53 protein-coding genes and 1 pseudogene (1 of these 54 cut by a window edge) are annotated in these 56596 nt (G+C 56.8%); 17 read left to right on the plus strand and 37 right to left on the minus strand.

The annotated features are described in order from the left end of the window. Positions 1-509: 509 nt before the first annotated feature. The 14 genes from DWV16_RS12985 to DWV16_RS13050 all read right to left on the minus strand — a co-directional run bounded on the left by DWV16_RS12985 (position 510) and on the right by DWV16_RS13050 (position 14746). On the minus strand, positions 510-848 hold the full coding sequence (locus DWV16_RS12985) for a histidine triad nucleotide-binding protein (RefSeq protein WP_066459071.1): 339 nt from the start codon (positions 846-848) through the stop codon (positions 510-512). A gap of 15 nt (positions 849-863) precedes the next feature. Next, the gene (gene alaS, locus DWV16_RS12990) at positions 864-3506 is read right to left on the minus strand and encodes an alanine--tRNA ligase (protein ID WP_118479634.1); all 2643 of its coding nucleotides are present in this window, start codon (positions 3504-3506) and stop codon (positions 864-866) included. Between the two features lie 312 nt (positions 3507-3818). Beyond that, on the minus strand, positions 3819-4367 hold the full coding sequence (locus DWV16_RS12995) for a biotin transporter BioY (protein ID WP_118479636.1): 549 nt from the start codon (positions 4365-4367) through the stop codon (positions 3819-3821). A gap of 14 nt (positions 4368-4381) precedes the next feature. Beyond that, complete coding sequence (locus tag DWV16_RS13000; protein ID WP_118479638.1) at positions 4382-6040, minus strand: DAK2 domain-containing protein; 1659 nt, start codon at positions 6038-6040, stop codon at positions 4382-4384. Positions 6041-6104: 64 nt separating this feature from the next. Continuing rightward, entirely contained in the window at positions 6105-6461 is a 357-nt protein-coding gene (locus DWV16_RS13005; RefSeq protein WP_066459065.1) for an Asp23/Gls24 family envelope stress response protein, read from the minus strand. Positions 6462-6508: 47 nt separating this feature from the next. Further along, positions 6509-8041: an ABC transporter substrate-binding protein gene (locus DWV16_RS13010; protein ID WP_066459064.1), complete on the minus strand. Its 1533-nt coding sequence runs from the start codon at positions 8039-8041 to the stop codon at positions 6509-6511. Between the two features lie 144 nt (positions 8042-8185). Then, positions 8186-8959: a TIGR00282 family metallophosphoesterase gene (locus DWV16_RS13015; RefSeq protein WP_066459061.1), complete on the minus strand. Its 774-nt coding sequence runs from the start codon at positions 8957-8959 to the stop codon at positions 8186-8188. A 55-nt stretch (positions 8960-9014) separates the two neighbouring features. Next, a complete protein-coding gene (locus DWV16_RS13020) occupies positions 9015-9737 on the minus strand; it encodes an amino acid ABC transporter ATP-binding protein (protein ID WP_118479640.1) in 723 nt (240 codons plus the stop codon). Beyond that, positions 9724-10407 (minus strand): amino acid ABC transporter permease, encoded by a 684-nt coding sequence (locus DWV16_RS13025; protein WP_341423466.1) that lies wholly within the window; start codon positions 10405-10407, stop codon positions 9724-9726. Before DWV16_RS13025 ends, DWV16_RS13020 begins: the two co-directional genes overlap by 14 nt. Positions 10408-10560: 153 nt before the next feature. After that, positions 10561-11424, minus strand: a complete 864-nt coding sequence (locus DWV16_RS13030; protein ID WP_066459056.1) for a transporter substrate-binding domain-containing protein — start codon at positions 11422-11424, stop codon at positions 10561-10563. 129 nt (positions 11425-11553) lie between these two features. Further along, on the minus strand, positions 11554-12435 hold the full coding sequence (locus DWV16_RS13035; RefSeq protein WP_066459054.1) for an RluA family pseudouridine synthase: 882 nt from the start codon (positions 12433-12435) through the stop codon (positions 11554-11556). Next, positions 12432-12617 (minus strand): hypothetical protein, encoded by a 186-nt coding sequence (locus tag DWV16_RS13040; protein WP_066459052.1) that lies wholly within the window; start codon positions 12615-12617, stop codon positions 12432-12434. The genes DWV16_RS13035 and DWV16_RS13040 overlap by 4 nt, the downstream gene beginning before the upstream one ends. An 83-nt stretch (positions 12618-12700) precedes the next feature. After that, positions 12701-12904: a 50S ribosomal protein L31 gene (gene rpmE / locus DWV16_RS13045; protein WP_066459046.1), complete on the minus strand. Its 204-nt coding sequence runs from the start codon at positions 12902-12904 to the stop codon at positions 12701-12703. Positions 12905-13036: 132 nt separating this feature from the next. After that, positions 13037-14746, minus strand: coding sequence for a phospho-sugar mutase (locus DWV16_RS13050; protein WP_118479642.1), 1710 nt, complete (start codon positions 14744-14746; stop codon positions 13037-13039). Between the two features lie 316 nt (positions 14747-15062). Here DWV16_RS13050 and DWV16_RS13055 point away from each other — a divergent pair, with 316 nt between their 5' ends. The 3 genes from DWV16_RS13055 to DWV16_RS13065 all read left to right on the plus strand — a co-directional run bounded on the left by DWV16_RS13055 (position 15063) and on the right by DWV16_RS13065 (position 17653). Next, positions 15063-15632: a manganese efflux pump MntP family protein gene (locus tag DWV16_RS13055; protein ID WP_066459041.1), complete on the plus strand. Its 570-nt coding sequence runs from the start codon at positions 15063-15065 to the stop codon at positions 15630-15632. 82 nt (positions 15633-15714) lie between these two features. Continuing rightward, positions 15715-17241 carry a YifB family Mg chelatase-like AAA ATPase gene (locus DWV16_RS13060; protein WP_066459039.1) on the plus strand — a complete coding sequence of 509 codons (1527 nt, stop codon included), beginning with the start codon at positions 15715-15717 and terminating at the stop codon, positions 17239-17241. A gap of 115 nt (positions 17242-17356) precedes the next feature. Beyond that, the gene (locus DWV16_RS13065) at positions 17357-17653 is read left to right on the plus strand and encodes a Dabb family protein (RefSeq protein WP_118479644.1); all 297 of its coding nucleotides are present in this window, start codon (positions 17357-17359) and stop codon (positions 17651-17653) included. Between the two features lie 40 nt (positions 17654-17693). On the opposite strand, the gene rlmH is transcribed toward DWV16_RS13065, so the two are convergent. From rlmH to DWV16_RS13090, 5 genes and pseudogenes are all read right to left on the minus strand, one after another. Further along, on the minus strand, positions 17694-18176 hold the full coding sequence (rlmH, locus tag DWV16_RS13070; protein WP_066459032.1) for a 23S rRNA (pseudouridine(1915)-N(3))-methyltransferase RlmH: 483 nt from the start codon (positions 18174-18176) through the stop codon (positions 17694-17696). Continuing rightward, the gene (locus DWV16_RS13075) at positions 18173-18967 is read right to left on the minus strand and encodes an MBL fold metallo-hydrolase (RefSeq protein ID WP_066459031.1); all 795 of its coding nucleotides are present in this window, start codon (positions 18965-18967) and stop codon (positions 18173-18175) included. The genes rlmH and DWV16_RS13075 overlap by 4 nt, the downstream gene beginning before the upstream one ends. 63 nt (positions 18968-19030) lie before the next feature. Then, positions 19031-20314 (minus strand): UDP-N-acetylglucosamine 1-carboxyvinyltransferase, encoded by a 1284-nt coding sequence (locus DWV16_RS13080; RefSeq protein WP_066459030.1) that lies wholly within the window; start codon positions 20312-20314, stop codon positions 19031-19033. A 489-nt stretch (positions 20315-20803) separates the two neighbouring features. Beyond that, positions 20804-21259 carry a M23 family metallopeptidase gene (locus DWV16_RS19870; RefSeq protein ID WP_370219195.1) on the minus strand — a complete coding sequence of 152 codons (456 nt, stop codon included), beginning with the start codon at positions 21257-21259 and terminating at the stop codon, positions 20804-20806. After that, positions 21236-23005: pseudogene (locus tag DWV16_RS13090) on the minus strand (G5 domain-containing protein); the annotation flags it as partial. The pseudogene DWV16_RS13090 and the gene DWV16_RS19870, both read right to left, overlap by 24 nt. Positions 23006-23302: 297 nt before the next feature. On the opposite strand from DWV16_RS13090, the gene DWV16_RS13095 reads away from it, so the two are divergent. Continuing rightward, the gene (locus DWV16_RS13095) at positions 23303-23818 is read left to right on the plus strand and encodes a hypothetical protein (protein WP_118479650.1); all 516 of its coding nucleotides are present in this window, start codon (positions 23303-23305) and stop codon (positions 23816-23818) included. Positions 23819-23883: 65 nt separating this feature from the next. Here DWV16_RS13095 and thrS read toward each other — a convergent pair whose 3' ends face one another. Further along, positions 23884-25788 (minus strand): threonine--tRNA ligase, encoded by a 1905-nt coding sequence (thrS, locus tag DWV16_RS13100; protein WP_118479652.1) that lies wholly within the window; start codon positions 25786-25788, stop codon positions 23884-23886. Between the two features lie 527 nt (positions 25789-26315). Between thrS and rny the strand changes: the two genes are divergently transcribed. Next, the gene (rny, locus tag DWV16_RS13105; protein ID WP_066459016.1) at positions 26316-27860 is read left to right on the plus strand and encodes a ribonuclease Y; all 1545 of its coding nucleotides are present in this window, start codon (positions 26316-26318) and stop codon (positions 27858-27860) included. 44 nt (positions 27861-27904) lie between these two features. Here rny and feoB read toward each other — a convergent pair whose 3' ends face one another. Together feoB and DWV16_RS13115 are read right to left on the minus strand one after the other, a co-directional pair. Next, on the minus strand, positions 27905-29926 hold the full coding sequence (gene feoB / locus DWV16_RS13110; RefSeq protein ID WP_158572879.1) for a ferrous iron transport protein B: 2022 nt from the start codon (positions 29924-29926) through the stop codon (positions 27905-27907). Positions 29927-30058: 132 nt separating this feature from the next. After that, a complete protein-coding gene (locus tag DWV16_RS13115; RefSeq protein ID WP_118479656.1) occupies positions 30059-30670 on the minus strand; it encodes a LexA family transcriptional regulator in 612 nt (203 codons plus the stop codon). Positions 30671-30860: 190 nt separating this feature from the next. Between DWV16_RS13115 and DWV16_RS13120 the strand changes: the two genes are divergently transcribed. Further along, positions 30861-31136, plus strand: a complete 276-nt coding sequence (locus DWV16_RS13120) for a hypothetical protein (RefSeq protein WP_066459012.1) — start codon at positions 30861-30863, stop codon at positions 31134-31136. Positions 31137-31155: 19 nt separating this feature from the next. Here the strand turns inward: DWV16_RS13120 and DWV16_RS13125 are convergent, their stop codons facing one another. Beyond that, positions 31156-32088 carry a radical SAM protein gene (locus DWV16_RS13125; RefSeq protein WP_066459010.1) on the minus strand — a complete coding sequence of 311 codons (933 nt, stop codon included), beginning with the start codon at positions 32086-32088 and terminating at the stop codon, positions 31156-31158. Positions 32089-32175: 87 nt separating this feature from the next. Between DWV16_RS13125 and DWV16_RS13130 the strand changes: the two genes are divergently transcribed. The 3 genes from DWV16_RS13130 to DWV16_RS13140 all read left to right on the plus strand — a co-directional run bounded on the left by DWV16_RS13130 (position 32176) and on the right by DWV16_RS13140 (position 35235). Further along, positions 32176-32889, plus strand: coding sequence for a 1-acyl-sn-glycerol-3-phosphate acyltransferase (locus tag DWV16_RS13130; RefSeq protein ID WP_118479658.1), 714 nt, complete (start codon positions 32176-32178; stop codon positions 32887-32889). A 360-nt stretch (positions 32890-33249) separates the two neighbouring features. Beyond that, positions 33250-34197 (plus strand): uridine kinase, encoded by a 948-nt coding sequence (locus tag DWV16_RS13135; RefSeq protein WP_118479660.1) that lies wholly within the window; start codon positions 33250-33252, stop codon positions 34195-34197. A 36-nt stretch (positions 34198-34233) separates the two neighbouring features. Further along, positions 34234-35235 carry a zinc-ribbon domain-containing protein gene (locus DWV16_RS13140; RefSeq protein ID WP_118479662.1) on the plus strand — a complete coding sequence of 334 codons (1002 nt, stop codon included), beginning with the start codon at positions 34234-34236 and terminating at the stop codon, positions 35233-35235. Between the two features lie 64 nt (positions 35236-35299). Here the strand turns inward: DWV16_RS13140 and DWV16_RS13145 are convergent, their stop codons facing one another. Together DWV16_RS13145 and DWV16_RS13150 are read right to left on the minus strand one after the other, a co-directional pair. Beyond that, positions 35300-35959 (minus strand): L-fuculose-phosphate aldolase, encoded by a 660-nt coding sequence (locus tag DWV16_RS13145; protein ID WP_118479664.1) that lies wholly within the window; start codon positions 35957-35959, stop codon positions 35300-35302. A gap of 120 nt (positions 35960-36079) precedes the next feature. Continuing rightward, positions 36080-37207 carry a tyramine oxidase subunit B gene (locus tag DWV16_RS13150; RefSeq protein ID WP_066458999.1) on the minus strand — a complete coding sequence of 376 codons (1128 nt, stop codon included), beginning with the start codon at positions 37205-37207 and terminating at the stop codon, positions 36080-36082. Between the two features lie 378 nt (positions 37208-37585). Between DWV16_RS13150 and DWV16_RS13155 the strand changes: the two genes are divergently transcribed. From DWV16_RS13155 to DWV16_RS13165, 3 genes are all read left to right on the plus strand, one after another. Continuing rightward, positions 37586-38992 carry a glycerate kinase gene (locus DWV16_RS13155; RefSeq protein ID WP_066458998.1) on the plus strand — a complete coding sequence of 469 codons (1407 nt, stop codon included), beginning with the start codon at positions 37586-37588 and terminating at the stop codon, positions 38990-38992. Positions 38993-39070: 78 nt separating this feature from the next. Then, positions 39071-40342, plus strand: coding sequence for an enolase C-terminal domain-like protein (locus tag DWV16_RS13160; RefSeq protein WP_066458997.1), 1272 nt, complete (start codon positions 39071-39073; stop codon positions 40340-40342). Positions 40343-40461: 119 nt separating this feature from the next. Beyond that, a complete protein-coding gene (locus DWV16_RS13165) occupies positions 40462-41310 on the plus strand; it encodes a MurR/RpiR family transcriptional regulator (RefSeq protein ID WP_066458995.1) in 849 nt (282 codons plus the stop codon). A 191-nt stretch (positions 41311-41501) separates the two neighbouring features. Here DWV16_RS13165 and DWV16_RS13170 read toward each other — a convergent pair whose 3' ends face one another. The 8 genes from DWV16_RS13170 to DWV16_RS13205 form a co-directional block, all read right to left on the minus strand. Continuing rightward, positions 41502-43157 carry an FAD-binding protein gene (locus tag DWV16_RS13170; RefSeq protein ID WP_118479666.1) on the minus strand — a complete coding sequence of 552 codons (1656 nt, stop codon included), beginning with the start codon at positions 43155-43157 and terminating at the stop codon, positions 41502-41504. Between the two features lie 39 nt (positions 43158-43196). Beyond that, positions 43197-43979, minus strand: a complete 783-nt coding sequence (locus DWV16_RS13175) for an enoyl-CoA hydratase/isomerase family protein (RefSeq protein WP_066458991.1) — start codon at positions 43977-43979, stop codon at positions 43197-43199. A gap of 2 nt (positions 43980-43981) precedes the next feature. Next, positions 43982-45172, minus strand: coding sequence for a CaiB/BaiF CoA-transferase family protein (locus DWV16_RS13180; protein ID WP_118479668.1), 1191 nt, complete (start codon positions 45170-45172; stop codon positions 43982-43984). A 28-nt stretch (positions 45173-45200) separates the two neighbouring features. Continuing rightward, positions 45201-46469, minus strand: a complete 1269-nt coding sequence (locus DWV16_RS13185; RefSeq protein WP_118479670.1) for a TRAP transporter large permease — start codon at positions 46467-46469, stop codon at positions 45201-45203. After that, positions 46466-46969 carry a TRAP transporter small permease gene (locus tag DWV16_RS13190; protein ID WP_066458981.1) on the minus strand — a complete coding sequence of 168 codons (504 nt, stop codon included), beginning with the start codon at positions 46967-46969 and terminating at the stop codon, positions 46466-46468. The genes DWV16_RS13185 and DWV16_RS13190 overlap by 4 nt, the downstream gene beginning before the upstream one ends. 76 nt (positions 46970-47045) lie before the next feature. Next, a complete protein-coding gene (locus DWV16_RS13195; RefSeq protein ID WP_066458979.1) occupies positions 47046-48110 on the minus strand; it encodes a TRAP transporter substrate-binding protein in 1065 nt (354 codons plus the stop codon). Between the two features lie 58 nt (positions 48111-48168). Further along, positions 48169-49365: a CaiB/BaiF CoA-transferase family protein gene (locus DWV16_RS13200; RefSeq protein ID WP_066458978.1), complete on the minus strand. Its 1197-nt coding sequence runs from the start codon at positions 49363-49365 to the stop codon at positions 48169-48171. Positions 49366-49621: 256 nt separating this feature from the next. Further along, positions 49622-50620, minus strand: a complete 999-nt coding sequence (locus DWV16_RS13205; RefSeq protein WP_066458976.1) for a LacI family DNA-binding transcriptional regulator — start codon at positions 50618-50620, stop codon at positions 49622-49624. A 260-nt stretch (positions 50621-50880) separates the two neighbouring features. Here DWV16_RS13205 and DWV16_RS13210 point away from each other — a divergent pair, with 260 nt between their 5' ends. Beyond that, the gene (locus tag DWV16_RS13210) at positions 50881-51390 is read left to right on the plus strand and encodes a manganese catalase family protein (RefSeq protein ID WP_066458974.1); all 510 of its coding nucleotides are present in this window, start codon (positions 50881-50883) and stop codon (positions 51388-51390) included. A gap of 79 nt (positions 51391-51469) precedes the next feature. Beyond that, positions 51470-51658: a hypothetical protein gene (locus DWV16_RS13215; RefSeq protein WP_066458972.1), complete on the plus strand. Its 189-nt coding sequence runs from the start codon at positions 51470-51472 to the stop codon at positions 51656-51658. 41 nt (positions 51659-51699) lie between these two features. On the opposite strand, the gene DWV16_RS19100 is transcribed toward DWV16_RS13215, so the two are convergent. After that, positions 51700-51870, minus strand: coding sequence for a hypothetical protein (locus DWV16_RS19100; protein ID WP_158572881.1), 171 nt, complete (start codon positions 51868-51870; stop codon positions 51700-51702). Positions 51871-52182: 312 nt separating this feature from the next. Here DWV16_RS19100 and DWV16_RS13220 point away from each other — a divergent pair, with 312 nt between their 5' ends. Next, positions 52183-53295 (plus strand): ComEC/Rec2 family competence protein, encoded by a 1113-nt coding sequence (locus DWV16_RS13220; protein ID WP_158572883.1) that lies wholly within the window; start codon positions 52183-52185, stop codon positions 53293-53295. A 413-nt stretch (positions 53296-53708) separates the two neighbouring features. Here DWV16_RS13220 and DWV16_RS19795 read toward each other — a convergent pair whose 3' ends face one another. Continuing rightward, positions 53709-53858 (minus strand): hypothetical protein, encoded by a 150-nt coding sequence (locus DWV16_RS19795; protein ID WP_199719791.1) that lies wholly within the window; start codon positions 53856-53858, stop codon positions 53709-53711. On the opposite strand from DWV16_RS19795, the gene DWV16_RS19800 reads away from it, so the two are divergent. Continuing rightward, positions 53848-54624 carry a hypothetical protein gene (locus DWV16_RS19800; protein ID WP_305000071.1) on the plus strand — a complete coding sequence of 259 codons (777 nt, stop codon included), beginning with the start codon at positions 53848-53850 and terminating at the stop codon, positions 54622-54624. The genes DWV16_RS19795 and DWV16_RS19800 overlap by 11 nt on opposite strands. 60 nt (positions 54625-54684) lie before the next feature. Here the strand turns inward: DWV16_RS19800 and DWV16_RS13230 are convergent, their stop codons facing one another. Next, entirely contained in the window at positions 54685-55593 is a 909-nt protein-coding gene (locus DWV16_RS13230; RefSeq protein ID WP_118479674.1) for an SDR family oxidoreductase, read from the minus strand. A 135-nt stretch (positions 55594-55728) separates the two neighbouring features. On the opposite strand from DWV16_RS13230, the gene DWV16_RS13235 reads away from it, so the two are divergent. After that, positions 55729-55977, plus strand: a complete 249-nt coding sequence (locus DWV16_RS13235) for a hypothetical protein (RefSeq protein WP_066458941.1) — start codon at positions 55729-55731, stop codon at positions 55975-55977. 39 nt (positions 55978-56016) lie between these two features. On the opposite strand, the gene DWV16_RS13240 is transcribed toward DWV16_RS13235, so the two are convergent. Then, on the minus strand, positions 56017-56596 hold the 3' portion of the coding sequence (locus DWV16_RS13240; protein ID WP_118479676.1) for a hypothetical protein. The gene runs 122 nt beyond the window's last position; only the last 580 of its 702 coding nucleotides appear in the window; its start codon lies beyond the right edge, outside the window; the stop codon is at positions 56017-56019.

Here is a 56596-nt window from a genome sequence, read left to right on the forward strand (position 1 = left end):
CTCCCCGCGCAGGAAAGGTCAGGCGCAGAGCTGAAACCGGCGTTTTGCGCTCCCCGCGCTGGAAAGGGCAAGTTCAGGGTTGAAGCCAGCGTTTTGGTTCACAATAAGAACGGACGATATGAAAAATGCGCGGCCCGCAGGGCCGCGCATTTTAAATCCGTTTGTCCGCTTTGCGCGCAGCGCATTTTCGCGCCGGGCGCAAAAATATGTCCCGCGTTCCTTATCCCGAATCCGCCACCAAAGGCGGCGGGTCGTCGCAGACGACTCTTTGCCGGGGGACACGGGGGCGGAAAGCCCCCGTGAGCAGCCGTCGCGCGTATGCGCGCTTCGCCGTCAGGCGAGCAGGCTGCCAAACGCGGCGCACAACGTTTTGTCTAAGCAGATTGCGCGCGATCTTTGCCGCAAAGCGGCAACAAAATCGCGCGCACGGGGCCGCGGGGTGTCCCCGCGTGCCCTTCTTTGGCTACTTTCTTGGGCAAGCAAGAAAGTAGCCCCTTGCGGGAAGCAAATCAGCCCGGAGGCCAGGTCATATCGCGGCCGGAAAGCACATGGAAGTGCAGGTGATCCACCGTCTGGCCCGCTTGCGGCCCGCAGTTATTCACCACGCGAAAATCTCCATTGCAGCCGAGCTGATCCGCAATCTTTGCAATCACCGCAAAGATGTGGCCCACAACGGCGCAGTTTGCGTCGTCAATTTTGTTCGCGCCGGAGATGTGTTCCTTTGGAATCACAAGGAAATGTACCGGCGCCTTTGGGTCGATATCGTGGAAAGCGTAGCACAAATCATCCTCATAGATCTTCTTGCTCGGAATTTCTCCGGCAATGATTTTGCAAAACAGGCAGTCCATCTGTGAACCTCCTTTTTATCTGATCATCTTCTGCACGATGGCGGGCAGCTGCGCCATCGCTTCGTCCACTTTAAAGATCTCCGTCGTGCCGCCCATCGCGGAATCCGGACGGCCGCCGCCGCTGCCGCCGCAAAGCGACGCGAATTCCTTGACGATCTTTCCGGCGTGCGCGCCTTTTTCAACCGCATCCTTGCCGCAAACCACCAAAATGGTCGCCTTACCGTCGTTGACAGTGGTCAGCACGCAGACCATATCCGGCTTCATGTCCTTGGCGCGGTCCCCGATCGCGCGCAGGGCTTCGATTTTGGCGCCGGTCAGCTGGGCGTTCGCAATCCGCAGCCCGCCGACCTCCTGTGCCTTTTCAAACATACCCATCGACTGCGCTTCCGCAATCTTCGCATTGACGCTGTCAAGTTCCTTCTGCAGTTCCTTGATCTCGGCGGTGACAGCCGCTGCCTTCACCGGCAGCTCGGAATGGCTCCCAACCTTAAGCGCCGCAGCAGTCTGATCCATCAGCGCGGCCTGCTCGTCGATAAATTTGAGCACATTTTTGCCGGTTACCGCTTCGATGCGGCGCACACCGGCTGCGACCGAGGATTCCTTCACAATCTTGAAAAGGCCGACTTTGGCAGTGTTGTCCAGATGTGTGCCGCCGCAGAATTCGGTCGATTTTCCCTCGATATCGCAGACGCGGACGATGTCTCCGTATTTCTCACCGAACAGTGCCATCGCGCCGAGCTTCTTGGCCTCTTCCAGCGGCATTTCCTGCACCTTGACATCCATCGCAGAGAGGATCATTCCATTGACAATCTCCTCGACCTTGCGAAGCTCTTCCGGTTTTACGGCGCTGAAATGGCTGAAGTCGAACCGGCAGACATTGTCGTCATAGAAGGCGCCCGCCTGATGCACATGGTCGCCCAACACGCTGCGCAGCGCGGCCTGCAGCAGATGGCAGGCGGTGTGATTGCGCATGATGTCACGGCGGCGGTCGATATTGATGACCGCCTTGACCGTGTCGCCCACCGAAAGGGTTCCGACGCTCATCTCGCCCACATGGACAATATGGCCGCCCTTCGACTTTTTGCAGTCGTAGACGTTAAAGGCGTTGCCGCCTACGCTGATAAATCCACTGTCGCCCGCCTGGCCGCCGCTTTCCGCATAGAATGGGGTGATGTCGAGCACCACCGAGCCGAGATCGCCGTCCTCCAGCCGGTCAACCCGCTGATTATCCTTCACCAGCGCGATGACCTTCGCCTCGGCTTCGGTCTGGCCGTAGCCGACAAACTGCTCCTTGCCGGTCAGGTCGGCAAGCACGTCCTCTTCCCAGCCAAGGTCGCCCATCGCGGCGCGCGCCTCGCGGGCGCGCTGCTTCTGCGCGTTCATTTGAGCGTTGAATTCGTCCTCGTCAAGCGCGATCTTGCGCTCGTCAAGGATTTCCCGGATCAGATCGACCGGGAAACCATAGGTGTCATAGAGCTTGAACGCATCCGCGCCAGCCATGACCTTCTGCCCCATCTCCTCGGCTTCAACCTTGTCGATAATTGAATTCAAAAGTCCAAGTCCCTGGTCGATGGTGCGGGCAAAGCGCTCCTCCTCGATCTTGATGACCTTGATGATGTAGTCCCTGTTCTCCACAAGATTCGGATAAGCGTCCGCGTTCTCCTGGATGACTGTTTCACAGACCTTATAGAGGAACGGCTCGGTGATGCCGAGCAACCGTCCATGGCGCGCGGCGCGGCGCAGAAGCCTGCGCAGGACATAGCCGCGGCCTTCGTTCTGCGGAAGGATGCCGTCCGAAACCATAAAGGTCGTCGAGCGGATATGGTCGGTGATGACCCGAAGCGAAACGTCGGTCTTTGCATCCTTGTGATACTCCACCCCGGCAATTCGCATGATATGTTTCATAATATTCTGAACGGTGTCCACCTCGAAGAGGTTGTCCACCCCCTGCATAATGCAGGCGAGTCTTTCAAGCCCCATGCCGGTATCGATATTCGGGTGGGCCATGCGTTCATAGTGACCCTCTCCATCTCCATTAAACTGAGAGAAAACGAGATTCCAATACTCCATATACCGGTCGCAGTCACAGCCAGGCGCACAGTCCGGTTTGCCGCAGCCGTACTCTTCACCGCGGTCAAAATAGATTTCGGAGCAGGGGCCGCAGGGACCGGAACCGATCTCCCAGAAGTTGTCCTCCTTGCCAAGCCGTACAATCCGTTTGGGATCGACGCCGATCTCCTTGGTCCAGATCTCGATCGCTTCGTCGTCGTCCTCATAGACCGAAACCCACAGCCGGTCAACCGGCAGGCCAAGCGTTTTGGTGCTGAATTCCCAGGCCCAGGCACAAGCCTCATGCTTGAAGTAGTCGCCGAATGAGAAGTTGCCGAGCATCTCGAAATAGGTGCCGTGGCGCGCGGTCTTGCCGACGTTCTCGATGTCCGGAGTGCGGATGCACTTCTGGCAGGTCACCACCCGTTTATTGGGCGGGGTTTCCACGCCAAGGAACCATTTTTTCATCGGCGCCATACCCGAGTTGATCAGCAGCAGGCTCGCGTCATCGTGCGGCATGAGCGGGAAGCTCGGCAGGCGCAGATGCCCCTTTCCTTCAAAAAAACGGTAAAATTGTTCACGCAGTTCGTTGAGTCCGGTCCATTCCATTTGTCTATCTCTCTCCTTGCTTTTGATACAGTGACAAAAAAACGCTTCTCGCCCCAGAATTGGGACGAAAAGCGCGTCTTGACGGTTTTCCGTGGTACCACCCAAATTGCGCGGGAATTCCTTCTCCGCGCCACTCGACAGGATTAACGCTCACACCGCGTCCGGCTCCTCGCCGGAAGGCTCGGGGGCGGCCTCCATCGTTTTCCCGGCGGGCTTCCAGCCTGCGTCCCGCCTCTCTGTTTCATGGGAAATACCGACGGTTCTCCCCGTCTTGGCCATACGTTGATAGTATATACGCGATCCGCCCGCTTGTCAATGGGATTTTCCCATCTTCAAAGCAGCCTTCCGGACAATCCAGCAGATTGCCGCGCCCGCAAGCGCAATACAAAGATCCGGCAGCAAAAAGGGTTTAACCGCCATCGAAAACGCTGCGGGAATGCCCATTCCACTCACCGCCAGCAGCTGCCCAAACCCGAGTGCAAAATAAGCCAGCAGCGATCCGGCCATTGCAAAAAGGTACTGCCAAAAGCCCCGGCCGAACCGTTCCACCGAAAGCGAAACGATCACCGCGACCAGCGGATAGGCGATCACAAAGCCGCCCGTCATCGCGGTGACTACCTGCATCCCGCCCAAAAGGCCGCTGTAAAACGGCAGGCCCGCAATCACTAAAAGCAGGTACAGCACCTGCGAGAAGAGCGCATCCTTTTTTGGAAGCGCCGCGCCGGTGAAAAATACCGCCAGCAGACCGAGCGACACCGGGATCGGGGACGCTCCAATCCGCCGGAAGGCCTGTGCGCCTGCGGCGGTCAGCAGCGCGAACGCCACAATCAGCGCCAGCCGGCGCAGCAAATTTTTTTGCATGCTGTTCCTTTCTGTCACTCAACCGAGATGATGAAATAATAAACCGGCTGGCCGCCGTTAATCAGCGCAACCTCCACATCCTCCGGCATCTTGGCGGAAACCGCTTCGTAGACCGTCTGCGCCAGCTCTTCCGAGATGTCAGCGCCGTAAAGGATCGTCACAAAGCTCGAGTCCTTGCGTACAAGCCCTTTGACCAGCCGCAGCACCGCTTTGGTCAGGTCATGCTCGGTGAAGGAAAGCTTGCCGTTTTCCAAAGCGAGCAGCTCGCCTTCCTTGATCTTATGCCCATCAAAATCGCTGTCGCGCGCCGCGAAAGTGACCTGTCCGGTTCCGACCCGTTCGTATGCTTTCTGCATGGCAAGCTGGTTCTCGGTGGTGTCGGCCTCATGGTCGAAGGCCAGCATCGCTGAGAGTCCCTGCGGAATGGTCCGGGTCTGCAAAACCACCACGTTGCGGTCGGCCAGCTTGACCGATTGCTCTGCCGCCATGATGATGTTTTTATTGTTGGGCAGCACAAACACTGTCTTTGCCGGAGTCGCGTGCACCGCCGAAAGGATATCGTCGGTCGAGGGGTTCATCGTCTGGCCGCCGGACACGACATTGTCCACACCCAGGTCGAGGAACAGCTGCTTCACGCCGTCGCCCGCCGCGACCGCCACAAAGCCATACTCCCGCGAAGGGTCGACCGCCGCATATGCAAAACCCTGATCGGACACCGGTTCGACGATGCTCGCCTTCTGCTTTTCAAACTGCTCGCGCATGTTTTCGATCTTGATGTTGGTGAGCTGGCCAAATTCCAGCGCCTTCTGTAGCGCGTTGCCGGGATTATCGGTGTGCACATGGGTCTTGATGATCTCGTCATCGTCGACAACCACCACACAGTCGCCAATCGTTTCCAAGTAACCGCGCAGCTGCTGCGGATCAGCGTCCTTCTCGGGCTTGAGGATAATGAATTCGGTACAGTAAGTGAAGGTGATTTCCCCTTCGTATTCACCTGCCGCGTTGCGGTCCGGGCGAATGGAATCGTATTCTTCCTTTTTCTCCTCGGCGAGCGGGAGGATTCCGCCGCCGGAAAAGACCGATGCCATACCTTCAAAGATCACAATCAGCCCCTGCCCGCCCGCGTCCACGACGCCGGCTTTTTTCAGCACTGGAAGCATTTCGGGGGTCTTGGCCAATGCTTCCCTGCCAGCCGTGAGGATTACATCCCACATTTGGGCGGTGGAGATTTCCGGGGTGAGCGCCTCGCGTGCCGCGACCGAAGCCAGCCGCGCCACCGTCAGGATGGTGCCCTCGGTCGGCTTCATGACCGCTTTGTAAGCAGAATCCACGCCCTTCTCAAGCGCCTGCACCAGATGCTCCGCGTCCGCCTGCTCCTGGTTTTTGAGCCCGCGGGAAAATCCCCGGAACAGAAGCGACAGGATAACACCGGAGTTGCCGCGCGCGCCGCGCAGAAGCGCCCCTGCACAAGTATCCGCCACCTGGGAAACCGGCGCGCCGTCCGGCACCCTTGTCAGTTCCCGTTTCGCAGCCGACGCGGACATCGACATATTGGTCCCCGTATCTCCATCCGGGACAGGGAATACGTTGAGCGCGTCCACCTGCTGGCGGTGGTTGGTAATGTTGTTTGCGCCCGAGATAAACGCATCCCGGAGCATTTCTCCTGTAATCACGATTGTTTGACCCCCATATTCACAGTTATGACTGCATCAGAATTGTTTGAAGCGCACAGGCAGTTTATGCGTTTTCCGTCTTCATCGAGTCGACAAAGACATTCACTTTCGCGACATCCAGATTGGTCGCCTGCTCCACTGTGTAACGAACCTTGTTCACAATGCTTTTGACAATCACCGAGATGTTCATCCCATAGGTGACCACAATGTGCAGGTCGATCACAAGCCCATCCCCGGCCGCGCGCACCCGCACGCCTTTATCCGGGGTATCCTTGCCCGCGATCGCCGCGCGCAGCCCTTGCGCCGGGGAGCTCACCATGCCCGCTACGCCGAAGCATTCGGACACGGCCTTACCCACAAGGTTGGAAAAATACTCCTGAGATATCTCAATGGTGCCGTATTGGTTCTCGATACTGATCACGATCTCGTCCTCCTTCTATCTTTCGTGCTTTCGCCGATTCGCAAATATTACCATTCCACTATATTATAGAAAATATCCTGCTCGGTTGCAACTATTTCCGCCCGGAATTCCCGATTATGGGAAACCGACCCCTGCCGAAACACCAGCGGCACAAACGGCGACTGGGCGAGAAACAGCTCGCAGAACGATTCGATCCCCGCTCCGGTCGCGCGGTAGGCGCGGTAGCTGTCGGAAAGCTCCTCGCTGTAGGCCGTAAAATATCCGAGCGCCCCGCCCGCCAGCAGCGGCGCGATGTCCATGTTGTACATGAGCCGCGTCTCTCCCAGATAGAGGTCGTAGTCCCCGTTCTGCAATGTCTGCTGATACTGGGAAAATGCCTGTGAAACCACCTCCACCTTGATGCCGATCTGCGCGAGCTGTTCGGTGACCAGCGTCGCAGCCGCGTTGCGGTAGGCGTTTTCACTGTTGACCAAAAGCCGCAGGGTGAGCGGCCGCCCGTTTACGAGCCGCATCCGGTTGTCATCCCGGCTGGAAAGCCCGATTCCGTCCAGCAGCGCGTCCGCTTGGGTCAGACTGCGCGGCGTCGAGAGCTCCATCGCGTTCATCCGGTAAAATTCAGGATGAAACGGATACCGGGTCGCGCGCGCGCGGGAAACGTACGCCTTTGAGACAATCTCGTCCCGGTTGACAGCAAGGCTGATCGCCTGCCGGAACTCCGCCCGCGCAAGCCATCCGTAGCTGCCGTTGATGCCCAGATAAACCAGGTTGCAGAGCGAAACCGGCACGCTGGACGCAGACATGTTGGCAAGCTCCGGACTCGACAGATCAGAATAGACAAGGTCGATATCGCCGGACTTCAGGTTGAAGGCCAGCGCGTCCGGATCGGAAGCGTTCGCCAGCATGACCGTCTCGATGCTGCCGGTGTCGCCGTAATAGATGGGGTTCGCCGTGAGCACCACACCGGTGTTGCCCCAGGTTCCCGAAACGTAAAATTTACTGACGCCGGTTGGGTAGTCCGCGCCGGCGGTACCCTTCTTGATGATCGGGAAGGTGAGCAGCGCCGGGAAGTTCGCATCCTCCTGATAGAGCTGGATCACAACATCTCCGTCCGTGTTGACCGTATAGTTTGCGATGTTTTGGAGCATTGTTCTCCAGTTGGTGTCGGTTGTAAGCGCCGTCTGGATCGAATAGGTAATATCCTCCCCGGTGAGCAGCGTACCGTCGGAAAACTGTGCGTTGCGCCGAAATTTGACGGTGCAGGCCTTCTCCTGCATGATGATCTCAGTCGCAAGCTGGTATTCCGGCTGAAAGCTCTTATCCGGCCGGGTCAGACTGTCATATAAAAGCGGAACCAGTTCCCGGTTGAGCTTGGTGGTCATGGTATATGGATTGAGCGTATCGTTCACGCTGTAGGCAAGGTTCACTGTGCTCACAGGCTCCGGCACGGGTTTTTCCTGCACCGGCTCGTTTTCCGCCGGCTGGTTCGGCAGGCCGAACTGTTGATCGGTGACCTCCATGCCGGAACATCCGGCCAACAGCACCGACAGCGCAAGCGCAACTATGCAAAGCTTTTGTTTCATCCTGTTCTCCCAGTCAATAGGGTTTCATCTAAATCGGTATCGTATATATTTTAATATTATATCCTGTTTTGCACTTTATTTCAATGTGACATTTGTAAACAAACGCAAAAAGGGCCGCTTTTACGCGGCCCTTCCCATTTCATTTTATTCCGCTTTTACCGCGATCCGTTTGATCTCCGTAACCTTCCCGTCCCTGCCGGAAAAGGTGAGCAGCACGCCGTGCAGTTCGATGGCCTCCGGATCGTTCGAAAAGCGGGTCGGCAGGCCGGTGCGCAGCTTCTCGATCGCTTTTTCCTTCACTACGCCGAGAATCGAGTTGCGCCCTCCGCACATGCCCGCGTCGGTGATATAGGCGGTCCCGTTCGGCAGCAGCCGTTCGTCGGCGGTCTGCACATGGGTGTGGGTACCGATCACGGCCGAGACCCGTCCGTCGAGGTAGTGCGCGAGCGCAAGCTTTTCGGCGGTGGCTTCCGCGTGGAAATCCACGATGATATTCGGGCAGTCCGCCTTTTCAAGAAGCGCGTCCGCGCAGGAGAATGGGCTGCCGTAAGTGTCCATGTAAACCCTGCCCTGGAGATTCAATACACAGAGCGGGAAAGCGGGGCTGTCGTAAAAGAAAATCCCGCTGCCAGGCGCCGCCGCATGGTAGTTGGCCGGCCGGATGACGCCTTTTCTCTCGTCGAGCAGCTCGTAAATCTCACGGCGGCGCAGGCTGTGGTTGCCGGTTGTGATGACGTCCACGCCGCTGTCAAACAGGTGCTGCGCGCTATGCGGCGTGATCCCATTGCCCTCGGCGGAATTTTCGCCATTTGCAATCACGATGCCCGCCCCATGTTCCTTTTTGAGCCGGGGAAGCTCTTTGCGCAGTTTGTCACAGCCCGCCTGCCCTACAACGTCGCCAAAAAACAGTATGTTCATATATTCCTCCAAAGAACCCGAAAAGGGCGCACCTGCGTGCACCCCGGGAATTCAATTATAAGACTTTCGACAGGAAATCCCTAAGCCTCGGATGCCGCGGGTTTTCGAAGAATTCCCGCGGGGTGTTCTGCTCCATGATCTGCCCTTCGTCAATGAACATCACCCGGGTCGCGACCTCGCGCGCAAAGCCCATTTCGTGGGTCACCACGACCATTGTCATCCCTTCCCGCGCGAGCTGCTTCATCAGTTCGAGCACCTCGCCGACCATCTCCGGGTCGAGCGCCGAGGTCGGCTCGTCGAAGAGCATCACGTCCGGGTTCATTGCAAGCGCCCGCACGATTGCGATCCGCTGCTGCTGCCCGCCTGAGAGCTGCGCCGGGTAGCTTTCCGCCTTGTCGGAAAGGCCGATGCGCGCAAGCAGTTCCTCGGCGCGTTTATCCGCTTCCGCCTGGCTCATGAGCCCAAGCTTAACCGGTGCGAGCGTGATGTTGCGGCGCACGGTCAGATGCGGAAACAGATTGAACTGCTGGAAAACCATCCCCATCTTCTGCCGCAGCTTATTGATGTCGGCCTTTGGGTCGTTGATCTTTTTGCCCTCGAACCAGATTTCTCCGCCGGTCGGCGTTTCAAGCAGGTTGAGGCAGCGCAGAAAGGTCGATTTGCCCGAGCCGGACGGCCCGATGACGACCACCTTCTCGCCCTTTTTGATGTGCTTGTTGATGCCGCAGAGCACATGGTTTTCCCCAAAGCTTTTTTCCAGATTCTTAACCTCGATCACTCTGCGCCAGCCTCCTTTCAAGCCGTGACACCAGGTTGGAAAGCACCAGCACCAGCGTCAGGTAGATGAGCGCCACCGCAATGAGCGGCATAAACGCTTCGTAGGTGCGGCTGCGAATGATGTCGCCGCCCTTGGTCAAGTCCTGCAGGGCGATATAGCCCGCGACCGAAGTCTCCTTCAAAAGGACAATAAACTCGTTGCCGAGCGCCGGCAGGATGTTCTTGAACGCCTGCGGCATGATGATCAGCCACATGGTCTTGCTATAGTTAAAGCCCAGGCTGCGCCCAGCCTCGAACTGCCCCGCGGGAACCGACATGATGCCGCTGCGGAAGATCTCAGCCACATAAGCGCCCGAGTTGATGCCGAATGCGATGATCGCGACCAGCACCTTGTCGATCTTGACCGAACCGAAGATGACGAAATAGATAATAAGCAGCTGCACCACGACCGGTGTGCCGCGGATGACGGTCAGGTAAAGCTTGGCCAGCAGGTTCAGAAATTTGAGCTTTCCGGTTTTCTGGTTGGTCGTGCGGATCATCGCGAGGAGGAACCCGAGCACAACGCCGAGCAGCACGGCAAAGAAGGTGACCTTCAGGGTGACGGCAAGGCCGTCGGTGATATACCGCCAGCGGTCGTCGGTGATAAAGTTGTCAATGAACTTCTCCTGCATCATGGCAAGCCAATTCACAAGCTTAAGCTGCAGCTCCGCCAAATATAACACCCTTTCCAAAATTCGATTCAGCCGCGCACCCGGCAGACAGGCCGGATATAGGGAAATAGGGGTTCCGCTAACAGAACCCCTATCCCGGCACCCGTTTGGGGATTATTCTTTGACAATGACCACCTGGGAAGCGGTGCAGTAACTGTCGGTGAAGTCGATGTTCTTCAGGCGGTCTTCGGTGACGGTCATGCCGGCAGCGCCGAAATCAGCTTTGCCGCCCTGGACAGCGGTGATGATCGAATCAAACGCCATATCTTCGATGACCAGCTCCTTGCCGAGCTTGTCGCAGATGGCACGGGCAAAGTCCGCGTCAACACCAACGATCTTGTCGCCGTCAGCACCGCTTTCGTGGTATTCATACGGCGGGAATTCCGCGTTGGTCGCCATGACCAGCTGACCGTCATAGGTGATGCCTTCCGGGGAGGTGTAGGGCTCGGCGCCGTCAACCTGGCCGATATAGTAGTCGAGGATCTTCTGCAGGGTACCGTCCTCTTTGAGCTCGGCGATCGCCTTATTGAAGCTCTCGGTCAATTCCGGTTTGTCCTTCGAGATGCAGATCGCATATTCCTCGACAGTGAACGGCTCCTCAAGCACTTTGATGCCGTCGGTCTGCTCGGCGAACGCCTTCGCGACCTGGTCGTCGATCATAACCGCGTCGATCTTGCCCTGCTGGAGCGCCTGGACAGCCTCGAAGCCTTTGTTGTAACGTTCGATGGTCGCGCCCTCAATATCCTCGGCATAGATGTCGCCTGTGGTGCCGAGCTGGACGCCGATGGTCTTGCCCGTGAGATCGTCAACGCTCTGGATGCCGCCTTCAGCAGGGGTGGACGCAGCGGGAGCGGACGAATCACCGGCCGCGGAAGATGCCGGAGTGGCCGAAGAGGACGGGGTGCTGCTGTTGCCGCCACAGGCGGCAAATGAGAATACCATAACCATTGCAAGCACAATTGCAAGAATTTTTTTCATTTTATTTTCCTCCATAATGTGTGACGGTGTCACGCGTAATGTATATTACTTCATCATTATACATTCATTTTTGCGCTTTGCAAGGAAAAAAACGAAAAAATATTCATCATCGAGGTTTTTTATACATATTCAACAGCTTTCCACCGGCTGGCCCTCGAACTTTTGCATATCTTTCGGAAGCGGTGACTCCACCCGCACCGCTTTTCCGGTCACCGGATGTGTAAACGAAACCGCCGCGCAGTGCAGCGCCTGCCGCCCGATTTCGGAAAGGTCTCCTTCATAGAGCGTGTCGCCCAAAAGCGGATGCCCCAAATGTGCCATATGCACCCGGATCTGGTGGGTACGGCCGGTATAGAGGGTACACCGCAGAATGCTGAACCATTCCCCCGCAAAAACCGTTTCGTAACCGGTTCGGGCAGGCTTCCCGTCCGGCAAGACAGCGCGGCGCGGGTCGGTGCGGTCGGGTTGGCCGATCGGCGCGTCGACCACACCGGACGGCGGCGAGATCACGCCCGGGATGACCGCGAGATAGGTCTTGTCGATTTTTCCGGTCAACGCGGCTGCCGCAAAAGCGTTCTTCGCAATGACCACCGCACCGGTCGTGTCTTTGTCCATCCGGTTCAGAATCCGGCAGGGCGCCGCCGCGCCAATGCGGGCGCAGTGCGCCGCGAATACGTTCGCCAGCGTCCCCTGCTGCATCGATTTTGCAGGATGGCAGGCCATTTTGGCAGGCTTGTCGAAAACGATGAGATCGTCGTCCTCGTAAAGAACCGGGACCGGCGAATCAAAAAGTTGGGCTTCCTTTGGGTTCTCGTGCAGGGTGATCGTCAGGCGGTCCCCCTCCTTCACCCGGTCGATTGTGCGGGTGCGTACGCCATTTAAAAGGATACCGTCCTCAAAAGTTTTGAGTGACCGCACCAACGAATAGGAGCAGCCAGCGCTCCCGCGCAAAAAGTGCAGCACTTTGCGTCCGTCATATTCCGGCGGGATAGTGTAATCGATCCGCCTCAAAACGCGATCGCATCCTCGTCCTCTTCGGCAGGCTCCTCTTCCCCGCCGGAGAGCTTTCCATATTCATTGCAGCTGTTGTTTCCGATCGAGACGCCGTTTTTCACCGGCGAAAGCAGAAACCCCAGAACAATGCCGGTCATAAAGCAGGCCAGACCCATCCAGAAACGGTATTTCTTTTCCATATGACGACTTCCTTTCCAATGTGACAATATGCAAAAACGCAGCCGTAAAAAGCTTACGGCTGCGCCCTTTCAGCAAAAAGAACTTACTTGTCCATGCCAAAACGCTTTTTGAAGCGGTCAACACGGCCACCAGTATCAACCAGCTTCTGACGGCCGGTGAAGAAAGGATGGCACTTGGAACAAATTTCAACGTGGATGTTCTCTTTTGTCGAACGAGTATGGATGACCTCACCGCACGCGCAGGTGATGGTGGTGTCCACATACTTCGGATGGATTCCCTCTTTCATTCGTTTCACCTCTTTCTGGTATCGGCTCTAGATACCATAAATGTAACATTTGAATTTTAGCACAAGCTATCCCAAAAAGCAAGTGTTTTTTCAAAAATCCATAAATTTGTCCATTTTTTTTAAACTGAAGGATCAGACACCCAGGAGTTTCTTCACGTCATCGCCAATTTCCCTGGCCCGCGCGTCGATCTCCGCCATATCTTTCCCCACCACCGACAGGTACAGCTTGATCTTCGGTTCGGTGCCGGACGGGCGCACGATCGCGGTACAGCCGTTGTCAAGCAGGTATTCCAGCACGTTCGATTTCGGCAGTTCCACCGGCCGCACGCCTTCGGCGGTCGTTTCGGTCGATTCGAGATAGTCGATCGTATCCACAACCGGACGCCCTGCGATCTTGCTCACCTTGTCCGCGCGCAGCTTTTTCATCATGCCGTCCATGATCTTCATGCCCTGCGCACCCTCGAACTGGAAGTTCGCGACGCTCTCACAATAGAGCCCGTACTTCTCATACAGCGCGTCAAGCGCGTCGACAAGCGACATCCCCTTCTGCTTATACCACGAGGCCATCTCGACGATCAGCATCGAACCAACCACCGCGTCCTTGTCGCGCACATGGGTGCCCGCTAAATAGCCGTAACTCTCCTCAAAACCAAAGATGAACCGCTCCGGATGTCCTTCGGCCTCGACAATCGCAATCTGTTCGCCGATATATTTGAAGCCGGTCAGCACATTGATGACCTTCACGCCGTATGCTTTTCCAATCGCATTCGTGAGCTTGGTGGAAACGATCGTCGTCACCGCGATCGGGTTCTCCGGCATGGTGCCGCCCGCCGTCCGGTTCTGGCAGATATAATCGAAGAGCAGCGCGCCGACCTGATTTCCCGTCAGCAGCCGGTAATCCACGCCGTCCTTCACCGCGATGCCCACGCGGTCGCAGTCCGGATCGGTGGCAAGCAGCAGGTCCGCGCCGCATTTTTGGGAGAGCTCCAGCCCTTTGGCGAGCGCCTCCTTGATCTCCGGGTTCGGGAATGGGCAGGTTGGAAAGTTGCCGTCCGGATGCTCCTGCTCCGGAACGACGGTCACATCCGCCGCGCCGATTTCGGAAAGCACCCGGCGCACCGGCTTGTTGCCCGAACCGTTGAGCGGCGAATAGACAAGCTTTAATCCTGCTTTCGCACAGACGCCGGGATTCACCTGCTGGGACAGCACCGCCGCGATGAATTTGTCCACCACGTCCGCACCGATATACCGGATCATGCCGTTTTTCAGCGCGGCATCAAAATCGGTGGTCTTCACATCGTCAAAGAGGTCCAGCCCGTTGATGATGGCGAGCACCGCGTCGGCATGTTTTTCGGTGAGCTGGCAGCCGTCGCTGCCATAGACCTTATAACCGTTATATTTTGCCGGGTTATGGGAAGCTGTCACCATGACGCCCGCGTCGCAATGAAGCTCCCGCGTCGCAAACGAAAGCGCCGGCACCGGCATCAGCTCGGGATAGAGCCAGACCTTGACCCCGTTCGCGGCGAGCACTCGCGCCGTTTCGCGGGCAAACAGGCCGGATTTGATCCGGCTGTCATACGACACCGCAACCGACGGGTCCGGATTTTGTCCCTTGAGCATTTCCGCAAGCCCCTGGGTCGCGCGGCGCACGGTATAGATATTCATGCGGTTGGTACCCGCGCCGATCACGCCGCGCAGGCCGGCCGTACCGAACGCGAGATCGCGGTAAAAGCGTTCATAGATCTCCTCATCATTGCCTTTGATCGCCTCGAGGTCGGGCTTCAGGTCCGGGTCCTCCAGCGGGTGGGAAAGCCAGCGGTTGTATAAGTCCATATGGTTCATAAATTCTGTCCTCCATACTCAGATTCAGAATGGCGATTCATTAAATACTATGATACTGTTTGTCCCATTTAATGTCAATCGAATTTCGGGGATTCCCGCCGCGCAGCGCTTATTTCCCGCTTGCATTTGACGTGCTTTCATGTTATACTGAGGTAACATTTTCCGCATGGGGGAGTAGTTTGCGCGGTTTTCCGCGTGGCTGGTCAACATAATGGCCCGTACTGGGCCTGGCCTGCCTGAAAGAACAAGACTCATGGACGGCTTCGGCTGTCTATGGGCCTTTTATTTTGTGTAAATACAAAGGGGTTATGAAAACATGGGAACCATCACGCTGTTTCTGCTGGCCCTCGGGCTTTCAATGGACGCATTTGCCGTCTCGATTTCAAACGGAATGTGTTACCGCAATTTCCACCGCAGGCAGGCGGTCGCCTCCTCGTTCGCGTTCGGGCTGTTCCAAATGCTCATGCCGATCGCCGGCTTCTTTGCCGGGCGCACTTTCAGTGACGCGATCAGTTCGCTCGACCACTGGATCGCGCTCATCCTGCTCGGTTTCATCGGCGGCAAGATGGTCTTTGACGGCATCCAGGACCTGCGAAACCCGGAAGCCTGCGACCCCTCCCGCTCGTTCGATGGGCGCACCTTGCTTTTACAGGCGGTCGCCACCAGTATCGACGCGCTCGCGGTCGGCATCAGTTTCGCGGTCATGCAGGTGAACATCCTGCTGGCCGCCGGATTCATCGGGGTGGTCACCTTCTCCTGCTGCCTCGTCGGCGCGGTGCTCGGCAAACGGTTTGGGCTGCTGCTTGGCACCCGGGCGGAGATCTTTGGCGGAATCATCCTGGTGGGGATCGGGCTCAAAATTTTCATTGAGCACATGCTCGGCTGAGACTGGCCCTAAAAGACAATTTCCATTTGGTAAAATCTGTAGTATGATAAGAGTATCAACCAGTTTGAAAGGATGACACTCGATGCTTGCAACCATCCAAAGCCTGGGGCTTATGGGGATCGAACCTTTCTCCGTCACCGTTGAGGTGAACGTCGCCCGCCAGATGCCCGCCTTTGATATCGTCGGGCTGCCCGACGCAGCAGTGCGTGAATCCCGCGAACGGGTGCGTTCGGTCTTTTCAAACTGCGGGTTCCCTTTTCCCGATGGGCGCATCGTCGTGAATCTCGCTCCCGCCGATGTGAAAAAGGCGGGTTCGCTTTACGATCTGCCGGTCTTCATCGGCCTGCTCTGCGCACAGGGCACGCTTCCCCCTGTGGGCCGGTCGGACGCATTTCTGGGAGAGCTTTCGCTGTCCGGCGAGCTGCGCCGTGTAAACGGTGTTCTGCCGATGCTGCTCGGCGCGGCAAAGCAGGGCGTCCGGCGCGTCTTTATCCCCTGGCAGAACGCGGCCGAGGCTTGCGCAGTCCAGGATCTCGCAGTTTACGCGGTGCGCAGCGTTGGGGAACTGGTCGCTTTTCTGCGCGGGGACGGCGGGCTGGAAGCCGCCAAAGCCGTCCCCTTTGAAGCGATCCCGCAACCGCCGCTGCCTGATTTCTGCGATGTCAAAGGCCAGCAGGTCGCCAAACGCGCGCTCGAAATCGCGGCTGCGGGCGGACACAACGTCCTGCTGATCGGCGCGCCCGGCACCGGCAAGAGCATGCTTGCCAAACGCCTGCCTTCGATCCTGCCGGAGATGAGCCGGGAAGAAGCGGTTGAAACCACCAAGATCTATTCTGCCTGCGGGCAGTTGCCCGCAAACGCGCCGCTCATCAATGTCCGGCCGTTTCGCGCCCCGCACCACACCGTTTCCGCCGCAGGGCTCTGCGGCGGCGGCAGCGTCCCACGGCCGGGTGAAATTTCGCTTGCGCATAATGGCGTGCTCTTTTTGGACGAGCTGCCGGAATTCAACCGTCAGGCGATGGAGGCGCTGCGCCAGCCGCTGGAGGACGGCGCGCTCACCATCTCGCGGGTCAACGCGCGGCTTTCATATCCCAGCCGCTTCATGCTGGTCGCCGCGATGAATCCCTGTCCATGCGGTTACTTTGGGCATCCCACCAGGGAATGTATCTGTTCCGAAGCAAAAATCACCGGTTACCTCGGCAAGGTCTCCGGCCCGCTGCTTGACCGGATTGACCTGCACGTTGAGGTACTGCCGGTCAATTATGAGCAGATCTCCGCAGCGGGCAAGGAGGAATCCTCCGCCGCAGTCAAGGCGCGGGTGCAGGACGCCCGTGCCGTCCAGCAAAAGCGCTTCGCGGGCTCCAGCGTCCACTGCAACGCCGCTATCCCGCCCGCCATGCTCCAGCAGGCTTGCCCGCTCACGCCCGCCGCTGAAAAACTCTTCAGCGGCGTGTTCCAAAAGCTCGGCCTTTCCGGACGCGCTTATGACCGCATTCTCAAGGTGGCGCGCACCATCGCCGACCTTGCCGGAAGCGAATGCATCGATTCCATCCACATTTCCGAGGCCGTGCAATACCGCAGCCTCGACCGCAAATACTGGGGCCGGTAGATCCCGTCCGGCGTAAAGATTCCGTGAAAAGCCGTTAAATCGGCATAAGCGGACCTTGCACCGCCATACTCTTTGTGTTAGGATGTTGGTACAGAAAGGGATGGAGGGAACCGGCATGGTAAAACATATCGTCCTATGGAAACTTGAGGAGGTCGCTGAAGGCAGCTCCCGCGACGACAATGCGGCGCGCATCAAGGAATCGCTTGAAGCGCTCGTTGGAAAAATCGACGGCCTTCTAAAGCTGGAGGTCAGCCGTACTTTTAACCCCAAGGGGTTCGACCTCGCACTCTACAGCGAATTTGCCACACGGGAGGCGCTCGCCGTTTACGAACAGCACCCGGAACATCTCAAAGCCCGGGAATTCATCCGCAAGGTGATCACCGAACGCGACCTCGCGGATTACGAAATCTGAGCGCGCAGCGCAAAAAAAGCAGCCGCATGCGGCTGCTTTTTTATTTGTGATATTTCGCGTGCGCGTTGATCGAAAACGCCCGGTAAACCTGCTCGCAGAGCATCACCCGCGCGAGCTGATGCGGAAAGGTCATCGGGGACATCGAGAGCCGCAGCGCAGCCCGCTGCTTCACCGCTTCGGAGAGGCCATAGGAGCCCCCGATCACGAACGCGGCCGTGCTTGTCCCGCTGTTCGCCGTTTTTTCAAAAAATTGCGCGAGCCCCTCGGAGGAAAGCTGTCTGCCTTCGATACACATGGCAACAAGCGCCGCGCCCTTCGGCAGTTTCTGAAGAATCCGCTCCCCTTCCTTTTCGATACAGGCCGCAATCTGTGCGGGGGACGGATCGTCCGGCAGGCGGAATTCCTCCACCTCGGTGATCGAGACACTGCCCCACAGGCGCATACGTTTGAGATATTCGGCGCACCCTTCCCGCATCCAGGTTTCCTTGAGCTTTCCGACCGCGACGATATCGACTGAAATCATAAAATCACCATTTCCGACGGTTCGCTCCGGGGCGCAACCTGCAGCGAAAAATCGATCCCCTCGCGCATCCCGGCCGCTGCGAACGCCGCCATCGCGGTCTGCCGGGCAATTTCGGGCATGTTGTTATTCTGCGAAAGATGCCCCAGAATGAACCGGGTGCTTCCGTTGCGCACCAGCGGGATCAGCTCCGCAGCGCAATCCTCATTCGAAAGGTGCCCGATATTCGACGCGATCCGCCTTTTCAGGTAATACGGGTAGGCCGATACCGAAAGCATACTGCGGTCGTAATTCGATTCGAGCAGCACCAGATCGCAGCCCAGCAGCTTTTCCCGAACGCTGTCGCTTATGTAGCCGAGGTCGGTTGAGACCGCCATCCGGCGGCCGTCCGGCGCCTCAAAACGGTAGCCAAGGCTGTGCACGCTGTCATGCGGGGTATCGAACGCATCCACCGCAAATGATCCGACCGGGAACCGGTCGCCGCCGTTCACAGCAACCGTCTTCTGCTCCTGCGAAAGCACGCCTTCCCAGCGCAGCCGGTCCAGCACCTCCGCAGAGGCATAAAGAGGAACCTGTAACTTTTTGAGGAGCACTCTTAAGCCGCTCACATGGTCGGTGTGCTCATGGGTTACCAGCACCGCTCCGATCGATTTCGGGTCAATCCCGCGCGCCGCCATCGCGCCAAGCAGCTGCTTGCAGGAGCGTCCCGCGTCGACCAGCACCGCCGAATCCGAGGTGCCAATCCAGGTGCTGTTCCCACTCGAACCGGAAAAAAGCGTACAAAACCTTGCCATGATATCCTCCTTTGGCATATGAAAACAGGAACCTTCCACACCGGGAAGGTTCCCGCCGATTGCTTACAGGGCCGCTTTGAGATTGCCTTCAGGAATGATGACCTTGCGGACGTTTGCACCAAGCGCCGTCAATTTCTCCACGATATCCTCATAGCCGCGCTCAATGTGCTCGATATCTTCGATTTCGGTCGTGCCGCGCGCGGTCATTGCCGCGATCAGCACCGCCGCGCCCGCCCTGAGGTCAACCGCCCTGACCGGCGCGCCGGTCAGCTGCGGGACGCCTTCTATCACAGCGACTTTGCCGTCCACCTGGATTTGCGCACCCATCCGGCGCAGCTCGTCCACATAGCGGAAACGGTTGTCCCAAACCCCTTCGGTCACAATCGACGTGCCATGCGCGATTGAGAGCAGCGCCGTCATCTGCGGCTGCATGTCAGTGGGAAAACCGGGATGCGGCAGTGTCTTTACATTCACCTTGGAAAGCTCCGTGTCACGCATGACCCGGATGGAATCGTCATATTCGATCACCGTCGCGCCGGCTTTTTCCAGCTTATCGGTGATTGCCTCCATATGCTTGGGAATGACGTTTTTGACCAGCACGTCTCCGCCGGTCGCGGCCGCGGCCACCATATAGGTGCCCGCTTCAATCTGATCCGGGATGATCGAATAGGTTGTCCCATGCAGAATATCCACGCCGTGGATCTTGATGACATCGGTGCCCGCGCCGCGGATGTCCGCGCCCATTGAGTTTAAAAAGTTCGCAAGATCGACGATGTGCGGCTCCTTCGCGCAGTTTTCCAGGATGGTGATCCCTTTCGCCTTGACCGACGCGAGCATGACGTTGATGGTCGCGCCCACCGAAACCATATCAAAATAAATGTGCGCGCCGAGCAGCATGTCCGCGTTTGCATTGATCATGCCGCTGTCAATCGAAATGGATGCGCCAAGCGCCTCGAAGCCCTTCATATGCTGGTCGATCGGACGAACGCCGAAGTTGCATCCGCCCGGCATCGATACGCTTGCGCGGTTACACCGGCCAAGCAGCGCGCCGAGCATGTAATAGGAGGCGCGCAAAAAACGCGCCAGTTCATACGGGACGACCGGTTCCCCAATATAGGAGGTGTCAATTTCCACAGTGGTGCGGTCGAGCATCCGGACTTCGGCCCCCATCGAACGCAGGATTTTAAACAGCACCGCGCTGTCCGAGATGTTGGGAATATTCTCAATGACACATTTGCCCTGTGCCAAAACTGTTGCCGGAATGATCGCAACCGCGGCATTCTTCGCGCCGCTGATGGTCACTTCGCCCGTAAGGCGGGTGCCGCCCTCAACAATAAATTTTTCCAAATCTATGAAACCTCCGCAGCGGGTTTTCCCGCATATTTTGGGGTAAAATGTCCCTACGCAAAAAGAAAACGCGACCGCCGCATTCCGCCTTGGATTTTTTTGCCGCAATCGGTTTTTTTACAAATAGTAAATCCGCGTATTATTATACCAAATATAAAAGGAAAAGAAAAGTCTTATTTTGTAAAAATCCCTTCCCTTTTTTTGGCGGAGCGCCATCCCTCCAGCGCGGCGGAATCATCTTCCCGGCCATAAACCGGTATCATAAGCCCGCTGGCAAATCGAATGGGCGATTTGAAAGCCGCAAAACGGCGTCTCCTGCGCTCCCGATGTAATCAACACGCTCCGCGTGGGGGAAACGAACTGCGCCCGTTCTGCGGTTATTATACCACCGAACCATGCGCTTTAAAAGAGCAATTTTTGTATTTTTACTAGGAATTTTAAAAAGAAACGCCGCGCCGCGGGTATTCCCCGCGGCGCGGTCGCTTTCCATTAACTAAGATAGTTCATTGCATTTTTATACTGTCCATTCACGCGCACTTCAAAGTGGACGTGCGGGCCGCTCGCATTGCCGGTACGGCCCATCAGCGCGATCAGCTCGCCCTGTTCGACCTGCTGCCCAACCGACACAAGCAGTTTGCTGTTGTGGGCGTAAAGCGTCTGTACGCCCGCCCCATGGTCGATGATGATGTAGTTTCCGTATCCGTAAGCCGAATACTTCGCAACCACCACCACGCCCGCGGCCGACGCGCGCACGCCCATGCCGATCCTTCCGGCGATGTCGGTGCCCGTATGGCCGTAATAGCCGAGGAATCCGCAGCTGACATAGCCGCCGTCGGCCGGCCAGATAAACGCGCCGGACGGGATATCACCCGAGGAGGATTTCGGCAGGAACTTGAGCGGCTGGGTGCCGCCGACAATCAGGATGCGTTCGACCGGCTGTTCGATGACGGTGCGGTCGATGATGTTGCGTTCGACCTCGATCCCGTCGATCATCTTGATCTCCGCCGTTACTTCGCGCAGTCCTTCCTTGCCTTCCTGCTTGACCCTGGTATAGCCGATATCCATATCCGGATCGACTTCCTGCTTGATCTGGTAATCCATGACCTCCTCATATTTCACCGTTTCGGTGACCTGTACTCCAAGGTATGGCACCGACTGGGAAATCAGAAGCTCATCTCCCGGGAACAGACGGATGTCGACATCCGGATTGAGTTTTTTGAGTTCGTCGAAGGTGATTCCGTTTTTCGCAGCGATCTTGAGCGGGTCGTCGCCGCTGACCACCGTGTAGATCTTCTTGCCGCGTTCCTCTTTGCCCAGCAGCGTAAGAATATCTTTGAGCGGCCGGATCGAGCTGGCCGGGTAAAGGCCGCGTTTGACCTGCACCTTTTTGACAAACTGGATCACAGCGTTGTCCGACATATCCGGCTCCCGGTAACGGTTGAGCATGTTGTCCATCTCGAACAAGAGCCGCGTCCCGTCGGTGACCGCCCCAACATATTCGTCCTCTATGTAAAGGCCGTCCGCCTCTTCAATCGAAACGCTGTTCGGGTCGTCCGAGTTTTTCCCCGCTGCCCGGATCAGTTCATCGGTCAGGTCGTCCACATCGGTGAGCTTGTCCGGAGCTGTCAGCACCGTGAGCTCAAACCGAGGGATAATCACCACTTCCTGGCGCTGTTTTTCCGCCTCCCGCGCCCGTTCCTGTTCCTCCCGCGCCTTCGCCTGCTCGCTTTCGTCTTCCTCTGATCCTGCGTCCGCAATGAATTGCGCATCGTCATAGGTGTCCTCGGTCGGGTCAGTGACCAGCACGTCTCCCAGGATCATACGCTCCTTCATGGCGTTCTCCGCCTGGGTAAAGACCGATTCGTCGGTGATGTAGCCGACTTCCTCACCGTTATACACAACTTTCAGCGCAAGGGTCAGGTTGCTGAAATAGTTGATCGTCACAAACAAAGCAATACATCCCGCCACCGGCAGCATATAATTGAGCAAAAACCGGAAAGCACGACAGATTTTTATAAGGAAATACCGTAAAAACCGGGTGCAGGCCTGCACCACCTTCCCGAAGGAACCATATTTGCGCGCGCCGCGCAGCTCCATACGGAAATCGTGGCAGCGCGTCCGCATCTCCCGCAGCGGGGCGGTCAGATCGCGCCAACCCCCGCGCACCCATAAAACGACTTTACGTTTGGATACCCGGGCCCAGTGGGCCGCCGCTGTTTCCATCCGGCGGAAGCGCTGGCTGAAATGCCGGCGCCGCGTCCGAGTCGAACGTAAAAACTGCACACCCACAAAATAGAAATACCGGTAAAGAAGGTTCATCCGGATAAAATACCACTGTTTGAGCCGCCCGACCGCCTTCTGGAAAAGAAGGCCTGCCCTGGACGGGTCCGGCGGCTTTTCATCCTGCGCGGGCCCGTCCCGCGAAGTCCCAGGCGGCGGTTCCCCGTCTCCCCGTGACTGCCCCGTGTCCTCCGTCTCGGGTTCCACAAACAAATCCTTTATCTGAGCGGGTTCCCCTTCCCTTTTTTGGGGTTCTATCGTTTCGTCCGGGACCGCGCTGTCCGCGGCGATCTCGGCAAACTGCTCCTCAACGGATTCGGAGTCCTGTGTTTCTTCTTCCGGACAGTCCAGCTCTTCGAGCTGTTGACCGTCCTCAGGCGGTAAATTTTTGTCTTTCGCCAAACACATCATCTCCTTTCGCTGCTTCTGGCGCCAAACCGCGCCCTATCCGGCAAAATGCCGCAAAATCCCAGCCCTGTACCCTTTGGCACAGCGGCCGGCTCGTCGTTTATCGTCAAAAAAGATGGTTTACAGGGTATTATTATACCCGCTAACGCCAATTCTGGCAAGCCTGTTCCCAGATTGTTTACAGATTCGTCCCATTATAAGCAATTTTTTCCGGCGGAAATGAAGTATTTTCCAGCCCTCCCTCGTTGCTTTAAAAGGATGCAAGTTATTCTGTTTTGCATCATAAGGGGGAAATGTATTATGAAAATGTTCCCGCGCCTTTTAGCAACAGCCTGCATGCTGCTTGTCTTCTGCGCGTGCACCTCGGAAAGCGGGCAATTCCTCGACGGTAAAACCGGGATCGCCTACGACGGGGACGCAAGCCTTGACAACCAGAGCTTCACCGGCAGCTTTGACGGCACCTTCACCACGTTTACTGAGCCGTATATTATGCTTGAAACCGACCTGCCGGATAAAAAAACGGTCCGCCTCCTGGGCAAATGCGAGCTTTCCGGTTCGGGCTTTGTCGGGCCGGTCGCGCTCACCGTCACCGGTGAAGGCGGCGAAACGCTCATTGACTGGGGCGAGGAGTTCGGCATCGGCTACCTCAGCTCCTCCGGCATCGACCGGACGCTGACCCTCGCGCCCGGCAGGCACAAACTTGTCCTGCGCGGCTGCGAGGGGCTGCATCTGGAGCTGCGAATCTCCGATTCCGCCCCGGACGCGCAGCCCGCTCCAGAAGCCTCCGCTCCCGCCTCCTCCAGTACATCTTTATAAAGGTCTCCAGCCGCAGAAAGGCCGGCGCGGGTTTCCCGCGCCGGCCTTCGGCTTTCTTTTGCCAATCAGTTTGCTTTGTCCGCGATTTCCTTCTGCACCTTTGCAAGGAAATCTCCGAACGGCATGGTTGTGGTTTTCCCGTCGCGGCGGTCACGCGCGGCGACTTCCCCTGCCTCAGCTTCCTTGTCGCCGAGCACCAGCATATATGGAATCTTCTGCAGCTGCGCCTCGCGGATGCGGTAGCCGACCTTTTCGTTGCGGCTGTCGATCTCGACGCGCAGGCCCGCCGCGGTCAGTTCGTCCGCGACTTTTCCGGCATAGGCGATATGGTCGTCGGTGACCGGCAGGACCTTTACCTGAACCGGCGCGAGCCAGAGCGGAAACGCGCCCGCGTAATGCTCGGTCAGGATGCCGATGAACCGTTCGATGCTGCCGAATACCACCCGGTGAATCATAACCGGACGATGTTTTTCACCGTCCTTGCCGGTGTAGGTCAAGTCGAAGCGCTCCGGCATCTGGAAGTCCAGCTGGATGGTGCCGCACTGCCAGGTGCGCCCGATCGAATCGCGCAGGTGGAAGTCGATCTTCGGGCCGTAGAAGGCGCCGTCGCCCTCGTTGACAGTGTATTCCTTGCCGTTTTTGTCGAGCGCCTTGATGAGGGCGTTCGTCGCCATCTCCCACTGTTCGTCTGAACCCATCGAATCCTCCGGGCGGGTGGAAAGCTCGAGCGCGTATTCGAAGCCGAACACCTTATAGAAGCTGTCAATCAGCTCCATGACGCCCAGGATCTCCTCCTCGATCTGCTCCGGGGTCATGAAGATATGCGCGTCATCCTGTGTGAAGCAACGCACGCGCATGAGGCCGTGCAGCGCGCCGGAGAGCTCATGCCTGTGCACGATGCCCAGTTCCGCCATCCGCTGCGGCAGATCCCGGTAGGAGTTCAGCCGGCGCTTGTAGACGAGCATGCCGCCCGGGCAGTTCATCGGCTTGATCGCGTAATCCTTGTCGTCGATCTTGGTGGTATACATGTTATCCTTATAGTGATCCCAGTGCCCGGAACGATGCCAGAGCTCCTCGTTGAGGATGAGCGGGGTGCGGATCTCCTGGTAGCCGCGTTTCGTGTGCTCGACGCGCCAGAAGCTTTCGAGCTGGTTTCGAAGCACCATGCCCTTCGGGAAGAAGAACGGGAAGCCCGGGCCTTCCTCATAGATGTCGAAGAGGTCCAGTTCGCGCCCGAGTTTGCGGTGGTCGCGCTTTTTGGCTTCCTCCATCATGGTGAGGTAGGCGTCCAGCTCGCTCGCCTTCGGGAAGGCGATGCCGTAGACACGGCAGAGCATCGGCAGGCTGCTGTCGCCGTGCCAGTAGGCGCCGGTGCACTGGATGAGCTTGATCGCCTTGAGCGGCGAAACCGAAAGCAGGTGCGGGCCAGCGCACAGGTCGGTGAAATCACCCTGCTTATAGAAGCTGATCGGCCCGCCTTCGGCGGCGTGCTTGTCAATCAGTTCAAGCTTATAGGGCTGATCCTTCATCAGTTCTTTTGCGGCGGGCACATCGAGCTCGAACCGTTCGATCTCTTCGCCGGTCTTGACGATGGCAGCCATCTCTTTTTCGATCTTCGCAAGGTCCTCGGTGGTGAAGGGCTTTTCGACGTCGAAGTCATAATAGAAGCCGTTCTCGACCGCCGGTCCGATGGTGTATTTGGTGTCGGGATAGAGGCGCATGACCGCCTGCGCGAGCAGGTGCGAGGCCGAATGCCAGAAAGCGTGCTTTCCGTCCGCGTCGTCAAAGGTGAGGATCTGCAGGTCGCAGTCCGCGGTGAGCGGAGTACGCAGGTCGCAGACCGCGCCGTTCACCTTGCCGGCGCACGCGGCTTTATAAAGGCCCGCGCCAAGACTTTTGGCCACTTCGGCAATTGTCGTTCCCGGCTCGAACTCCTTAACGACGCCGCCTTTCAACGTAATCTTTAACATAGTGATCGCTCCTTTTCTCATTCCTGATCTTTCCCGGAATAAATGAAAAAACTCCATCCCGCCAAAAACGGGATGAAGTCAAAACTCCACGGTTCCACCCGAATTGCACGCCTTACAGGGCGTGCCGCTCGTACGGCTGGTAACGGGGCCGGACCGGCGTGCTCGTCGCACGCGCTCAAGGGGTGGTCGTTTCGGTGCTGGAATCGGCACGGCTTGCAGCCGGACGGCCGCGCCTCTCTGGGAATCCGTGTGCGCCAAAATGTCCCCTGTCGTCGCTTTTTATGCGGTATTGAGTCATTATTAAAATACTATCACCAACCAAACGTCCTGTCAATATGAAAATTTCTTGACAACTATGCACAATCCATATAAAATAGGAGTGTCATGCAATATGTTTTATGGTACTTCATAATTCATGTATTTTTCATGAAATTTTGTCGTGCGCCTGAAAATATACTTTCCGTTTCGGCGGATTGCGGACATTGATAATTGCATAAAGGAGGTCAAAATTTTCCGTGGAAGGGATCATGTCTTATGTGATCTGCGGGATTGTTGCGTTTGTTATCGCCGCAATTATTTTCTTTTTCCTGGGCGTTCAGTATAGAAAAAGAACGGCGGAAGCCGCTCTGGGCTCCGCCGAAGAAGAGGCAAAAAGACTTATCAGCGATGCAATCAAATCAGCAGAGAGCAAGAAAAAAGAAGCCATCGTAGAGGCAAAAGATGAAATCTACAAGCTAAAGCAGGATAATGAAAAGGAAATGAAAGAGCGCCGTTCGGAGGTCACCCGCCTCGAGCGCCGCATCCAGCAAAAAGAGGAATCGGTCGACAAGAAGCTCGACAACCTCGAAAAGAAAGAAGAAACCCTCCAGAATAAACTGAAGGAAGCCGATGTCAAGCTGCAAGAGGCCGAACAGGTCAAGACCCATCAGTTTGACATGCTCGAAAAAATTTCCGGCTTCACCGCCGACCAGGCAAAGAATTATCTGCTTGCCAACCTCGAAGGGGAACTCACCCACGAGAAGGCGATGAAGATCAGCCAGTACGAGGCTCAGCTCAAGGACGACTCCGATCAGAAAGCCCGCGAGATCATCGCAACGGCAATCGGGCGGTGCGCGGCCGATTATGTGGCGGAGATCACCGTTTCGGTCGTCCCGCTGCCCAGCGACGAGATGAAGGGCCGGATCATCGGGCGCGAAGGCCGCAATATCCGCACCCTCGAAACCCTCACAGGCGTCGACCTCATCATCGACGACACCCCGGAAGCGATCACCCTCTCGAGCCACGACGCGGTCAAGCGCGAAGTGGCGCGCGTTTCGCTCGAACGCCTCATCCAGGATGGGCGCATCCATCCCGCGCGCATCGAGGAAACGGTTGAGAAGGCCCGCCGCGAAATCGACGCGAAGATCAAGCAGGACGGCGAGCGCGCCGTGCTCGAATGCGGCGTCCACAGCATGCATCCCGAACTTGTGAAGCTGCTCGGCCGGATGCGTTACCGCTCCAGCTACGGACAGAACGTACTTAACCATTCGATTGAGGTTTCCCAGCTGGCGGGCATCATGGCCGCTGAACTGGGAGCTGATGAAATGCAGGCACGCCGCGCGGGCCTCATCCACGACATCGGTAAATCGATGACCCATGAGATCGAAGGTTCCCATGTGCAGATCGGCGTCGATCTTGCGCGCAAGTATAAGGAAAATCCGGATATCATCCATGCGATTGAGGCGCACCACAATGACGTCGAGCCCAAAACGATCGTCGCCTGTCTGGTACAGGCCGCCGACGCCATCTCGGCCGCGCGTCCGGGCGCCCGCCGCGAGAACCTCGAAAACTACATCAAGCGTCTTGAGAAGCTCGAGGAAATCGCAAACTCCTTCGACGGCGTCGAGAAATGCTACGCCATCCAGGCCGGTCGCGAAATCCGCATTATGCTCAAGCCCGACGTGGTTTCGGACGACCAGATGGCCATCATGGCCCGCGATATCGTCAAGAAGATCGAAAACGAACTGGATTATCCCGGACAGATCAAAGTCCACTGTATCCGCGAGAACCGCGCGATCGAATACGCAAAATAAAAGTTTCCCCCGCTGCCCAGGGCAGTGGGGGACTTTTTCGGTTTTCAGAGCATTTTCAGCAGATTCTGAAAAAGCGTACCGAACTGGTAGACTGCCAGCGCGGCTCCATAGGCGATCAGCAGCTGCGCGGCAGCGGCCGCAAGCATCGTTCTGGTCGAATGCAGTTCCCTCCGAATGGTTGCAAGCGCGGAGATGCAGGGCGTATAGAGCGCGCAAAACGCAAGAAACGCGGCCGCTGAAAGCGGCGTAAACAGGCTTTGCAGGCCCGCTGCCAGTACCGCCGAGTCTCCTGCCGCGCCGCAGACGACCCCCAGCGTCGAAACAACCGCCTCCTTGGAGATAAGCCCGGCAAGCAATGAAATCGCGGCTTCCCCGCTGTCAAAGCCCAACGGCGCAAATAACGGCGCCAGCCGTTTCCCGGCAAGCTCAAAAAGGCTTCCCGCACCGTCTGGAACATACCGGAGAACCGGATCAAAATGCTGGCAGAGCCAGATGAGCACGCTCAAAAAAAAGATCAGCGTCCCCGCTTTGCGCAGGAAGTCGCCGCATTTCTCCGCCGTATTACGCAGGACGTTTCGCAGCGACGGAACCCGGTACGGTGGGAATTCCATCAGAAACGGCGACGGCGTCCCGCGCATTGGGCCTTTGCGCAGGAAGTATCCATATGCGCCCACAATGAGCATCCCCAGAAGGTATAGCAGCAGCACCGCAAGGCCCGGATGCGCCGGAAAAAACACCCCCGCGAGCAGCGCATAGATCGGGAAACGCGCGCCGCAGGAGAGAAACGGGGTCAGGAAGATCGTGAGCCGGCGGTCGTGCTCGTTTTCGAGGGTGCGCGCCGCCATGACTGCGGGCGTTGTGCAGCCGAAACCCATCATCATCGGAATGAAGGATTTTCCGGTCAGTCCAAGCTTGCGCAGCGGCAGATCCATCAGGAAGGCCGCGCGTGCAAGATACCCGCATTCCTCCAAAATGGTCAGGCAAAAAAACAGGATCGCAATTTGCGGCAGAAATGTAAGCACACTGCCCACTCCGCCAAACACCCCGCCGGTGACAAGACCGGTAAGCGGATCGCTCACGCCAATCGCGGGCAGCATGCCCTGCAAAAAGAAGGAAAGCCCGGTAAAGAAATGTTCCAGCAGCGATTTCAAAAAAAGCCCCACGCTGCCGAAGCTCGCGGCAAACATCCCAGCCAGCACCGCGAAAAAAATCGGATACGACCAGAATTTATGAAGCGCGGCCCGATCGATCCATTCGGTCAGTGAATCCTGCCCGCGTGCGGGCAGCCGTACCGCGTCCCGAACCAGCGAGTCGATCACCCGGTACCGTGCGTCTGCCACGATGGTCAGGATATCCGTTCCTCCGCTTGCCGTTTCCAGCTCTTCCCGGACCCGCACGATACGCGCGCGCTGTTCCTTTGTAAGGCACATCCGGCCAGCGGGTTCTTCCTCCCCTTCCAGAAGGCTGATCACATCGAACCGCAGCCGTTTCCAGTCGGTTCTTTCCCCTGCGATGATTCCGGTCACCTCATCGATCGCACGTTCGAGCAGCCCGTGATACCGCACGCAGGCACCGGACGCCGCCGGAAGCCCCAGAGCTGTTTTTGCAAGCTCCCCGGTATTTTCCCCCGTACGCGCCACAACCGGCACCACCGGCACGCCCAGCCGTTTTTCAAGTATTTTCGTATCAATCTTCCCACCCGCGGCACGCACTTCGTCCATCATCCCAATCGCCAACACGACCGGGCAGCCGGTTTCGCAAAGCTGCAGCGTCAGATAGAGCCCGCGTGCGATCGAAGTGCCGTCGAGCAGGCTCACCACCGCGTCCGGCTCGTCCGACAAAAGGAACCGCCGCGAGACACGTTCCTCCAGCGTATAGGTCGTGAGTGAATAGATTCCCGGCAGGTCGACCAACACGGCACGGCCGTTTTCGGCGCGCAGTTCCCCTTCCTTGCGTTCGACTGTAACGCCCGCCCAGTTCCCCACATGCTGCCGGCTGCCGGTCAGTATGTTAAAGAGAGTGGTCTTGCCGCAGTTTGGATTCCCCGCAAGCGCAATTTTTTTCATTTTTTCACCTTCCCGCCAAGATCGAAATGGTTGTCCCATCAAAATCTTATGCGGCGTTCCGGCTGGTTAGAAGCAAAAAGCACAGGGCCACGCAGCCGCGGGACCCTGTGCTTTTTGCTTTCCTGTCCTATTTTACCATTTGGTTTTGGTTTCAACCACTTTCCCCACGATTTGGATGCGGCTGAGCTCCTCCCCCATATAGATCTGGGTCTGATATGCCTGATTGAACGGCTGTAAAATCACCGCGCCATCCTTCTTAATGACCTTTTTAAGGGTGCCCTCCTCCCCGTCCACCAGCACCACAGCAAGCTCCCCGCTCTGCACATCCGGCTGTTTATGCACCAGCGCCAGGTCGCCGCTTCGGATACGCGGCTCCATGCTGTCACCGGTGACAATCAGGTAAAAATAGTTGTCCGGGTTTTTGACATTCGCCGGCTCGGTCCCGTAGTCTTCCTGAAAAGCAAGCGCGCCGTAGCCGGCCTTGACGGTGCCGATCACCGGTACCTGCGCTTCATTCACAAAGGGCCAAGGGGCCGCGGGATGCAGTTCATCCTCCCGCCCGAGAAGATAATCGGTGGTGACGTCGAAAATATCCGCGAGCCTGCGCAAAGTCCGCGGGTCCGGGGTTGAACGGCCGGTCTCCCATTTACCGACCGCCTGCTGGCTGATGCCGAGTGTTTCGGCCAGAGATACCTGAGATATCTTGCGCTCACGGCGCAGGGCTCTCAAACGATCAGAAAACATCGCTGCCTCCAACTTCTATTCAATGTATTTTATCCTCTGGGTATAATATACACGCAAAAGTTGTAATTGTCAATAAAATCATAAAAATAGTTGTAATTTTGCTTGACAACAACCGATGGTTGTAATATAGTATAAACATAAGGTTGTGGACAGCCTTTATGACAACATGGCAAAGCTGGAGGGATTTTTTATGAAGTTGGTTCAACTGATTCGATATTTGTTCCAGGTTATGGTTCTGGTCGCCGTATTCTGCCTGATCGGTTCGATTGGCGCCTGGGAAACCGGCAGCATCAATTTCCCGCAGCTTTTGCTGCAGCTCATCCTTTTTTCAGGGTGCGCACTGTTCGCCTCTCATCTGAGCCATCAGCGTTTCTTTATCCGTGTGCGCCGCAGGCGGCCTGTACGGGCGGTTCGTCCAGAGCCGCATCCCCAGAGCCGCCGTGTCGCCGCCGCCCATTCGGTCTGAGGTCGTGTCGTGTACCCCCTCACACCCCTTCCAGATCGAATGGCGGCGTATATTCTTCTTTGGCGGAGCTGCGTTCCTGCATAAATCCCTTTAGCCCCAGCTCCTCCGCATAATCCAGCACACTGTTATATTCAAAAGTGCTCACCCGCCGTCCGAGCTCTGGGAACTGCGCGCTTTTGTAAAACGGCGTGTATTGGCTCATAAGGCTTACCAGCACCTGCTCTTCGGGCAGGTGCTTTTTGATCCATTCGAGCACCCGCATCGAGTCCATCCTGCCCTTCGGAAGCACCAGATGGCGCACGATCAGCCCTCTTTTGAGCAGGCCGTCCGCACCAAAGCGTACCGGGCCGGTCTGCCGGAACATCTCGAGGATTGCCTGCGTCGCGACAGAAAAATAATCCGGCGCTTTTGAATAGCGCCGCGCACGTTCTGTATCCGCATATTTGAGATCGGGCAGGTAGATATCGATCAGCCCATCAAGCAGTCGGAGCGTTTCGAGCGTTTCATAGCCTCCGGTGTTGCAGACAACCGGGATTTTGAGTTCCGGCTTCGCAAGCAGCAACGCCTGCCGCACCCACGGTGCATAGTGCAGCGGGCTCACCAAATTCAGATTGTGCGCGCCTTTTTTCTGCAGTTCCAAAAAGATCTCCGCAAGCCGGCCAACCGAAACTTCCTTCCCAAAGTTTTCCGCGCTGATGCGGTAGTTCTGACAAAAGCAGCAGCGAAGCGGGCACCCTGAAAAAAACACCGTCCCCGAGCCATTCGTCCCGCTCAGGCAGGGCTCCTCCCAGGGGTGCAACGCCGCCCGCGCTATGCGCGCCTGTCCGCCTCCCCCGCAAAATCCCAAATCCACCGTCCGGTCGGCGCCGCACGCGCGCGGACAAAGCCGGCAGCTTTTCAGCTCTATCTTCTCCTCCAAAATAAATTCCTTCTTCCTGCGGATTTTATCCATCAAAGCTGTCCCTGCTTGCTATTTTCCGGCTGTAAAGATATAATGGGAAAAGCATATCTTTATAAAAAAAGCCGGAGGTTCTCAAAGATGCGGACAGTTATCTGGTTTCTCTATTTCTGGGTTACACTGGTCGGGTTGGTGCCCGCCATGCTTTATGCAAAACGGCTGAACGACGCCGGAAAAATCATCGAACGCGATGATTTTGTGGGACGCAAAGTCTACGGATGGATGTCCGCACTGCTCCGTCTGGCAGGCGTTACGGTGGAGGTGACCGGCAAAGAAAACATCCCGGATACCCCAGTGCTTTTCGTGAGCAACCATCAGGGGAATTTTGATATCCCAATCCTGCTGTGCAACCTTGACCGGCCGCATGGGGTCGTGGCAAAAAAGGAGCTGCAAAAACTCCCGTTTGTCCGCGTCTGGATGAAATACCTCTGCTGCGTTTTCATCGACCGGGATAATCCCCGCCGTTCCGCAATGGCGCTCCAGGAAGCCGCCCAAAACCTTCGGGACGGGCATTCGATGATCATTTTCCCGGAGGGCACCCGCAGCCGCGGCGACCAGGTCGGGGATTTCAAAGCGGGCGGTTTCAAAATTGCCCAAAAGACCCGCGTTCCCATCGTGCCAGTCTGCATCGAAGGCTCCTACCGCGTAATGGAGGCGAACCGCATGTGGATCAGGCCCGCCGTGGTCCGGGTGCGGATTCTGCCGCCGGTCGACACCTCCGCGCTCTCCAAAGAGGATTTCCGCACGCTCGAAGACGAGGTGCGCGGCCGGATTGTCAAGGCAAAATCCGCTTGACACAGCCGCTCGAAATGGCGCTCCGGTTTTTCCCACAAATCTGAACCTTTTGTAAAACTTGCGCAGCGCGCATTGTTCATTCCGGTCCGGATGTGGTACAATAACCGCAGAGCGGCCATTGTCCCGATTTATGACCAGGCAGATGCGCCGGTACCCGGCCTGAGGGAGCTCACTGAGCGCTTCGCTCTTGCAGTACAATAAAGCACGCTGTTTGCCCGCCTTTGGCGGGCAGCGCCGCCTATCCGGCATATCATGAGGCCAAGATGGGCCGCTGCCCGGGCGGAAATTCCCATCAAACGCCGCAAAGCGGTTATCGGGGCCGCAAACTGATCAGATCAATCTATACAAGGGGGCTACGCTTTGAAATACAGCCTGATTATGGATAAAGTATCCGTTGACAAAACATCGGATATCATCCGTTCAAATCCCATGCAGGAAGTTTCCCGCGCCGAGGCGGAATACCGCGGCAAAATCGCTCAGGTCTGCGACCAGGCAATCCGCGACGGCATCTACATCCTGCTGATCACCGGGCCGTCCGCGTCCGGAAAAACCACCAGCGCAAAAATGATCGCGGATGAACTGACCGCACGCGGACAGAAGGTCAACCGCATTTCGCTGGATAATTTCTACAAAAATGTCGAAGAACTTCCCCGCTGGAGCGACGGCTATCAGAATTACGAGGCGGTCGAAGGGCTGGACATCTCCTGTTTTGAAGAGATGGTGCAGCGCCTGCTGCGCGAGGGTCATGCAAATTTCCCTATCTTCGATTTCACCACCGGGCGGCGCGCCGCTGAAACGATCAACCTCACCTGCGACCCGCATACCTTTCTGATCATTGAAGGCATCCACGCGCTCAATCCTCTGATTTTTAAAAGTGTCGAAGGCTTCTCCTGTATGAAAATCTATATCAGCGTCCACAGCGACTTTGTTGATGGACAGGGAAACATCCTGCTCTGCGCACGCGACCTGCGGCTCATCCGGCGGGTTATACGCGATTTTTATTACCGCAGCACGCTGGCTGAGGACACCTTCAAAATGTGGGATTACGTCCTGCGCGGCGAGGACCTGTATATCCGGCCGTTCCGCAAATACGCCGACCTGCATATCAACTCCACCCACAACTACGAACCCTATCTCTATCATGACGAGATGGTCCGCATGCTGCTCGCCTGCACGCCGGATTCGCCTTATACCCCCATCATCCAGCGGATGATGGCCGCTTCCAGCCATTTCTTCCACATGGCGAGCGAGCTCGTTCCGGATTCGTCCCTGATCCAGGAATTCCTGAAGCCCAAGTCCTGGAAGTGATTTTCCCGCCGCGCGCGGCTGTCAGGAGGTACTTTTATGACCTGTCCAAAATGCGGCAAAAGCATCCCCGACGAGAGTTCCTTTTGCATGCATTGCGGGAGCCTTATCGATCCTTTGGATGCCATCGAACAGCTGGAAAACCCCAAGCGGCATTGCGCTATCTGCGGCTGCGAGCTGCCTGAAACCAGCATCGCGGATGTCTGCGTCGGCTGCCTCTATCAACGGGACTTCAAGTCGTCCGACGATGCTGAACCCGAAACAGACGGGCCGTCCGGTCCGCCAAAAGCCGCTGCTTTTTCTATCTCCTCCAGCGGGTTGGAATCCGATTTTGTCCCGGATTTTGACCTTGACGACCTGCCGCCTGTTCCCGGTGATTCGGAGGAGTTATCTTCCGCATCCTCCGTTTTTCCCACCGGCGGGCCAGCGCCGTTTGCCACCGATGAACCGGCAGCTTTCCGGGCTGACGAACCGGTGACCTTCCAGGCCAGCGAATCCGCCGTCCGTTCATCTGATCTATTTTCTCCCTCAAAGCCTTTTACCGTGCATATTGACGACGCGGACTATTATGAACAGCCTGTCCCGCAGCAAAACAAAGACGAAAAACAGCCAAAAGAGCCGAACTCCCCGTCCCGCCGCAGTCCGAAATGGCTGGTCATCCTGGGGGTTATGCTGATCCTTGCGGCGGCCTGCGTGGTGATTGTCCCGCGCCTGCTGCCCGCAGCCGGTTTCCTGCCCGGACTGTCCGACGCCGGCAAGCCATCCAGCGAACAGGATGAACAGGCTGTCGTCTACGCGCATGAGATGGTGAAGGCCGCGGCGTTCAGCCCGCAAAGCGTCCATTTTGATCAGAAGAGCCTCGAGATGACCCACAACGGAGATATCTATACGTTCACCCAGCGCTTTGAACGGCTCACCGCATCCGGAGAAAACGCCGCATCGGTATTCACAGCCGTTCTCCGGATTGAAACCAGCACTCAGGGATATGTCCCTCTGATGCTCCAGGTTGATGATTCGATCCTGTACGATTACCGTCAATAGCAATCACCCAAATCGGGAGCCGCCAGATGGCGGCTCCTTTTTGCCATCTCTATCCTACAGGCCTTCAATCCGCAGGCTTGTCCGGGCGGGCGCCGTAGGTCTTGAACTTTTCGAGCACCGCGGCCAGCTCCGCATCGGTGAGCATGACTGGATTTCCCACCAGTTTCGCTTTATAATAGATCTCCGCGCAGAATTCAATCTCTTCCGCCGTGTCAAAAGCTGTCCGGATATCCTTTCCACAGGCCACCAGGCCATGGTTGCCGAGCAGGACTGCGTTGCGTTCCCGCATGCCCTGGAGGACGCTTTGGGCCAGCTCCGGCGTGCCGAAGGTACAGTACCTGGTGCAGCGTACATCGCCTCCCGCGTATCCGATGAGATAGGAGCACGGCTCGATCCCCATATTGAGACACGCCAGGATGCACGAATAGGTACTGTGGGTGTGCACCACCGCGTTCACGTCCGGCCGCTCCTCATAGATGACCCGGTGCAGGTCCCATTCGCTGGTCGGTTTCCACCTGCCCTCCACCAACTTTCCGTCCGGCTCCATCACGCAGATGTCCTGCGGCGTCAGCGTTTCGTATTCCACCCCGCTCGGACTAACTGCCAAAAGGCCCTCTTCCCTGTTAAAAATACTGATATTCCCACCGGTGCCTTTGGTGAGCCCATGAGAGATAAGTTTTTGCAGATGCTTTACGACCAGTTCCCGTTCTTTTGTAAGCGGCATATCATTTCTGTCCTTTCCTGCGGATACTGCTATTTTAATCGAAACCAGAAAACTTTACAAGCGGAGCATTTGCAGTAAAAAACGGACGGGGCTTTCGCTCCGTCCGTTTCAGCAATTAAATTATTTCCAGTGCGGGTCGTCCCAGATCTTCAGCGTCTGTCCAACGCCCATCTCCTGGGCTTTCTTGTAGAGGTCATAGCTCCACGCTACATCGAATACCGCCATACCGCAGGCAACGAAGACGATAACCTGATCGTCATTGTCACGGCCGGATTTGATGCCGCGGGCAACATCACCGATACTGGTGGATTCCTTAAGCGGCTGGATCTTGCCCTCGTCGATCAGGGTGTAGATCGGTCCGCCGATAACGCCGGAATAATAACCCGCTTTGTCGCCGGAAGCGATCGCTTCCTCAACATAAGCTTCGTGCAGGCCAATGTGGTCATAAATGATCTTCGCATCGGTCCAGAACTTCTCGTCGCCCTTTCCAGGACCGGAGAACAGGATGGTCGAGCCTTTCTTGACCCAGGAGCTGTCGAACATGAGGGGTTTCAGACGGGAAGCGGCAACAGTGATAACATCACCGGCGCGGACAGCTTCTTCCAGAGAAGTGGCGACAACGCCTTCCACGCCGTATTCCTCTTTGACCCAGTCCGCGGTGGCCTGCGCTTTGTCCTCAAACAGGTCATAGCAGTAAACCTTCTTGATGGAAGGAACCTGCGGCATGATCGAACGGAAGCAGGATTTGTTAATCGGGCCGCAGCCGACGATAACGCCAACTTCGGAATCTTTGCGGGCCAGATAACGCGCCGCAACGCCCGGAACAGCGCCGGTTCTCATCGCGCTGATGAGGTTGGCGGACAGGAATGCGAGCGGCTCGCCGGTGTCTTTATCGTTGAGCAGAACAGTCAGAACCGAACGGGGCAGGCCGCGTGCGGGGTTCGCAGCATTCGAGCCATACCATTTCACACCGCAGCAGTCGAAACGGCCGCCGAGATACGCAGGCATTGCGAAGAAACGTCTGTCAGGACCTGCAACCGGCATATTCGGGAATTTGCAGTCTTCCGCTTTCGGGAAGATGATGCCCATGCCATGGCTGTTGTGATTCGGGCCACCCATCAGGTAGTCACCCTCGGAAAGAAGTTTGAAAACTTCTTCGGAAACGTCTACGCAGCGTTTCTCATCAAGTACGCCAACTTTAATCAGGTCAGGCTCGGACAGATAAAGGAATTCAGTCTTGTGTCCCATTTTTTGTATCTCCTCTCAAAATTTAGTTCGGTTAATGGATGTACCAAAATTAAATGAACGCTTAAACGACAGCGCCAAAATTTTGCGTGGAACAGATTGTTTCATTTACTACATTGAGGATATCACGCCAAATTCAGGAAGTCAATATTATTTTGATTCTGTGCATCACTGCCAAATTTGCAGGTCCAATCCGATAAAAAACTGAAACACAGTTCTCATTTTGCGAAAAATAATTTTGAGATTCGATCTTTTTCAAAAGAAACCGGGGGATGGTTGACAGGCGTTTTGTAGCTTATTATACTTTAAGAAGTAAATAGTACATTCCAGAGGCCATCACCATCAGAATAACAAGCAACAATTGAAGATCAGGAGGTCATTATGAGTCAGAAAATCCGTAACCGCGCAGACATCCTTTCCCACGGCGATGTGAAGTCCAGGGAAATCGTCCTGGATATCACCGAAAAAACCCTTCAGCGGCTTGACAGCTACCAGCGTATCAAGAGCATCATGCACATGGAGGGCGACATCCTTCACATTGGAACCAAGTCCTGGGATCTTTCCAAAAAGAAGAACGTCTACCTGCTCGGCGCGGGCAAAGCCTGCAACCATATGGCAATGGCGGTTGACGAAGTCCTCGGCGACCATCTGACCCGCGGCATCGCGATCGTCAAGATCAGCGAACCGACCGATGTATTCCGCAAGACCGAAGTCTATGTCGGCGGGCATCCCCTCCCGAACGAGGAAGGCCTGCGCGCCTGCCACAAGATCCTCGACATCGTCGACAACGCCGGTCCGGACGATTTGTTCATCGTGGTCATCTCCGGCGGCAGCTCCGCGCTGATGAGCTGCCCGATCGAGGGTCTCACCCTGCAGGATGAGATCGACGTCACCGACGTCATGCTCAAATCCGGCGCGAACATCTTTGAAATCAACGCCATCCGCCGCCATATCTCCCAGATGAACGGCGGTATGCTCGCCAAACGCATCGAAGCGCGCGGCAGCGAGCTGATCGGCTTCGGCATCTCCGATGCGGTCGCCTCCCCCGCCACCGGCGACATCGGTATCCCTTACGCCAAATACCGCGGCACCCCGATGGGACCTGACCAGACCACCCTCGAAGAAGCCCGCCGCGTCATCCGCGATTACGGCGTCGAGGACCGTCTGCCCAAGAAGGTTGTCGAGTACCTTATGAATGTGGGCGAAGAGGGCGAAACCCCGAAGGCGTTCCCGAACAACACTTATTTCCTGCTCAACACTCTGCCGGATTCCTGCATCTATGCGAAGGAAGTCGCGGAAGAAATGGGTCTGAATGCCATGATCCTGACCTCCTTCCTCGAAGGCGAGGCGAAGGACGTCGGCGCAATCTTCGGTTCGATCGCGCGTGAGATCCAGACCTACGGCAATCCGATCCAGGCGCCGTGCGTCCTGCTCTCCTCCGGCGAAGCGACCACCAAGATCCTCGACAACGCCACCATCACCGGTCATGGCGGACCTGGACAGGAAGAGACCCTCAGCTTCGCGCTCGTTGCACAGAAGGCCCCAGGCAGCTGCCTGCTTTCGATCGACTCGGAAGGCACCGACGGCACCGCTCCGATCGCCGGCGGCATCACCGACTCCCAGAGTTATGCAACCTCGCTCGAAAAGGGCGTCGATATCTACGCTTCCCTGCGCGGCCACGCAGCCTATGAGGCGCTCGACGCGATCGGCGACACCGTCTTTACCGGCAACACCGGCACCAACCTGTGCGACTTCAACGTCATGTACGTTCCGAAGCTCGAGAAATAAACATTTTCTGTACCCGCCCTGACCGCTGCTGCCGGGGCGGGCTTCACCCAGTTAGAATACGATGGAGGTAATTTTGATATGTCCAAAATTAAAAGTGTAACCGCCCGTCAGATCATCGACTGCAAATGCCGTCCGATGGTCGAAGTAGATGTCGTCACCGACGACGGGTTTATCGGTACCGCCAGCGCCCCGACCGGTTCTTCGGTCGGCATGTACGAGGCATATGTCCTGCGCGACAACGATCCCAACGAGTATGACGGCCAGAGCGTGCACAAAGCGGTCGACAACGTCAAAAATATCCTCGGCCCGGCCATCATCGGCATGGACGTCACCGACCAACGCGCGATCGACGAGAAGATGATTGCGCTCGACGGTACTCCCAATAAAGAAAAACTCGGCGGCAACGCCATCTATTCGGTTTCCGCGGCCGTTCTGCGCGCCGCTTCCGCCGCTGCCAAAATGCCGACCTACCGGTATCTGTGCGGCCGCGACATCAAAACCGTCCCGGTTCCGTCCTTCAACGTCATCAACGGCGGCAAATACGGCGACGTACACCTCGCTTTTAATGAATTCCTGATCGTCCCTTACAAAGCGAAGGACATCTACGAGGCGGTCGAGATCGCTGTCAAGGTGTTCAATAAGCTCGGCGTGATCCTCAAGAAATTCCTCGGCGCGGACCCGCAGGTCGCCCGTTCCTACGGCTGGGCTGCTCCGTCCAACGATCCCGAGGTCGTCCTCGACCTGATGCAGGAAGCCATTGACGCCTGCGGCTACCACGACAAGGTCGCGTTCGCATTTGACTGCGCTTCGAGTGAAGTTTACGATGCTGAAACCAACACCTATCTGATGAAGGACAAACGCATCACCGCTGACGAACTGATCGCTTATACCAAAGCGCTCACTGAAAAATACAACTTCGTCTTCATCGAGGACCTGCTCGACGAGAACGACTGGGAACACTATCCGAAGGCTGTCGAACAGATCAAACGCACCATCATCATCGGCGACGACCTGATCGTCACCAATCCGGAACGCCTGAAACGCGCCTATGACACCAAAGCGGTGGAAGGCTTCATCCTCAAGCCGAACCAGATCGGCACCATCACCGAGGCGCTCGACGCACACGCGTTCGCCAAGGAGCATGGCATGATCTCGGTTCCGTCCGGACGCGCCGGCGGCGTTGTCGGCGATATCGTCATGGACTTCTCGGTCGGCCTCGAAGTGCCCATCCAGAAGAATGGCGCGCCGCGTTCCGGCGAGCGCATCGACAAACTCAATTTCCTGATGCGCGCCTGCGACACCACCCCCGGCTGCCATATGACCGATATCACCGGGCTTGTCCGCTTCTAAAATTTCCGATTATCCCGTCACGCCCCAAAACGGATCGTTTTGGGGCGTGACCTGTCCTGCGGATGTTTTCCCATAAATTCCAAATTTTCCAACAATTCCACCGAAAGGGAGGGGTACCCATGCCCGATTTCTCCGGCAAAGTTTCCGGCAAATTCGATACGCTCACCCATTCCCAGAAGGCTGTCGCGCATTATGCGATGGAGCATATGGATATGATCGCTTTCAATACCCTTGACGATATTGCCACAAAAATCGGCGTGAGTACCACCACCATCATCCGCTTCGCCCGGGAACTCGGGTACAGCGGCTATTCCGATATGCAGAAGGACGTCCAGAGCTCCATCATGGACAAAGTCAGTCTGCCCGAACGGTTTACCAGCAAGCGCGACTCGATCAACCGGGATAAACTCCTGATGGACACCGTACAAAATGACATTGCCGATATCACCAATACCCTCTCGAACATCTCGCAGGACAGTCTCAGGCAGGCCATTGACATGATTGCCTCCGCCCGAAATATTTATGTTCTGGGGATGCGCAGTTCATTTGCGCTGGCCCACTACATGACCTCCCGGCTCGGCCAGATCCGTCCCGGCGTCAAGCTGATTCAGTCGATCGGTATGATCTTTCCGGAGGAGATGGTCGGCGCGGGCAGCGAGGATATCTGCATTGCCTACCTCTTCCCCCGCTATTCAAAAACTGCCGCAAACCTGATCCTGTGGCTGAAAAACATGGGGGTAAGAGTGATCCTTTTCACCAGCCAGAACTACGCGGCCGTCCAGAGCTACGGCGACGTGTTCCTGCCGTGCAGCGTGGGCGGCGTCTCCTTCAAAAACTCGTTCGTCGCGCCGATGTCGCTTACCAACTATCTGGCTGCGGCAGTCGCGCTGCAGGATTACTCCGGTGCGCTCGAAACATTGCGCCAGACCGAGGAATTTCTCAATAAAGGCTATTACCTCGGCCTCTGAATATCCGCACCGGGTCCTCTTATTAAAACAAAAAAAGGGCGGGCAGCTCAAGGCTGCCCGCCCTTTTTATTGTAGAAACCGCTCCCCGCGCAGACGGGAATTTTCTTCTGCAATAACGGGACTGGACGGCGGCATATCTCTGCCGCCGTCCAGTCCTTATGAAGATAGATAAGAAGAAAGCGAAAAAAGAATCAGGTGTTCTTTTTCTGCACGGCAGGCTTCCCGAGCGCGGAATCGGTTTGCGGATAATCCTCGCGGAAATGCGCGCCCCGGCTCTCCTTGCGGCCCTGCGCGGCCTGTGCCATCAGGCCGCTGGAAACCAGCATGCTGTAAAGGCGGAAATTGTCCATGCGAACCGCGTCCTGCGTGGGCGCCTGCTCAATCTCGCGCAGCAGATCCTGCACAAGCTCCTGCACACGTTCCAGGCTTTTCTCGCTGCGGCAAACCAAAAGGTTTTTCTGGTTCACCTTCTGCATGTGCGCAATCATCGCATTGGTATCGATTCGTTTATGCAGGATCTCCTCAAGCGCCGCCGAAGGCTTTCCCGCATCCACCGCCAGCCCTTTCTGTCCGCGGGCCCACTCCGCTGCACTGCGCCCGGCGATTTCTCCGAATACCTGGCAGGTAACCATCATATTTCCACCCAAACGGTCGGCGCCGTGCGGGCCGCCCGCCACCTCCCCTGCCGCGTAAAGTCCCGGCAGGCTTGAGGCGGAGCGCTCGTTGATACGCACGCCGCCGTTAATAGCATGTGCAAAGACCGAGATTTCCACCGTCTGTTTTAAAAGGTCGAGTCCGTTTTCGCGCATGTGATCGCGCGCGACCCGCCACATATGATGCAGCCCGCAGTCGTCCGGGATGCTGTCCACATAGGCGTCTGTCATGTGGGTCAGATCCGCGCAGATGCCGCCGTGCGCGCAGGCATTTCCCGCGCAGATCTCCTTTTGGATGGTGATTTCGAGATATTTCGAGTCATCGCTCGAAGAAAACGGAAAATGCCGCCGGTGCTCATCCATAACATGTTCCGGGGGCATACCGGCAGGGAGGTATTTTTCCATAAAACTTTCTCCCCTGCTATTTTGCAAACGCGGATGCGCGGCCCAGATATAGCCGTTGAAGATATTCGTAATCGGGTGGGAGATCCCCAGACCCGCCTGCATGAACTCCATGTTGATCAGCTCCGCTCCGGCTTCGTAGCCAAGCAGATAACCGTCCCCACTTACATCGCCGGGATTCAGGTTTTTTTCAAACGCCTGGGAAGCTCCGCCAGTCGCAAGCACCACCGCTCCCGCGTCTATTCGTACGAAGCCGCCCGCTTTGTCCATCCCCCAGGCGCCGCGGCAGACGCCGTCACGCATCAGCAATTCCACAATTGTAATCCCACTGAGCTCCCGGATGTTCGGACGCAAGGCGATCTGCTGCATCATGGCATGCACGATCGGATCGCCGTGCCCACGGATGACATGGGTTCTCGGGGCGCTGGCAAAACAGCTTTGGAAGATATAATAATCGTCCCCTTCCATGTCGAAAGCTACGCCCCATTTTTCCAGCTCGGCCACCGTACGCGGCGCGTTTTCCGCCAGAATAGCGGCGAGCCTGGGATCGGCCATCCCCTGGCCAGCGTCGACGATGTCCTGGTAATGCCGTTCGACATCGCCGGGTTTTGCAGGGTTGCCCGCATTGTAGCCGGCCATTTCCGCCACCGGATAGGTGGTTGTCCCGCCAAGTCCAAGCGGTTTTTTGGTGGCGATGAGCACATCCGCTCCCGCGTCGGCGGCAGCGATGGCCGCCCGGCCAGCCGCGCCGCCGCCGCCGACAATCAGCACATCCGTTGCCAGTCTGTTCATAAGTAGTTCCTCGCTCTCTGAACGCCGTCCTGCGTCTTTTTATTGAAATTCCGGCGAACGCTTATGCAAGAAGGCATCCACGCCCTCCGCGCAGTCCGGCGTTTGGAAAATCGTCCTGCTGAAGTCGAGATTTTTATAGAAACATTCCGCGGTCGGCACCATACCGATCTCCCGCACGCCCTTCTTGATAAGTTTGACCGCTTCAAACGGTTTTTCAGCGATACGCGCGGCCATCTCCAGCGCGGTTCTGACCACCTCGCCGGCGGGCGCCAGACGGTTGACCAGTCCAAGGCGCAGGCAGTCGGGCGCGTCGATGAATTCACCAAGGAACATCATCTCCATTGCCTTGGATGCGCCGACCAGCTTCGGCAGGCGGAAAAGCCCTCCGCTGCCAGGAAAGACACCGAGGTTGATTTCTGGCTGCGCGATACGTCCCGCCTCCGAAAGAATCCGCAGGTCGCAGGCCATGGCCATCTCATAGCCGCCTCCGCAAACATTGCCTTCCATTGCCGCAATCACCGGTTTCTCAAGGAATTCAATCGCATTGAAGGTTTCGTTCTCCTTCTGCAGCTTCTTGCCGATGACATCGTCCCAGACCTGGGGAAACTCCTTGACATCCGAGCCGACGCAGAAAGCACGCTGGCCTGAACCGGTCAGCACCACGACGCGCACCTCGTCGTCCCGTTCGAGTTTAAAGAGGGTATCGCGCAGTTCCGCGCTCAATTCCAAGGTTACAAGGTTGAGCGGCGGGTTGTTAAGCGTCAGAAGCGCGACATGCTTCGCGGGTTTCTCCACGAGAATCATTTTATTTTGATATTCCATATTTACTCCTTCTTTTCCTGATGGATTTGCACCGTCCCTGTTCGGTCCAGCGCTTCGATTTCTTCTTCTGTGTATCCGCACCGGCGCAGCAGCGTGCCGGTGTCCTCCCCAAAGGCGGGCGGCGTACTGCGCAGCGGGAGGTTTTCCCCGTCATAGCGGTTGGGATGCCCCAAAACCTGAACCTTCCCCGCCTCAGGAACCTGCATCTGCAAAAAAGGACGGTTATAGATCACCTGCTCATCCCGCAGCATCTGCTCATATTCGTTCACTGGGGAATACCACATGTCTTTGAGCGTGTCAAACAGCGCGATCCATTCGGCGGTCGTACGCTTTTTCAGTTCCTCGCAGACCACTTTGTCAAATTCCTCGCGGTTCTCCATCGCGTCCCGCTCGGTGAAGCGATCCATTACGCCCGGCGTAAAAATTTGGCTCAACCGGTCATGATGGGTCAGCGAAACGGTGATGTATCCGTCCGCTGTGTGGTAAACGCCGTAAGGGGACTGATGGATACGGGTCGAAAGGCCGGTGTCCACCCGCGGGATAAAGCGTCCACCGTTTGAATAGTAACCAACCGTTTCGATCTGCATATCGAGTGAAGCCAAAAGCAGGTTCGTTTCGACCAGGTGCCCCCTTCCGGTGCGGTCCCGGTCACGTGCCGCAGCCACAAGCCCCAGGGCTAAAAGCGACGCCGCGTGCTGCTCGATGAGTGCCGCACCTGCCGGCACCGGCGGTTTGCTGCCCGGACCATTGAGCCAGGCAAGCCCGCTGGCAGCCTGCATGAGCAGTTCATCATCCACCTCCCCCGCACGTGGGCCGCCGTTTCCATAGGCGGTACAGGAACACCAGACAAGCCTCGGAAAGCGTGTCCGGAGCGTTTCATATCCGAGCCCAAGCCCTGCCAGGAAACCCGGGGGACAGTTTTCAATCACTGTATCGTACTCTTCAAGCAATCGAACCACCGCCGCGCGGCCTCCCGGCCGCGAAAGGTCGGCGGCAAAACTTTTCTGGTTGCGTCCGGTCAGGAGAAAGAAGATACCTTCTCCATTTTTCCGGTAATCGCTGCCAGGGCGTCCACGGTTTTCGGGATCCCATTCGACCCGCACCACATCAGCTCCAAGATCAGCCAAAATCTGGCTTGCACCGCAGCCATAAAGTCCATGGACAAAGCTAAGAACCTTCATACCCTCAAGCATGGGGCTTGCCTCCAAATTTGTTTTCTGGCTATCCAATCAGCAGCGTGCTCAGCCCGGGAATGAACACAAACAGGAAAAACACGCCCACAAACCCGAGGAAGAACGGCAGCTCTCCTTTTGCAATTTCACCCATCTTGAGCTTCGAAACCGACGCGGCCGCAAACAGGTTGACAGCGACCGGCGGGGTCATATTGCCAATGACGATCGCAGTACACATAATCATGCCAAAATGGATGGCATGTACGCCCAGGCTCTGCGCGATCGGCCAGAGCACCGGCACCAGAAGCACGCAGATCGCGATACCCTCGAGGAAGGTGCCAAATACCAGAAGGATCAGCGCTACAATCAGGCAGAACAGCCACGGAGCCAGATGCATCGAAACGATCACATCCACCATCTGCCCGGAGATGCCCGAGAAGGTGAAGAGCCACGAAAACGCGGTCGAAGTCGCAATGATGAAGAGCATCATCGCGCTGCTTTTGCCCGATTCCAGCAGGATGCGGTATAGGTTTTCCGTGCGGATTTCTTTATAGACAAAGACACCTACAATAAACGAGTAGATGACCGCCACGGCGGCGGATTCGGTTGGGGTCATGAGACCGGAATAGATTCCGCCCAGGATGATCACCGGCAAAAGCAATGCGGGCAGCGCGCTGAAGAAGCTGCGAAAAAGCTGCCCAGCCGAAAGTTTTACGGTATTTTTCGGCCATTTTTCCTTATTTGCATAGATGATGCAGAGGATGACCAGCACGATCGAGATCATAATGCCCGCGACAATGCCGCCCTTGAACATGTCACCAACCGAACTGTTTGTAATCGTGCAGTAGACGACCATAATGATTGATGGCGGGATGATTGGGCCAAGTCCGCCCGAGACAGCCAGCAGGCCGGCACAGCGAGCGGGTGGATAGCCGATGCGGATCATATCCGGATAAAGCATACCGCCGATAGCAAGCACAGTGGCGGGCGCTGAACCGGAAAGCGCGGCGAAAAAGGCGCAGGCCAGAACCATCGCATAAGCCATGCCGCCGCGGACATTTCCAATGATACTGTTGCAGAAATCAACCAGTCTTCGGGAGATGCCGCCTTCGGTCATCAGATTCCCCGCAAGCACAAAAAACGGGATCGCCATGATTGACACAGAGTCGAGCGCGGTGAACATCCGCTGCGGGATCACCGCGAGCGGCACGTCGACTGTGAGCAGGGACACCATGGTCGCAGCGCCGAGCGAGACGGAGATCGGCACGCCGATGAGCAGCATCAGAATCAAGGTTCCAAACAGGACCAGGGCAGTCATGCGTTTTCCTCCTTTTCCGGGGCCTTTGCCGTTTTATCCAGCAGCAGCATCACCAGCGAAGCCGACTGCACCACTGTGATGATGCCGAAGCTGAGCGGCAGCGCGAAATACGGAACGACCATCGGCAGATGCAGGCCGGGCGAAACCTGTCCCGAAGAGATCTGCGTCTGCAGGATGGTAAAAGAATTGAAAAAGCAAACCGCCGCAAAGAGGATGACAACCAGCTTCGCTGCGGCGCGCAGCAGTTTTCCCGCGAGGCCGTGAAACTTATCGGTGATGGCGGTAATTGAAATCTGGGTGCCGTCCCGCAGACCGGCTTCGGCGGCAAGCAGCGCCATATAGACCATACAGTACCGCGCGAGCTCCTCAAACCAGGAGATCCCCACGTGGAACAGGTTGCGGTTGGCCACCTGTGCGAACGCGGAAAGCACCATGACCACAAAAGCGGCTACCAGAATAAAATCTTCGATCTTCTGCAGCCCGGATAATACCTTTTTCATATGAATCCCTCCTTAAAGCTCCGGCCGGGAGGATGCTCCCGGCCGGAACCGTCCGACAGAAAACGGACGCTATGCTTTACGCGGCGTTTTTATCGGCCTCGATTGCTTCTACCCAAGCCGGGTCCATACGGTCGGAGAACTGCTCCATCGCGGGTTCGACCAGCACACGCATTTCATCCATCGGGATCTCATAGAAGTTGACGCCCAGGTCAACCAGCTCTTTCGCGGCAGCTTCGTTCGCTTCTACCAGGAACTGACGCTGCTGATCCGCGCCGGCTTTCACACCCGTGAGGAAAGCGTCGCGCAGATCCTCGGGGATCTGGTTCCATGCCTTGTCGGACATGAACACGCCCATGAAGCCGAACACGTGGTTGGTGTAGGTGACGTTCTTGGTGATCTCATAGTAACGGTTGGCGATCAGGTTCGCGACCGCGTTTTCAGCCGCGTCGATCGTGCCCTGCTGCAGTCCGGTGAAAACATCGCCCGAAGCCATCGGGGTTGCGATTGCGCCCAGCGCGTTGAACGCGGCGATGTGCAGATCGTTTTCCATCGTGCGGATCTTCAGGTTTTTGAAGTCCGCAACCGTCTCAACCGGGCGGGTGGAGAAAACATTGCGGAACCCAACATCCATCCAGCCGACGGTGTGGACTTTCTGCGCTGCGGTTTTTTCCGCGATCAGGCCGCCAACCTTGCCGTCGATCACCCGGTGCGCTTCATCCGCATCATTGAAGAGGAACGGCTGGTCAAGCACTGCCATCTCAGGGATGAAGGAGGTGAGCACCGCGTTCGACGCGGTGAACATGTCGATGGTCCCCATCTGGGCGCCCTCATACATATCGCGTTCATTGCCGAGCTGGCCGCCCGCGAAAACTTCAATTGTGATCCGGCCGTCGGTGGCTTTTTTCACCTCTTCGGCAATCGCAAGGCCGCCTTTGTGGAAGTTGCTGCCGTCCGGGTCGACCATGCCCATTTTGATGGTGATGGTATCCGCGGCCGGCGTGTCTTTCGAGCCGGCGCTTGAAGCAGCCGGAGCCGCAGTGCTGCCGGCGGGGGCGGAGGAGCTTTCGCTGGAACCGCCGCAGCCCGCAAGGGTCCCAAGAATCATGGCACCGGTCAGAAGCGTTGCAAGTAGTTTTTTCATTTTCTTTCTCTCCTTTTCTTATCACTGTAAGTAGTCCATACAGCGGGTACGACTATTTTTAAAGGGTCCCTTCTGCCGCGACGGCTTTTCCCTGGGCAACCAGTTCCTGGATTTTTTCGTCCGAATATCCGCATTCGCGCAGCAGTTCAGCGGTGTGTTCCCCAAGTTCGGGAGGCAGGCGGCGCAGCGGGACCGGCTGTCCGTCGTAGTGGTTGGCGTGGCCAAGCACTTTTACCTTCCCGGCAACCGGATGATCCATCGTGATGAACGCCTGATTGTAGATCACCTGTTCATCCTTGAGCACGTCGTCGTATTCGTTTACAGGCGCGTACCAGATGCCAATCTCCTCAAAAATTTCCATCCACTCGGCGGTTGTGCGCTTGAGCAGCTCCTGGCAGACGACCTTATCGAACTCGATCCGGTTGTCCATCTGGTCTTTCGCGCTGAAGCCCGCGAGCGCGCCGGGGGTAAATGCCTTTTCAAGGTTTTCAAACGAGGTGAGCGAAAGGGTGATATACTTGTCCGCCGTTCGGTAGATACCGTAGGGCGACTGGTGAATACGGGTGGAAAGTCCGGTATCGGTGCGCGGGGTGAGGGTTCCGCCGTTGAGGTAATAGCCGATGGGTTCGATCTGCAGATCGAGTGCTGAGCCGAGCAGGCTCGCTTCAATCCGGTGGCCTTTTCCGGTCTTGTCTCGGTCGTAAACCGCCGCCGCAACGCCAAGCGCCGCGAGGATCGCACCATGCTGGTCGACCAGCGCGGTACCCGTCGGCATGGGCGGATGATCGCTCGGGCCGGCAAGCGCCGCAAGGCCGCTCATACCTTGGATCAGCAGATCCTGGCCGGGTTTTTTGACTTTTGGCCCGCTTGAACCGTACCCGGTGCAGGAGCAGTAGATCACGCCGGGATTGATCTCCTTCATCTTCTCATAACCGAGTCCGAGCTTATCCATGACGCCCGGGCGGAAGTTTTCAAGGATCACGTCGTAACCTTTTTCCCGTACGAGAGTGTAGATCGCTTCGCGGCCTTCCTCAGATTTGAGGTCGAGCGCGATGCCGCGCTGATTGCGGTTGGCCATCAGATAAAAAACACTGACGCCGTTTTTGTAGGTGTTGCAGCCGGACCAGCCGCGTTCATAGGCGCCTTTGCAGGCTTCCACCTTGACGACGTCCGCGCCGAGGTCCGCCAAAGCCTGTGCGGCCGAAGGGCCCTGCAGGTAATGTGTGAAACTGAGGATCTTTACGCCTTCCAGCATTGTTGATCATCCGCCTTTCTTCACTTGCATCCTTTGAATTATAAACGTTTATAATTCATTTTGAAAAATAAAGCTGCAAGTTAAATTGCAACTTATAAAACTTTTTGTCGTTTTTTCAAAATATAAACGTTTATAATTTGTTTTCTAAAAGATACCACAGCCGATTTTCACTGTCAACAGATTTTACGGATCTTTTCTGTTTTTTACAAACTTTCGCTCCGATTTGTAGTAAAAGGAACCAGACTTTTGCAGTTCGTCATCCCTTCGGCCCGCAGACCGAACGCCGCACAATGATCCTGCCGCGCAGCTGTTTGGGCGGTTCGGGCTGTTCACCTGCAATGAGTTCCAGCAGATAGTCCACACCCGTCCGCGCCATCTCATCCTCCGACTGCAAAAAACTGGTCAGCGGCGGCATCATCATCTCGGCAAACTGGATATTGTCGTATCCCGTGACCGAAAGATCCTCCGGAACATGCAGCCCGCAGGCGTTCGCCGCGCTGTAGGCGCCAATACAAAGCATATCGTTGGCAGCCACCAAGGCAGTCGGCCGGTCGGGTTGGCCCAAAAGCACCAGCATCCGTTTATAAAAATCCTGGATACTCCTGACATTGAAGAGGAACTGCTCCGCGCAGGCCTGAAGCCCGTGCTCCCGCAGAGCCGCCAGCGTCCCCTCGTAACGTTCCTGATAGATCGGGTTGTCGAAACTGAGAAAAGCCGCGCAGATCTTCTTATGGCCGTTTTCAATCACATATTTGGTCATTGTATAGGCGCCGTAATAGTTGTCACTCGGAATACAATGACGCTCGCCTGAAAAGCTTCGATTAAAAAACACATATGGGATGCCGGACTTTTCAAGGCTCTGAATGTGATCGATATGCTGTGAACAGGGCAGCACAATCACCCCATCGACATTGCGCTTTTTAAGCGTCTCGACCAGGCGTTTTTCCTTTTCCAGCTCTTCATTTGCATTGCACAGAAGGATCATGTACCCCTGCCTGCCGGCATATTCCTCAATGCTTTTGGCCACCTTCGGATAATAGGGGTTGGTGATATCCGGCACGATTAACCCCAGGGTGTTGGTGCTGCCAATTTTTAGGCTGCGCGCCGAAAAATTCGGTTTATAGTCCAGCTCACGCGCCGCCGAGAGAACCCGTTCCCGAGTCTGGGGCTTGATATTGTTTTTATCCGCGAGCGCGCGGGAAACGGTGCAGATCGAAACGCCCGCCAATTTTGCCACATCCTTGATTGTCGCCATCACTCACCATCTCCCAACCTCTTATAAACGTTTATATTCCACTTAAAAAATACCATGGACAAGGTTCTCCTGTCAAGCGTCACACATAATCTTTGCTCTTTGCCACAAATCCACACCGGTATTTTATCATCTTTTCACAAGAAAAGACTCCATCCGCTCACGGCTGCGGGCGTATCGGATGCGGACGCATTTTTCGTTTACATCTTTTCAGAGTCCCCCGAATAGATATGACTATGTCATCTATTGGGAGGTGTCTTTTGATGAGCAACGAGATTTCGGTTTCCAATCCGGCGCCTTACCCGCCGGTCGCAGTTTCTGCGCCAAACCAGAATTACGCGCAGATTCTCTCGCTTTCACTCGCCTCTTCGGCCGGGGAATTCGGCGCCATTGCCCAATATGTTTATCAGAGCTGGGTTTTCCGTCCGCAGGACCCGCAGCTGGCGCGGCTGCTCCTGCGGATTTCGATGGTGGAGATGAAGCATCTGGATATTCTGGGACAGCTTATCGTACTGCTTGGCGGCGACCCAAAATACCAAGCGCTCTGCCCGCCAGCCTGCCCGATGTGGAACGCGCGGATGCTCGACTACACCAGCGATTTGCGCGCCGGGCTGCATTGCGACATCCGTGGGGAAAAATCCGCTTATGAAGGCTATCTGCGGGCAGCACAGCGAATTCGCGACCCGTATGTTTCACAGATGCTTGAGCGGATTTCGCTCGACGAAGCGCTGCACATGCAATTATTCGAGGAAGCCCTGCGCAAACTCTGCTGATTTTTTCCTCTTCACACAGGCCTGCGGCACTTGTGTTCTTGTCCGCCTTTTGTTATACTAAATACAAGAGGTGATTAGATTGGCGAACAAGAAAAGAAAATCGCATGCCGGCGGCAACACGGGCTACCGGAGCAACATCGATTACAGCAATACCACCAAACAGAAAAGCCCTTTTAAACGGCTGATCGACCACTACGCGCAGCGTCCGTGGCTCTTCTTTGCGATCCTGTTTCTGGCGGTTATCATAACCTACGAACTCGTGAAATAAAAGGAATCCGCAAATCCGCCGCCGCGGATTCGCGGATTTTTTTAAAGGCCCGCTTCTTTCCCGCTTTTCATCCGCTCCGCTGCTTTCCGAAACTTCCGAAGCGGCATCCGCAGATGTTCTATGGGCATCCCGGCTTCCCCCATGGCCCGCACCGTCTGTTTCCGAGATACGGTCTGCGCGTCCTGGCACGCTTCCAGATCCGGCCGTGCCATGAGCCCCTTCTTTCGCTGAAATTTGGCCCGTATCCAGATTCCCCCTTTCGTATACTTTAGAATCCCATGAAATGGAATAGGCCAGGCCGTTTTTCACATTTTCACGGCGGCACGGCGGGCACCCGGAGCCGGTTTCCTTCATAAGCTGGGGAAAAGGAGGTTTCACAATGACAAGCCAGTTTCAGAACACCACCGAAAACACTGTCGTGATGGCTTTGGGTTTCATTATCCTCATCGTCTGTATCCTTCATTTCCTGCCAGGGACATGGGACAGTTTTTAAAATATTTTTGATGTCTAAAGGAGTCTCTCAGATGAATTGGTTTCGTAAATCCGGCTGGCTCGCCCTGCCGGTTGCTTTTTTTCTGCTTTTCGGGTGCGCCGCGCCCACTCCAGCCGCATCCGCCTCTTCCGGCAGCCAGAATCCGCCCGACAGCGTCGCCGCGCAGGGCAAAGACGTGCAAACACAGCCGTCCGGCGGAATGTTGCGGGTACATTATCTCGACGTCGGCCAGGCCGACTGCACCTATCTCGAACTGCCGGACGGCAAAACGATGCTCATCGACGCAGGCGACCTTGGCGGCGGCCCGGCTATCCTAGATTATCTCGCACAGCAGAACTGCGAAAAGCTTGACTATGTGATTGCGACCCATCCGCATTCCGACCACATCGGCGGAATGGCCGACATCATCTCCGGCATAGAGGTCGGTGCGTTCTATATGCCAAAGGTCACACACACCTCCAAGACCTTTGAAGCGATGGTCGGCGCGGTTGCCGCGAAGGGCCTGAAAATCAACGTCGCAAAGGCTGGAAAGATGATCCCGGCGGAAGGCTATGCGCTCGAATTCGCCGCGCCGGTACAGGAGAGCTACGACAATTTCAACAACTATTCCGCCGTGCTCAAAGTCACCTATGGGGATACCTCGTTCCTCTTCACCGGCGACGCGGAAACACTTTCAGAGGAGCAGATCACAACCGATGTGAAGTCCGACGTGCTCAAAGTCGGCCACCATGGCAGCGACACTTCCACCTCCGCTGGATTCCTAAAGCGGGTATCCCCGAAATATGCGGTCATTTCGGTCGGTGAGGGCAATTCCTACGGACATCCGGCCGGCAGTACCCTGCGGGCGCTTTCCGAAGCCGGTGCCGCAGTTTACCGAACCGACCGCGACGGAACGGTGGTCCTTTCTTCGGACGGGAAAACAATTGTACCGGGCACCGCGGCGGTTTCCGAAAGCGTGCCTTCCACCGAAGCCTCACCCGCTCAAGCCGCGGCTGACCCGGCTTCAGAAACAGTCTGGATCACCGCGTCCGGCCGGAAATACCATGCGGACCCCGGCTGCAGCAACATCAAAAACGCTTCCGAAATCCCGCTTTCACAGGCTCTGGAGCGCGGGCTCGCGCCCTGCAAAAAGTGTTTCCCCTGACCTCTTTGGCATTCGACGATCCGCCAAAGGCGCGGGCTTATGAAGTGCTAACAGCGTTATAAAACAGGGATGCCGCCGTTTGGCGGCATCCCTGTTTCTGTTTTTCGTCCTATATGACAGCATTCCTTCTTTTGTTTCACAGGCAGCAATCCGTATAGCAGTTTTTTCGATTTCGGACAATTTTTCCGCCGCTGCATAGAATATAAATAGAAATACCGGACAGACGCGGCCTTTTTTCTGCGCGCATGCGTTTTCCGGGATTTTTACATAGGATATGCCGGCGCGCGCAGCGGCGGATTGGAGCGTATTATGAACCGATATGTCATCCCTGTCCCACACAGCAGCCGTCCCCAGACAAAATCGCCACAACCGTCATCCGAACCCGCGTCCCGCCCGGAACCGCCTTCCCTGGATCAGGAATTCCCCAGCCGGAATCCAGAGGCGCCTTCCCCAAAACCGTCATCCTGCCTGGTGGACGAACCCGAGTCCACATGTCCATCGGCGCCGCCCGCCCCGCAGGAGCCGCCTCTGCCGTGCGGGATGCCGGGACCGATGGGGCCCATTGGCCCCGCCGGTGTAACCGGTGCGACTGGCCCAACCGGCCCTACCGGCGCGACTGGCCCTACCGGCGCGACTGGCCCTACCGGCGCGACTGGCCCGGCCGGACCCGCTGGAGCGGGGGGATTCGGCGGGATTGAAACGCTCGCAGTACGCAGTACCACCACGGCCGACCCGGGATTCCCCGCATTGGTCACCGACGCGACCGGCAGCCCCAACCACCTGCTCGATTTTGTCATCCCACGCGGCGTAACCGGCACGGCGGGCCCGCAGGGGCCTGCCGGACTTCCGGGGCCCAGGGGACCCGTCGGGCCCACAGGGCCCAAAGGGCCGGGCCTGTCCCCCGCTTACGCGAGTTTCTACACAGCCGGAAATCAGCGGATTCTGCCCGGTGAAACACTGCCGCTGGAATATGCAAATCCCGCGAACTCCAGCGGATTTATCCTTTCCGGCAACGCCGTTGCCATTGCGGAAAGCGGCGTCTACCTTGTGAGCCACCGGGTGGCGCTCGCACCCGGTTATTCCGCCGTCTTTGTTGTCCGTTCAAAAAATGGCGCGGACTCGAGCGGCAATGCAAGCTGCGGGGCCGGTGCGGACGGTTCGTCCAGCGTCCCCTGCGCGGCTACAAGCCTTCTGCGGCTTTCAGCGGGCGACATGGTTTCGCTTGTTCGAATCGCGCAGGAGGACACAGCCCCAATCGAGACAACCGGCGTGGTAGACGGAATGTCTGTTATTTCGATCCAGCTCACCCTGTTCAAAATCGCTGAATAGCCCAAACCGGTCCGTAAACGCCTGTTACAGGTGCTTACGGACCGGTTTTTTCTGCGCGAATCAGCCGTTCACGATGGTACCGCCGTTCGGATGCAGTACCTGCCCAGTCATGTACGAACTGTCGTCGCTTGCGAGATAGACATAAGCTGGCGCAAGTTCAAACGGCTGCCCCGCGCGGCGCATCGGCACCGGCGAAGTCTGGGTGCCAAACGCAGCGACCTCCCGCGCGGAAAAGGAGGAGGGAATGAGGGGTGTCCAGATGGGCCCGGGCGCCACCCCATTCACACGGATTCCGCAGGGCGCGAGCGAAAGTGCCAGCGAACGGGTCAGCGCCGCGAGCGCGCCCTTGGTGGCGCTGTAGTCAATCAGTTTGGGTTCCCCGTGATAGGCCGTAACCGAGGTGGTGTTGATGATCGCGCTTCCGCGCTTCATATGCGGCAAAGCCGCCTGGATCATGTAAAAGGTTGCAAAAACATTGGTGCGAAAGGTTGTTTCGAGCTGTTCGGCGGAGATGTCCAGGATGCTCTCCTGTACAAACTGTACCGCCTGATTATTGACCAGCACATCGACTTTTCCAAAGCATCCAACTGCCTTCTCCACAGCGGCATCCGCGTTGCTCCGCTGTCCCAGATCCCCTGGGATCAGCAGACATCTGCGGCCCAGATTTTCGATCCAGCATTTTGTTTCGCGCGCGTCCCGTTCCTCACAGAGATACGGGATCACTAGATCCGCGCCCTCCTTGGCAAAAGCGCAGGCTACCGCCCGGCCGATGCCGCTGTCGCCGCCGGTCACGACAGCTGTTTTGCCCGAAAGTTTCCCGCTGCCGCAATAGGAGGGATTTTCAAAAATAGGACGCGGATTCATCAGCGTCTCGAGTCCGGGCTGTGTCAGCTGTTCCTGCGGGGGAAACGCGATGGGAACACTTTTGCACTGCGTTTCTTTACGCAGATACGGATAAACTGGTACCATGAGAATGACCGCCTTTCAGAGACTGTTTTTTCTCAGAATATTCGTTTTGGCGATCTTTCGTGAAAAAATTTGACAATGTATCGTTGTCGCGGATGCGGAAACACTAAAAGAAACTTTAAAAAGGAGCTGATTATCATGTCCGATCCGAAAACACCCAAGTCCGCCCATCCGTTCGATGCGGACGACGGCCGCGATCTGTTTGACGATCTGTTTTCGGTAGCTTCCGCCACCGAATGCACCGGCCTCATCCCCGCGGCCCCAGCCGACGAGCCCGAAGTGGATTCCTACAGTGAAATTTATGATATCCCGCTTAGCCACGAAAAAGTGAACCGCGGCCTGCAAAACATCAAAAAGACGACCGAAACACCGGGAATCCCGGACTAAAAAATGGAACGGCCAATGGCCGTTCCATTTTTTCCGCGCTCAGATGAGCAGCAGATACCCCTCAAATTTATCGTAGCTTGTTACCGCAATGTTTGCGCCGTCAATCACAAGATCACTCATTGAAAGGCCGTATGCCGTTTTGTCCTTGCGGTAGACCCCGATCGGAGATTTTCCAGACGAAGCCACTGTCAAGGTGTAGCTGTTTTCCGTCAGAGGCCCCCAGCGCGCGTCGTCCGCACCGAAATCCAGACGGGTTACGCTCACCCCCTGTTGGGCGGCGGGCGCGGTCATGGTGCCGTCCGCGTTGATGGTGACGTTCCCGCCGTTTTTGACGCCGCCGAGCAGTTCCCCTCCAACCGGCAGCGTATAGTTCGAAAGGCTGTTCAGTTTCGCGAGCAATGCATCGGTAAAATCGTTGGCCGAAAGCCCTTTGCCTTCCACTTTATCCACCTTCGCGGCAATCTGCCCGGCAATGGTAGCTGCAAAATTGGGGTCGTTGCCAAGCGCGTCAGCCAGCTCCTTCAGGGTGTCGAGCGTCTCCGGCGCAGAGGCGGCCAACGCGGCGACCGCTTCCGCCACCTGCTGTGCTGTTTGAAAGCCGCTGTCGTTTGAAAGTTCG

Origin of the sequence: Anaerotruncus sp. AF02-27 (assembly GCF_003465835.1) — a bacterium.
In the GTDB taxonomy this organism is placed as follows: domain Bacteria; phylum Bacillota; class Clostridia; order Oscillospirales; family Ruminococcaceae; genus Anaerotruncus; species Anaerotruncus rubiinfantis.

What these genes read in the sequence shown, in the direction of transcription:
- DWV16_RS12985 (WP_066459071.1), bottom strand. Translation starts at nt 848, where the DNA reads ATGGACTGCCTGTTTTGCAAAATCATTGCCGGAGAAATTCCGAGCAAG.
- alaS (WP_118479634.1), bottom strand. Translation starts at nt 3,506, where the DNA reads ATGGAATGGACCGGACTCAACGAACTGCGTGAACAATTTTACCGTTTT.
- DWV16_RS12995 (WP_118479636.1), bottom strand. Translation starts at nt 4,367, where the DNA reads ATGCAAAAAAATTTGCTGCGCCGGCTGGCGCTGATTGTGGCGTTCGCG.
- DWV16_RS13010 (WP_066459064.1), bottom strand. Translation starts at nt 8,041, where the DNA reads ATGAAACAAAAGCTTTGCATAGTTGCGCTTGCGCTGTCGGTGCTGTTG.
- DWV16_RS13015 (WP_066459061.1), bottom strand. Translation starts at nt 8,959, where the DNA reads ATGAACATACTGTTTTTTGGCGACGTTGTAGGGCAGGCGGGCTGTGAC.
- DWV16_RS13025 (WP_341423466.1), bottom strand. Translation starts at nt 10,407, where the DNA reads ATGCAGGAGAAGTTCATTGACAACTTTATCACCGACGACCGCTGGCGG.
- DWV16_RS13030 (WP_066459056.1), bottom strand. Translation starts at nt 11,424, where the DNA reads ATGAAAAAAATTCTTGCAATTGTGCTTGCAATGGTTATGGTATTCTCA.
- DWV16_RS13040 (WP_066459052.1), bottom strand. Translation starts at nt 12,617, where the DNA reads ATGGAAAAGAAATACCGTTTCTGGATGGGTCTGGCCTGCTTTATGACC.
- rpmE (WP_066459046.1), bottom strand. Translation starts at nt 12,904, where the DNA reads ATGAAAGAGGGAATCCATCCGAAGTATGTGGACACCACCATCACCTGC.
- DWV16_RS13050 (WP_118479642.1), bottom strand. Translation starts at nt 14,746, where the DNA reads ATGAACCATATGGACTTATACAACCGCTGGCTTTCCCACCCGCTGGAG.
- DWV16_RS13055 (WP_066459041.1), top strand. Translation starts at nt 15,063, where the DNA reads ATGGGAACCATCACGCTGTTTCTGCTGGCCCTCGGGCTTTCAATGGAC.
- DWV16_RS13060 (WP_066459039.1), top strand. Translation starts at nt 15,715, where the DNA reads ATGCTTGCAACCATCCAAAGCCTGGGGCTTATGGGGATCGAACCTTTC.
- DWV16_RS13065 (WP_118479644.1), top strand. Translation starts at nt 17,357, where the DNA reads ATGGTAAAACATATCGTCCTATGGAAACTTGAGGAGGTCGCTGAAGGC.
- rlmH (WP_066459032.1), bottom strand. Translation starts at nt 18,176, where the DNA reads ATGATTTCAGTCGATATCGTCGCGGTCGGAAAGCTCAAGGAAACCTGG.
- DWV16_RS13075 (WP_066459031.1), bottom strand. Translation starts at nt 18,967, where the DNA reads ATGGCAAGGTTTTGTACGCTTTTTTCCGGTTCGAGTGGGAACAGCACC.
- DWV16_RS13095 (WP_118479650.1), top strand. Translation starts at nt 23,303, where the DNA reads ATGAAAATGTTCCCGCGCCTTTTAGCAACAGCCTGCATGCTGCTTGTC.
- thrS (WP_118479652.1), bottom strand. Translation starts at nt 25,788, where the DNA reads ATGTTAAAGATTACGTTGAAAGGCGGCGTCGTTAAGGAGTTCGAGCCG.
- rny (WP_066459016.1), top strand. Translation starts at nt 26,316, where the DNA reads ATGTCTTATGTGATCTGCGGGATTGTTGCGTTTGTTATCGCCGCAATT.
- feoB (WP_158572879.1), bottom strand. Translation starts at nt 29,926, where the DNA reads ATGAAAAAAATTGCGCTTGCGGGGAATCCAAACTGCGGCAAGACCACT.
- DWV16_RS13115 (WP_118479656.1), bottom strand. Translation starts at nt 30,670, where the DNA reads ATGTTTTCTGATCGTTTGAGAGCCCTGCGCCGTGAGCGCAAGATATCT.
- DWV16_RS13120 (WP_066459012.1), top strand. Translation starts at nt 30,861, where the DNA reads ATGAAGTTGGTTCAACTGATTCGATATTTGTTCCAGGTTATGGTTCTG.
- DWV16_RS13125 (WP_066459010.1), bottom strand. Translation starts at nt 32,088, where the DNA reads ATGGATAAAATCCGCAGGAAGAAGGAATTTATTTTGGAGGAGAAGATA.
- DWV16_RS13130 (WP_118479658.1), top strand. Translation starts at nt 32,176, where the DNA reads ATGCGGACAGTTATCTGGTTTCTCTATTTCTGGGTTACACTGGTCGGG.
- DWV16_RS13140 (WP_118479662.1), top strand. Translation starts at nt 34,234, where the DNA reads ATGACCTGTCCAAAATGCGGCAAAAGCATCCCCGACGAGAGTTCCTTT.
- DWV16_RS13145 (WP_118479664.1), bottom strand. Translation starts at nt 35,959, where the DNA reads ATGCCGCTTACAAAAGAACGGGAACTGGTCGTAAAGCATCTGCAAAAA.
- DWV16_RS13150 (WP_066458999.1), bottom strand. Translation starts at nt 37,207, where the DNA reads ATGGGACACAAGACTGAATTCCTTTATCTGTCCGAGCCTGACCTGATT.
- DWV16_RS13155 (WP_066458998.1), top strand. Translation starts at nt 37,586, where the DNA reads ATGAGTCAGAAAATCCGTAACCGCGCAGACATCCTTTCCCACGGCGAT.
- DWV16_RS13160 (WP_066458997.1), top strand. Translation starts at nt 39,071, where the DNA reads ATGTCCAAAATTAAAAGTGTAACCGCCCGTCAGATCATCGACTGCAAA.
- DWV16_RS13165 (WP_066458995.1), top strand. Translation starts at nt 40,462, where the DNA reads ATGCCCGATTTCTCCGGCAAAGTTTCCGGCAAATTCGATACGCTCACC.
- DWV16_RS13170 (WP_118479666.1), bottom strand. Translation starts at nt 43,157, where the DNA reads ATGAACAGACTGGCAACGGATGTGCTGATTGTCGGCGGCGGCGGCGCG.
- DWV16_RS13175 (WP_066458991.1), bottom strand. Translation starts at nt 43,979, where the DNA reads ATGGAATATCAAAATAAAATGATTCTCGTGGAGAAACCCGCGAAGCAT.
- DWV16_RS13180 (WP_118479668.1), bottom strand. Translation starts at nt 45,172, where the DNA reads ATGCTTGAGGGTATGAAGGTTCTTAGCTTTGTCCATGGACTTTATGGC.
- DWV16_RS13185 (WP_118479670.1), bottom strand. Translation starts at nt 46,469, where the DNA reads ATGACTGCCCTGGTCCTGTTTGGAACCTTGATTCTGATGCTGCTCATC.
- DWV16_RS13190 (WP_066458981.1), bottom strand. Translation starts at nt 46,969, where the DNA reads ATGAAAAAGGTATTATCCGGGCTGCAGAAGATCGAAGATTTTATTCTG.
- DWV16_RS13195 (WP_066458979.1), bottom strand. Translation starts at nt 48,110, where the DNA reads ATGAAAAAACTACTTGCAACGCTTCTGACCGGTGCCATGATTCTTGGG.
- DWV16_RS13200 (WP_066458978.1), bottom strand. Translation starts at nt 49,365, where the DNA reads ATGCTGGAAGGCGTAAAGATCCTCAGTTTCACACATTACCTGCAGGGC.
- DWV16_RS13205 (WP_066458976.1), bottom strand. Translation starts at nt 50,620, where the DNA reads ATGGCGACAATCAAGGATGTGGCAAAATTGGCGGGCGTTTCGATCTGC.
- DWV16_RS13210 (WP_066458974.1), top strand. Translation starts at nt 50,881, where the DNA reads ATGAGCAACGAGATTTCGGTTTCCAATCCGGCGCCTTACCCGCCGGTC.
- DWV16_RS19100 (WP_158572881.1), bottom strand. Translation starts at nt 51,870, where the DNA reads ATGGCACGGCCGGATCTGGAAGCGTGCCAGGACGCGCAGACCGTATCT.
- DWV16_RS13220 (WP_158572883.1), top strand. Translation starts at nt 52,183, where the DNA reads ATGAATTGGTTTCGTAAATCCGGCTGGCTCGCCCTGCCGGTTGCTTTT.
- DWV16_RS19800 (WP_305000071.1), top strand. Translation starts at nt 53,848, where the DNA reads ATGGGGCCCATTGGCCCCGCCGGTGTAACCGGTGCGACTGGCCCAACC.
- DWV16_RS19795 (WP_199719791.1), bottom strand. Translation starts at nt 53,858, where the DNA reads ATGGGCCCCATCGGTCCCGGCATCCCGCACGGCAGAGGCGGCTCCTGC.
- DWV16_RS13230 (WP_118479674.1), bottom strand. Translation starts at nt 55,593, where the DNA reads ATGGTACCAGTTTATCCGTATCTGCGTAAAGAAACGCAGTGCAAAAGT.
- DWV16_RS13235 (WP_066458941.1), top strand. Translation starts at nt 55,729, where the DNA reads ATGTCCGATCCGAAAACACCCAAGTCCGCCCATCCGTTCGATGCGGAC.